Source organism: Sphingorhabdus arenilitoris, assembly GCF_042651485.1.
Taxonomy (GTDB): Bacteria; Pseudomonadota; Alphaproteobacteria; order Sphingomonadales; family Sphingomonadaceae; genus Sphingorhabdus_B; species Sphingorhabdus_B arenilitoris.
Genome location: NZ_JBHSDH010000013.1, coordinates 229,543 through 283,873, shown reverse-complemented (window position 1 = coordinate 283,873; position 54,331 = coordinate 229,543). Strand labels below are relative to the sequence as shown.

The window sequence follows — 54,331 nt, the reverse complement described above, 5'->3', positions numbered from 1 at the left end:
GCCGGCGGCATCCGGGTCTGCTTGTGATTTCAGATCGTCATTGGCCGCGGCAATCGCCGCCTTGCTATACGGCACACCAACGCGCGAAAGTGCCGTCAAATGGGCTCGCATATCGCCCGCCTCAAGATCGCGCTCAGCCAAAAAGGCATAAGGCGGCATGATGCTTTCGGGTACGACATCGCGCGGATTGATCAAATGTGCTTTGTGCCATTCATCGGAATAACGGCCACCGACGCGCGCCAAATCCGGCCCAGTCCTTTTGGAACCCCATTGGAATGGATGGTCATACATGCTTTCCGCAGCCAAGCTATAATGGCCATAACGCTCAACCTCGTCGCGAAATGGGCGGATCATCTGGCTATGACAAACGTAGCAGCCTTCGCGCATATAAATATTACGGCCAGCCAGTTCCAGCGGCGTATATGGCCGCATCCCATCAACTTTTTCGACTGTGGATTTGATCCAAAATAGCGGCGCTATTTCGACAATCCCGCCAATCACCACAGCTATCAGAGCAAACAGCCCGAGCAAGGTAACATTGCGTTCCAGTTTTTTGTGGCTGAACCGGCTTTCGCTTTTCTCCATCTTTGCCATTATCAATTCTCCTTATTCGGCAGGGACAGCGACCAGCGGACGGTCAGCCTGAGCGTTATAGGGTGTTTCAGTCATCGACCGCTCAGCACGCAGCGGCCTGCCCGCGATAGTTTTCCAGACGTTGATAACCATGATGACCGCGCCAGCGAGATACAGCCCGCCGCCAATTGCGCGGACCAGATACATGGGGTGCAGTGCAACGACGGTATCGACGAAGCTGTTGACCAAATAGCCATCGGCTCCATATTCGCGCCACATCAGGCCCTGGGTAATACCGGCCACCCACATAGATGCGGCATAAAATACGATGCCAATCGTTGCGCACCAAAAATGCCAGTTGATCATCCGTAGCGAATAGAGGCGCTCCCGGCCCCACAGGCGCGGGACGAGATAATAGATGACGGCGAAGGTAATCATCCCGTTCCAACCCAAAGCACCGGAGTGAACGTGCCCAATGGTCCAGTCGGTATAATGTGACAGGCTATTGACCGCCTTAATCGACATCATCGGCCCTTCAAACGTGCTCATGCCATAGAAAGCGAGCGCCATGACCATCATACGGATAATGGGATCGGTGCGAATTTTGTCCCATGCGCCGTTGAGCGTCATCAATCCGTTGATCATCCCGCCCCAGCTGGGCATCCACAGGATAATGGAGAATACCATGCCAAGAGTCTGGGCCCAATCGGGCAGAGCAGAATAGTGCAGATGGTGCGGCCCTGCCCAGATATAGAGAAAGATCAAGCTCCAGAAATGGATGATCGACAGACGATAGCTATAGACCGGCCGTTCAGCCTGTTTTGGCACAAAATAATACATCATCGCCAAAAAGCCGGCAGTCAGAAAGAAGCCGACCGCATTATGTCCATACCACCACTGTGTCAGCGCATCTTGAACCCCGGCAAAAGCGGCATAGCTTTTGGAGCCCAATAGGCTGGCTGGCATCGACAAATTGTTGACGATATGCAACATCGCAACGGTCAGAATGAATGACAGGTAGAACCAGTTGGCCACGTAAATATGTGGCTCTTTCCGTTTGATAATGGTGCCGACAAACACGATAAGATAGGCGACCCAAACGATGGTAAGCCATAGATCGACATACCATTCGGGCTCGGCATATTCCTTGGCTTCAGTGATACCCATCAGGTAACCGGTCGCCGCCAAAATAATAAACAGCTGATAACCCCAGAAAACAAACCGAGCGAGGCTCGGGAAGGCTAGCCTCGCCCGGCAGGTCCGCTGCACCACATAAAAGCTCGACGCTATTAGTGCATTCCCTCCAAATGCAAAAATAACGGCGGAGGTATGCAGCGGCCTTAATCGGCCAAAAGTGGTATATTCAAGATTGAGGTTTAGAACCGGAAATGCCAGCTGCAACGCTATATACAGGCCAGCCAAAAAACCCGCCATCCCCCAAAAAACGGTGGCGATAACGCCCCAGCGGATCGGATCATCATCATATATCCCCTCATTTCGGGGCATCCTTAATATACCGCGCGATATCGCGGTATAATCTGCCTTACTCAATGTGACCCAAAGCCCAATCAAACAGGCCATGGTGATGATTGCCATATGAACCGCAAATCCCCCATCAACGGCCAATGCACATGCCGCCAGCGCAAATATCGCCAGAACGAGCCATCCGCCTGCCCTTAATACCAATCCATCCATGAAATTACCTTCCTTGGTTCGAAGCAAAAACCTATCGAAACAAGAAGGGCGTAGCGGCTGGCAAACCGCCATACATTGATCTGTGTCAAATTATTGATTTCAGGAGATAGCGGAGTGACGCCTCAACGGACGAAATCACTCGTTCATCGGCGGTCTAAGCTCCGTTTACTGCTAAGCGGCCAAAATCTCTAACGCAGCGCGGTCGCGGATACAGATGTCGCGGCGGTTGGGAAGTTCGATTATGCCCTTGCCCCGCATTTTGGTGAATTGGCGGCTGACAGTCTCAATGGTCAGCCCCAGTAAATCCGCGATCTGCTGACGCCCGAACGGCAAGGTATATCCTTCGGAGGGATCAGCAATAGCGCAGCTTTGACCGGCAAGGCGATTGGACATGACAAGCAAGAAATTGGCCAATTTCTGCTCCGCATTCATCTGCCCCAATAGCTGCATCCACTTGCGCGCATTATCAAGCTCATCCAGCGTTCGGTGAAGCAGCTTATGCTCCAGCTCGGGATGCTGACGGGCGAAATTATCGAATGACTGGCGGGTGAACATACAAACCTCACCCTCGGTCAATGCAGTAACGCTGTAAGGGCTATGCTCTCCAAAAGGACGCCCAATAAAATCAGATGGAAAAACGATACCAACAATCTGCTCTTTACCTTGCACATTGCTAACCGTTAGCTTGAATACACCGTCGATCACATTGGCCACAACCAGAGATTCATCGCCCTCCCAAATTAGAGATTGCCCCGGCGCAACGCGTTGCTTGCGTCCAAGTTGTCCCAGCAGCTGGATTTCATCCGCGGTCAGGCTAGCACAGATGGCCCTGTTTCGGACGACACAGGTGTTACAATCGCTCATAAGACCCCGTTATACTCGGTAAGCTGAGGTTGCAAGGAAGCGTTCTGCGCTGCTGAGCAAAGTGTCACGGTCTTGAACAACTGGTGCACCCAACTGGATTCGAACCAGTGGCCCCCAGATTAGGAATCTGATGCTCTATCCTGCTGAGCTATGGGTGCGTTAGGGTCGCTTTAACGCGCGTGCCCGCCATGGTCAATTTTTGACTTCTGGCGGAATGAACGGAAACAGCAAGGGGGCAACGGCAACGCCTTCCTCGGCCAATGCCTCCGCCTCTTGGGGGCTCGTCTCGCCATGAATCAGGCGCGGGCTCGTTTCGTTATAATGGATTGCGCGAGCCTCTTCGGCGAATTTGCGCCCGACCCATTCCGAATCTTTCAACATCTTTTTTTGTGCATCGGCGATTTTGTCGGCGATTGCAGCCATGACGGGCGGCAAAGTCGCGCCATTGCTAACTATCGCCGTTTCGGCATTTGCTGATTGCTGCAATTGGTCAGCTTCTGCCGTACGCGACGAGCCTTGATTTCCTTTCCGGCCAATATTGGGCGCAGACAGCAGCTTTTGAATATCGGCGTTGCCGCACACCGGGCATATCAGTAAGCCTTCATCAGTCTGCGCACGAAAATCAGCTGAAGAACCGAACCATCCTTCAAAATTATGTCCAGCCGCGCAACATAAATTGAAGCTGATCATGGGGCCCCAATTTCCGCCAGCATCGGATCAAGCTTTCCCGCTCGGTCCAGTGCGTTCATGTCGTCAAAGCCGCCAATTGCTACTCCGCCGATAAAAATCTGCGGCACCGTGCGCGCTCCAGGGGCCCGCTCCACCATCTCTGCACGTTTCGCCTGATCCATGGTCACGTCATATTCGGTATATTGAACGCCTTTGGCCTGAAACAATTGCTTTGCGCGGCTGCAATAAGGGCAAGCGAATTTCGTATAAATTTCGATGGCTTTTGTCATGATTAAGAAATGGGACGCACACCTCCCCTTGTCAAGCGGCCTTGCGTGCCGGATCAATCCTCAACCGCATCAAGCCCCACCACACCGTCCTGATGATCGCGCAGCACGCGGGCCCAGCAAAATAGCTGTACCCAATGCGCTCCTGCCCGCTTCATCGCCTTTATACAGGCATTGCTCGTTGCACCGCTGGTATAGACATCATCGACCAGCAATATTCTGGCCCCTTTTATCAGCTCGGTTTTACGAGGGTTTACGGCAAAGGCGTTGGTCACAATCTTCTTGCGCTGCTTACCCGACATGCCGCGAAGCAACGGTGTCCGTTTTTTGCGGATCATTAAGTCAGGCACGAATGGCAAATTATTTTGCCGTGCCAATGCTTGGCCGATCAAGGCGGATTGATTATAACTGCGTGTCCATAGCCGCGTCCAATGCAGCGGCACCGGAACAATGATCAAATTCTCCCGATCATCCGGTAAATGCCGCCGAAGATATTTGGCGATCATCGGTGCCATACCGATTTTCCCCCCATATTTTAGTTTGAGCGCCACCTGCCGTGAAACATCACCATAGGCCACCGCCGCCTTAATACCATCATGGATTGGCGGACTGGCCAGGCATGGCAGACAAAATTGGCCATCATTCACATCAAACGGCATTGGCGCTGAGCAAGCGGCACAAGACGGGCCGGACAAAAAATACAACTGCTGCCAACAATCGACACAAAAATCGCCTCCCGCCGGTCTGATCCGCCGGCAAGAGGGGCAGCGTTCGGGCAAAACAAAATCCACCGCGGGCCGCAATATTTTTCCCAATATTTCCACGCTATGCTTGTCGAACAGAAAATGCGGAGGCACAAGAGATGAAATGACCAACGACATACCACCCGAAATTTTTGATCGCAGGCGCCGGAGCGCCATTTGGGACCGATCCGCAACGCGCCGATCTGGCGATAATTTCCTATGGCAATATATGGCGGACGAATTGCAGGATCGGCTTGCGATGGTCAGCCGCGATTTCGCGGACATATTATTTATCGGTCCGATAGCTGGTTTCTGCAGGCAAATCCTGTCCGGCAGGCAGGCGTCATCAGTGGTAAAAGCGCATGTAAGCGCCGCCGCCTGTTCAGGCACCGAAACAACCATTGAAGAAGACCGACTGCCCTTTGCACCGGACAGTTTTGATTTGATCATTTCCGCCGGTACGTTGGACAGCGTTAATGACCTGCCGGGCGCTTTGGTCCAACTGCGCCGGACGCTGCGGCCTGATGGTTTGCTGCTTGCAACCCTGTTCGGCGGAGGAAGCTTGCGGGCGTTAAAGGCGTCGATGATGCGCGCCGATGGCGATATGGTCCACGCCCATATCCATCCGCAAATTGATTTGCGCAGCGGTGCAGATTTGATGAGCAGAGCGGGCTTTGCGCTTCCCGTTGCGGATCAAGACCGACTCGACGTGCGCTACCGCGATTGGCGCACGCTTGTCCGCGATCTTAGGGACAGCGGCATAGGAAATGCGTTGGCCGGAGCGCGAAGCTATTTAGGCCGTGAATATCCAGCCCGCCTTGACGTTGCATGGATGCAATTGGCCGAAGCGGACGGCAAGGTAACGGAAAGCTTCAACTTTCTGCAGCTTAGCGGGTGGGCTCCATCCCCCGACCAACCAAAGCCAGCACCCCGGGGCAGCGGCTCGGTGTCTTTATCGGCCGTTTTGAAACCGAGCCGAAAATAAAATCGCACAATTGTAGTATATAGGCGGCATATGGATCAGGCCGCCCCATCATTCAGCATTCTTGCCAAATGCCCGATGAAGGGACCATCTGCGGGCGGCATCGATAGCCCGCGCATCTCTGCAATGGTGACCCACCGCAGGCTGTTGCCCTCCATCGCCTGTGCCTCACCGTCCCATTCGCGACATATATAGAGCAAAAGCAGCAGGTTTTTTTCGCCCAAAGCTTCGCTTGCGAAGGTCAACGGCATCATTTTTTCCGAGTGAATTGTGATTCCCAACTCTTCATGCAGCTCCCTTACCAAAGCTGATTCCGGGTTTTCGTTCTGTTCAACCTTGCCGCCGGGGAACTCCCAGAGGCCTGCCATGGGTTTCCCCTCTGGACGCTTTTGTACCAGTATTTCATTGACTTGATTGACCAATGCAGCAGCGACGACAAATAGCATTGTCGGATTTTTTTCCATTTTCTTTGCCCTTGGTAGGTTTTTGTTAACGCTTGTGTGGAAAAAAGAGGTTGTTCGCAACCAAATGTGAAATGGGGCCAAAAATGTTGGAAACAGTTCGGGGCATATTAAAGTGCCAAGATGGTGCGACAGCAGTGGAATATGGTCTGATTGCAGGATTGATTGTCGTCGTGTTGGTCGCGGCGCTAAGCAATGTTGCTTTTAGTACCTCCGATATGTGGAACGCAGTTTCTAATAAAGTTATTACAGCATCAGAAAATGTTTCTTAACTATTTGGTAGGTATTGTCGGATTATAGTGAAGTGATCGAATATCGTGAACAAATATTCGGTGGGTGTATTGAACGTTGAACAGGAGACTAAAAATGAAATTCTTTTCGAAAATTATGAAAGACGAAGATGGCGCGACTGCAATTGAATACGGCCTGATCGCCGCTTTGATTGCTGTTGCAGCTATCGTTGCAATGACCAGCCTGGGTGAAAACCTCAGCAACACTTTCAACAAAGTGAACAACGAACTCGAAGCCTAATCGGCGTTCGAAGAAACGGGCTAAGGCCCTTTCGCAAAATAGAAAAGGCGGGGACCCCAGGTCTCCGCCTTTTTCTGTGTCTACGCATTAAAGCGGGATCAGCGTTTCTAGGCCCTGATGCTACCCTTTTAATAAGTGACGATTTTCACTTTCGAACCTGCGGTCAACGCCGCATCGCTGCGCATCCCGTTCAGCGCCATGAACCGTTCTTTTTGCAGATTATTATAAGCCATCCGATTCGATAACGACGTGACGGTGTCATTTCTGCCCACCGTAACGATCCGCAGTTTACGGGGTTTAATCTCCCCCGCCTCAGAAGCTGAAAGCCGGCGGACACTTTGATACATGGCGTCAAACGGGCTGCTGCCCGATGGTGCCAAAGTGGCAAAATGAAACGCCTGCGATTTTGAAAATTCATAGGCAAAGATAGTCAGATCATTCGACCCACCCTTTTGCGTAGGAACGGTCGCAGTCGCGTAAAAAACAGGTAGGCCATTGACCGTCGTTTTCCGTATTTCGCTATAGCTAACCTGCTGATCACCTGCAATTTCCTTAAATGCCGATGCGATATAGGCGGATTGATCGCCGGTATAGGCCTGGGCGTTGGTCGTGAACAGCGCCTGCCCGCCATTGCCGCTGATATTGACCGACCGATTGGTATTTTGCATTCCATAACCATTCGGCACTGTAAATTTCAGCCTGAGGTCAGGGTGGAGAAAGTTTTGCCCTTCAATCACGCCTTGCTTGGGATCGTCACCATACAGCATGCCATCAATTGCGGCAAAATGGCTGTCCTGTTTGCGGACAGTATTCGCTGCAAAAGCCTTTGCGTTGTTGGCCGCTCTTACGACTCGTCTCGCGGGATCGGGGTGGGTGCTCGCCCATTCGGGAATTGAACGGGCGTCGCGTCCCGCCGCCTGCGCATCCACCGTCGTTTGCATGGCCAGCGACGATAGCATGTCCGATAAAGCAGTGGGGTCATAACCCGCTTTGCTAAGATACCGGATACCCAAATCATCCGCCTCTTCTTCTTGCTTGCGCGAATAGCGGAGCGTGAAAAGCTGAGCCACTGTGCCCGAATATTGTTTTAATCCCGCGCCCAAAATACCGGCCAAACCGCTATTATCACCTAACAGCGCGCCGCCAATAGTGCCGACAGCGCCTAATATTCCAGCCAAAGTAGAGCTTTTCCGGCGTTTTTCACTATGCCGAGCAGCGACATGTCCAACCTCATGCCCCAAAACTCCGGCCATTTCCGCCTCGCTATTGCACAGGGCGGCCAGTTGGCGCGTAATGTAAATATAGCCGCCGGGTATGGCGAACGCATTGTTCACCGGCGAATTGAGGAAGCTGACGGTAAAGTCGCTTTGCGCATTACCCAGTCCAGATTGAACGGCGATATTTTTCCCGACGCGCACGACATAGGCGGTTTGCGGACTTTCATAAGAACCGCCAAATTCATTCAAAATCTGCGGATGAGCCTCGGCACCCTGCTGCTTTTCTTTCTGGCTGATCGCTTGCGGAGTGGATGCAGATGCCACGCCGCCGCCGCCATCGCTACCTCCACCGGTGCATGATGCGGCCGCAAGCGATGCACCCATGAATAATGCCATTTTGGTATATTTCATCCGACCTCTCCATTTCGAATCTCATTAACCACAGCATAATCAAATATATGGTCGTTAACAGCCCCTATTCCGATGCAGAGAATAAGGCAGGTTGCCGCAAGAAGGCGACAGAATGTAAAATTTAGCTGACTTGAGGAATATCGAGTAAAGCTAAGGAAAGCTTATTGCCGCCGCGCGGAACTTTGCTGCAGCATTGATTTTAATCCGGCAACCTGCGCCTCTACCCGTGGTTTCCACTTGGCTTCTTTGGGCGCGTTGTCGAGCAGAGCCTGCCATAATTGCAGGCATAAATCCGGTCGCCCTTCGAATAACAGAACCAGGCCCTTAAAATAATCTGGCGCTGGTTGGCGCGGATTATATTTCCGAGCTTGATCAAAGGCATATTCCGCGGGCGGTGACATTCGGCCTTCACCGGCCAGCATCAACTGCAACCCTAATCCCGCCCATAAATCGGCCTCGCGCGGATTTTTGCGAATGCCCGACCGGATATAAGCGGCGGCCAGTTTATAATCACCGTCCCTCGCCCATGCGTCTGACGCAATCAAATAGGGTCTTGCGGGGCTGAATGTGCGGTCCATTTCGGATCGCGCCAATATCATCGCTTCTGCAGCCTTACTGTTCGATGCCAGAGAGCGTGCCGGTGCGGCCTCATATCCCGGTGATCCTTGCACCGAATAACCAACCAGCCCCAATACAATCGCTGCTGCAACAGCTTCCCATGTCCGGCGCGGCAAACGGCCAAAGCGGATCAACGCCGCAAGCAGCGCCGCCGATAATATGCCCATTGTTACCCAGCCCATCATGGCTTTTCCTTTCCGAACAGGCCGCGTGCCATGAATAATCCCGCCAACAATAGGAGCAGTGGAAGGAACCATAATATCAACCCTGCCCCGGATGCCGCTGGTTCAAAGCTAACATATTCACCATACCGCCCGATTAACCAGGCGCGCACATCCTCCGGCTTTTGTCCTTCCTTAATCCGTTGCCGCACTTCGCTGCGCATCGCTCCTGCAATGGGGGCGTCGCTGTCGGCGATCGATTGCCCCTGGCATTGAATACAGCGCAGCGTCTCCATCAACTCGGTTGCTTGTGCTTCTAAGGCGGGATCATCCAATTGCTGATGCGAAAAGGGAGGCTCTACGCCGCTGCCCTGCGCCCAAACCGGCGATGCGAATAATAACGCGATGATGACAGCCGCCCGCTTCACCGCGCTTCCTTCAATTTTTCAAGCAATAGCGGAATATGTTCACTGCGAATATCGCCGATATGTTGATAGGTTATCCGCCCGTCGCCCGATATGACGTATGTTTCGGGAACTCCGGATGACCCGAACTGCACTTGCAAACGCATGTCCACATCTGCCCCAATCCGCTGGAAAGGATTGCCATATTGTTTCAAAAATGAAGCCACATCTTCCGGCCGGTCACGCAGCGCAATGCCGTGAATTTCAACGCCAGCTGCGGCTAATGCCTCCAGCTGCGGTGCCTCCATCTTGCACGGCGCACACCAGCTACCGAAAAAATTGAGCAAGCGCGGCTTACCATCGGCAAAATCACGGTTGGACAGACCCTTGATCCCATCCGTCGCAGGCGGCAATTCAAAAGTCGGGAGTTTTTGGCCAATCATTTGCGACCGGACAAATTCATCCTTGGGCGCGGTAAGGCCGTATAATGACAAGCCGCCAATAAATGCCAATATGGCAAGCGGCAGCCATAATTTCCAACGGCTCATCATGCAAAGCGCCCTTCCGCCACAGGTTTGCGGCGAAGCTTAACGCCGCGGAACATCCGTCCGAGAAGCGCAATTATCCCGCCCAGCGAAATCAACATTCCGCCGAGCCAGATCAAGGTCACAAAAGGTTTCCACCATAACCGCACCTGCCACCGCTTGTCCGCGCGACTATCGTCGGCTTCGCTGGCTCCATCCGTTGGCGCAGAGATAACCACATAAAGCTGCCCGTCCCATTTGGTCAGCAACGCCGCCTCTGTCGTTTGTTGTTCGGGGGAAAAGAAATTGCGCGACTGCGGCTTCATTTCATCGCTATTGCCGTTGCGGCTAACTACAAATAGGCCTTCCATCGCGACCCAATTGTCGCCCACAACTGGCCCTATTTCTTCCAGCTTTACGGTCCAGCCAGCGACCTTTTCGCTGTCGCCAACTTTCATCGCGGCCAATCGTTCGGAGGAATAGCCGGACTCGCTCGCCATACCGGCGACCATCACGGCCAGCCCAAAATGTGCGATCATCATACCCCACAAGGTCAGCGGTGTTCGCGACAGTTTGCGTCCCAAAAGCGGCAGGAATGATGCTATCGCCAGCGCGGCGGCAAGGCCCATGGACAGTAAAACAAAGAAACCGGCGGACGGGTTCACGACATAGGCAATCACGGTCGCTGCAACGCCCGCGACAATCGGCGCAACCATATAACGGCTCACCCGGCCAGCTTCATCACGCCGCCAACGCAGCATTGGCCCAAAAATAAGCAGCAGCATCAGCAGGATCGCAATTGGAACGGTTGCTTTGTTGAAATAGGGCGGGCCAACGGAAACCTTATCCCCCATCGCCTCTGCCAATAATGGATATAGCGTCCCGATCAGCACCACGCCCAATATCGTGCTGAGCAAGATGTTATTACCGACAATCGCACCTTCTCGGCTGACTAAGCGGAATGTCTTGCCCTGCGTTACGGTACCGATACGCAGAGCGAATAGCAGAAACGCTCCGCCCACATATAATAACAGCAGCGCAAGGATGAATGCCCCGCGTTCAGGGTCCACGGCAAACGCATGAACGCTGGTCAATATACCAGAACGCACGAGGAAAGTGCCCGCCATCGACATCGCAAAAGCGACCAGAGCCAACATCACCGTCCAAGCGCGCAATGCGTCACGGGTGGCCAAAACGCTAACCGAATGGAGTAAAGCGGTTGCGGCGAGCCATGGCAAAAGCGACGCATTTTCGACGGGGTCCCAAAACCACCAACCGCCCCAGCCCAGCTCATAATATGCCCAATAGCTGCCCGCTGTGATGCCTAATGTCAGGAATATCCAAGCGAGCAGAACCCATGGCCGCATCGCTCGTGCAAAAGCAGGGCCGACTTTACCAGTCAGCAACGCGCCAACCGCAAAGGAAAAGGCGACCGACAAACCGACATACCCAAAATATAGCGTTGGCGGATGAAATGCGAGGCCAATATCCTGCAGCAAAGGATTGAGCCCGGCCCCAGATTGCGGCGCAGGAGCCAACCGCTCAAATGGGTTGGAAGAAAAAAGCAAAAAGGCGAAAAAACCCAGTGCCAGCAGCGCCTGCACCATCAATGTTGCGGATAATGTCCGCGGATCAAGCCGTTTTTCGAGCAACGCAATCGCTGCGCCCGAAAAAGTCAGCACTGTGACCCATAACAGCATCGACCCCTCATGATTGCCCCATGTCCCCGCCAGTTTGAAGATCATCGGTTTATCGACATGGCTGTTATTCGCCACCAAGAGCACCGACAAATCGGTCACCGCAAAAAGATAGATCAGCGCGCCAAAGGAAATGAGGCACAAAACACCCTGCGCAATTGCTGCGGGCGTTACGACCACCGATAGCTCAGATCCCTTGCCCGTCAGAGCGGTCAAGCCGCCGATCAACTGCAGCAAAGCCATGGCAGCGGCCAGCCATAAGGCGGCAAGTCCAAGTTCAGCAATCATTGCACCAAGCTGTCTTGGCTATGCTGCGCTGCGTTCATATCAATATCGGCCAATTCTTTGGGAACGTAATTCTCGTCATGCTTCGCGAGCAAATTATCGGCAACAAACGCCCCATCATCGGCCAACCTGCCGTCCGCAACGACGCCCGACCCCTCAACAAATAAATCAGGCGTGATGCCGGTATAACGGACCGTGAGAGACGCATCCTTATCCTGCACAATGAAGCGCACAGTTATCCCGTCGGCACCGCGCTGTATCGATCCGGGCTTTACCATTCCGCCAATACGTATCGCCCGGCCAATAGCAGGCTTTTCTTTGGCCAGCGTTGTCGGTGTATAGAAAAAGGAGGCTTCCTCGCTGAGCGCCCGCGCGGCGAGCAACCCAGCGCCGATCAATGCCGCCAGGGCCAATACTGCAAGCAGCAGCCGTTGATGTTTTGGTTTCAGACCCGATTTAGCGTTCATTTTTCAAATCATCCGCCAAAGCTTCGGATTTCCGCATCGCGCTATAACTGCTGACCGATAGCCATAACAGACCTGCTACGGTCACGGCAAAGGATGCGATTATGAAAAACTGATGCGTCATATCATCCCTCCGCCAACCGGCGCATCCGCGCCTCTATCTTTAATTCGGCGAGCGCCGCCCGCATCCGCATCAACACCACCGCGCCAAACAATAAGCTAAATCCCACAACAGCGGCAAATAACGGCCATAGATAAGCCGAATCGATGCTCGATCCGCCAAGCGTGATACTCGCCTTTTGATGTTGGCTTTCCCACCAGACTACGGACCGGTTGATGATAGGAATGTTGACCGCGCCAATAATTCCAAACACCGCTGCTACCCGGCTAACATTGCCCTTTTCGCTGCTCGCATTGGCCAGCGCAATATATCCCAGATACAAAAAGAATAAAATGAGCATAGACGTCAAACGCCCATCCCACACCCACCATGTCCCCCAAGTAGGCCGCCCCCAAATGGAGCCAGTCAGTAAGCATATCGCCGCAAAAACCGCACCGGGCATGGCAACGGCGCGCGCCGCAACACCGGCCAAAGGATGCCGCCAAACCAATTGTACGATGCTCGCAATGGCTATACCGGTCCATCCCGCCATACCGAGCCAGGCGGCGGGCACATGAACGAACATGATCTTTACCGTATCGCCCATCAACCTTTCGGTAGGCGTGCCGAATAATCCCCATGCGCAGGCCGCAATCGTCAGCAACAATCCCGGCCAGAAAAGCGCCGGGGTCAACGGCTTTGCGATGCGCAAAAAGCGGGCGGGATTGGCGAAACGATGCATAACGGATTTTGGTTAGGCGTTTGCGGCGCGCGCTTCAATGGCGAAATTGAAAAGCGGCGTTGCACTTTGGATCAAGCCAGCTCAGCCGCGCCCAATCAAACGCTGCGCCATGCGGTCAGCAACAATGGCAGCAGGCAATTTATCAGCCTTGCTTTCATCCCATATCGCGGTCAGCCGCTGCGGTATGATATCGATCCGGTCATGCACATCTTGCGCCGTTGCATTGCCAAGATATTCCAAACCAACATTGATGATACCGCCTGCATTTATCACATAATCAGGCGCATAGATAATGCCTCGGTCAAACAATCGCTGCGCATCACCGGCGGTCGCCATCTGATTATTCGCGCCGCCAGCCACTATGCTGACGTTTAGAGCATCAATGCTATCCCGGTTTAGCACAGCTCCGAGGGCATTGGGGCTGAATATATCCGCTTTCAACGTCATAATGGTATTTAGATCGGCCAGTTGAGCGCCGGTTTCATCGGCCAATGCCTGCGCCTTGGCTGCATCAATATCTGCGATAGTCAGCTTCGCACCATCGGCAGCAAGCAGCCGCGCGACCCCGCCGCCGACGCTACCAATTCCCTGCACTGCGACATGGATGCCCGCCATCGTATTTGCACCCAGCCGGTAGCGTGCAGCCGCCTTTATCCCCAGATAAACGCCGCGCGCAGTAAAGGGTCCGGGGTCCCCGCCGGCGGCCGCGCTATCGGCGACGGGAAGACCCGCGACATGGCGGGTTTCGGCCGATATTTCGACCATGTCGGCATCACTCATCCCCACATCTTCTGCGGTCACATATCGGCCGCCGAGCGATTCAATAGCGCGGCCAAAGGCGTGCAGCATTTCAGGGGTTTTGCGCCGGTGCGCTGGCGCCAGAACAACGCCCTTACCACCGCCAAGCGGCAGGCCCGCCATCGCATTTTTGTAACTCATCCCGCGTGACAGCCGCAGCGCATCGGTGATGGCCGCGCCGCTATCCGCATAATGCCAAAAACGCGTCCCACCCGCCGCTGGCCCCAAATGGGTAGAATGCACCGCAATCACCGCGCGCAGACCGCTATCCGGGTCATCGAACATATGCACCGATTCATGGGCATCAAAATCGGGCAAATCCCAGATAGCAGTCATGTCTTTAGCGGCCTTGTGAGGAGTTGGTGAGAACGGTTGGTGGGCGATGGAACGTAATTACGATGCGCGGTAATAATATTACAACTACGGTTTGTCAAAAGCAGAGGCAAACCGTAAGAATTAGACGAAGTTAACCGCTCGAAAGGCACAAAACTCTGCCATTTCAGTGGCTGTTTGCATTGCTACAAAAAAAGGTCCGTTAGGATAGAAATGTCTGTGGGCGTAAGATTGGAAGATAGTAAATCCAAATGGTAGCAACGTTGGGGGGAGCGGAATGTCTTCAATTGAGCGGGACGAGGAATTTCTAGACGTTAATTCATAGTCAGGCTATTTGTTGGACTATCATGAACATTCGTCACGTTCTTACAATTTTCCTATGGAGCTTCCTGATCGGAGCGCCTGCGCAGCCTGACTATAAAGCAGCGGCACTAGAGCTGGACGCCTCGATCGAACGATCTTACGCCTATCTCGATAAGCTGCCCGGTGGAGTAATACCAAAATCCACTATCCTCGATGCCAAACGCGACGCTGTGATGGATGAAGATACCCTTTTACGATACGCAGAAGATCGGATGGCGTCGCTCGCTGACCATCATGCCATTACGGGCAGCTCGTTTGATAATAGTTGGGCAGTGATTCCTACTTATTCAGATTTATGGGTCGTGGCGCGCGGCAACGATTTTATCGTTGATGCTGTTCGTCAAGGCAGTCCGGCCTCCAAGGCAGGTATCGACGCCGGGGCTATACTGATCGCCGTTAATGGCGAACCCATAGATGCTGCCGTGAGAGGATTTTGGGCCGAGCTTGGCCTTCCCTTGACGGCACAGAGGGCTGCTTATGCGGCACAGGTGCTTGTTGCAGGCCGACGCGACAGGAACCGTATTTTTACCGTGAAGGATCAAGCTGGTGTGACAAAAACATTCAGCCTGCCGTCGCTCTACACCTTGAATGAGGAAAAGGTGCTCGTGTCCGTTGAGACAGCAGAACGACGAACCATAATCAGGATCAACAATAGCCTCGGCGATACGTCTACTATTGCCGCCTTTGACGCGGCGATGGCGCAAGTTCCAGCTGAGAATAAGTTGATTATCGACCTCCGTGACACACCTTCCGGCGGTAACACTACGGTCGCCCGCGCAATTATGGGTTGGTTCGTCGACAAGCCGACGGGTTATCAGGTGCACAGCAGGCCCGAAGAAGAGCGTGAAAGCGGAATAGCTAGGCAATGGATCGAGCAAGTTCTTCCGCGCCAAGGCAAACATCGATCCGCTTCGCCTACCATATTGGTTGGTCGTTGGACAGGCAGCATGGGTGAAGGCTTGGCAATCGGCTTCGCTTCCTTTGGAGCCGATATCCAAGGTACTCGAATGGCTGAACTCAATGGCTCCGTTGAAGACATTCTGCTTGGGAATACCAATTTGTCGATCAAGCTCCCGACCGAGCGGTTGATGACGACGGGTTATCTTCCACGTGAGCAATTTGTGCCAACCACGACGCGTTAATAGCGTCCACTTTTGGAAAATAGAAAGTTGGCTGTGAACGGCCGAAATATTGTCGACCATAGCTACACAATCAGTATGCGACACATCCGCAACGAATTGCACCCATCTCCATCGCCTTGGTCATCCTAAGGCAGCGGCAGGCTGATCTGTGAGTTGGGAAAGTGGGGCGACCGACGGGACTCGAACCCGCAACTTCCGGCATCACAAGCCGGTGCTCTAACCATTGAACTACGATCGCCATAGCGCCATTTGGGCTGGCGCGACCCTTAAGATAATATATCGTCAAAGGTCAAGCGTTATGGCGGCCGCAGATTAATTCTGCAGCTGCCATGCTATAACCCGTGAGCGAGCCGGTTTATTTTTTAAGGCTAAGCCCGCCGAAACGTTTGTTAAACTGAGCGACACGGCCGCCGGCATCCATCAAGCGCTGATTGCCGCCTGTCCATGCGGGGTGCGAAGTAGGGTCGATATCAAGCGTGAGCGTATCGCCTTCTTTGCCCCAGGTTGAGCGGGTTTCATATACGGTGCCATCTGTCATTTGCACCTTGATCATGTGATAATCGGGATGAATATCGGCTTTCATAATATTGCTCCAATGGCGAAACTGGTTTCCGACCAGAATCTATAGGGAATTAAAGAAGCGCCGCCATTAACGGCGGCGCGGTAAAATAGCAAGCCTTGCTTTGACTGCTGCAGTTATGCGGATGGCGGATCGGCGATCATGGCCATAAATTCGGCCTGACAGCTGACAATATCACCCACCATCGCTCGCCCGGAAAACCGGCAAGCGCGGGTACTTTTCTTCGTAAATTCAACATCAAGATGCAGAAGACAGCCAGGTTCCACCGGTGCGCGAAATTTCGCATTATCAATCGACATGAAATAAACCAGCTTGCCTGAACCAGCGAGGCCTAAGCTTTCCATGGCCAAAACCCCCGCCGCCTGCGCCAGCGCCTCGATCTGAAGCACGCCGGGCATAATCGGACGGCCCGGGAAATGACCTTGAAAAAAGCCCTCATTCATCGTGACGGCTTTCACAGCGCGGATGCGTTCATCCAGTATCAATTCTTCAACCCGGTCTACCAGCAACAACGGGTAGCGATGCGGCAGGACCGCCATGACGCGCGTTACGTCATAATTGCTGAAATCGCGCCCTTCGCCGCTGCTGGTATCCCCCGAAACCATTGCGATTAACGGCTTTGCGGTTGAGCGCCAGATTGCTGCGCTTGAGCGGCTTGAATCAAAGCGCGTTGCTGTGCCTGAACCAGCGAACCGGGTTGATAATCAGCTGGCGGAACAATCTGCGCGGATGGCACCGATACATTCAATTCATCCACCACGGCCTGAGTAATATCGGACGTTCCGTTACGGGCGATGATCGAGTCAGGTTTCAACAGCAAATCGACATTCTTCTTTTCCATCGCGGCTTTCACTGCGTCGTCCAGCTTAACGGTAATTTGGTCTTCAACATAAGCGACCGCAAGGTCAATTTGCTGCGACAGCTGGTTAATTTCCTGTTGCGCTGCAGCCTGCTTTTTTTGGAAAGCTTCGGCAGATGGCCGGACAGACGCCTCGGTTGCATTCGGCTTTTTCGCTTCTGCTTCATAGGCGACGGCCAAAGCCTGTAATTCGGCTTGCAACACTTTTTGACGGCTATCGCGCGCGTCGATCTGGGCCTTATAGGTGACCTGTATCTGGCTCAATGCCGTTTTATAAGCATTGGTCAACGCGATCGCACGAGGCAAGCTTGCAACAGCAACGCCCTTTTTTGACTGGGCGGTTGCCGCAGGGACAGTGGCAGTGACAGCAACGGTTGAGATAGCGGCCAACATGGCGGCTTTGATAAGCATTTTCATTAGAATTGAGTTCCTACGTTAAAAGTAATTAATTTGGTATCGTCACCGGGCTCTTTTAGGAGCGCGCGGGCAATATCAATGCGGAATGGGCCGAATGGAGAGCGCCAGTTGACGCCAAAGCCAACTGACAAACGGGGGCTGACACTGTCGCCCAAGAATCGTTCAGTGAAACGAAGCACCGGAGTGCGAGTGCCGTTAAGCGAGTCGGTTGACGTGCCCAAAGTACCGTCTGCGGCCACGGTATAAAAAAGCGGCAAACCGCCGACAATAGCTGGGGTGGTGTCAGTTGCAGGCGTCTCGACGCTAAGCTGCGGCACATTGATGTTCAGCCGCGGGGCCGCAACATTGAATACGGCGCCTGCGTCAACGAAAATAGAAGGACGAAGACCAAGCTCTTTCGCGCCGCTGCCCAGCGGGATTTCAAGCTCCGCTCGGGTGAGGTAATAGGCCCGGCCGCCAATGGCATCGTCCTGAATTCGATCCCGGTTTTCATTCAGTTGATTGGTCACAACTGTGCCATCGACTGTCGGCGTGCGAAAAGTTAAACGCTGCACGCGCGGTCCAACGCCCCGGATGTCAAAGCCGCGAATTTGCGGTTCACCGAGGAAAAACCGGTCAGTCAACCGCACATCGTCAATGCCGTCCGCCTCTGATCCCCGATTTTGCAGCGGGTGGATATAACCGCCCTCTGCCGACAGCGAGAAGATAAAACCACTGTCGGTTAGGCGCCAATATTTATCGGCATTGAGGACGCTTCGGATATAGCGCACGTTGCCGCCTAAGCCGGCAAAATCTTGCGTGATACTGACGCTATGCCCTCTGGTAGGGCGGATACGGCTGTCACGGGTATCATAAAGCAATGTGTAACCCAGTGACGAGGTCGTCCGCTTCCCAATAGCATCGCACAAAAATAACGAATTGCATTCAGGCCCATTGCCTTGGTCGGAGAAAAACAGGCTTTCATCCAAAGTGACATCTTCAAAATTCAGACCATAACGCGCCTGAAAATATAGAAATTCATTCACGGGAACGCCCGTGCGCAATTGGAAACCCGTACTGGTTTGCTTATAAGTTGTGTTTCGTTGGTTATTCACAAAGTTAAAGCTGTTAACATCGCGGCGGAAAATATCGCCGGACAATGCGATTGAGCGGTCGAACAAATAGGGTTCGGTAAATCCAATTTCCGCAGATTTGGAGAAACGAGAGTAAGAAACACTGGCACGAACCTGCTGCCCCTTACCGCGAAAGTTATTTTGCCGGATCGAACCTTGGAAGATGAAATTTTCGAGACTGGAAAAACCAGCCGACAGCGATAGCTCGCCATTGGGACGTTCTTCGACATTGGTGGTCAGGATAATACGGTCTGGGCCACTACCCTGCGATTGTTCGACCTCCAAATCTTCCTGAAAATAACCAAGAGATTTAATCCGGTCCGACGAACGACGCACTTGGAAACTGTTAAAAGCATCGCCTTCGTTCAATCGAAATTCGCGTCGGATCACCTTATCTTGCGTCAGCGTGTTTCCATTAATATCGACCCGCTCCACAAATACCCGCGGCGTTTCCGCCACTTCAAAAGTGATGTTCATTGTCAGCGAATCGCGGTCGGGAACGAAGCGTGGATTTACATCCGCAAAAGCATATCCAAACAGGCCAGCGGTTTCGGACAGGCTTTCGACAGTATCTTCGACTTGTTTGGCATCATACCAATCACCCTTTTTCATTCTCAACCGAGATTGAAGGGCCTCCGACTTAAAATCGCGTATCTGGCTATCGACTGTCACGTCGCCAAATTTATATCTTTTGCCTTCCTCCACCACATAAGTGATGATGAAATCTTCCTTGTTAGGCGTGAGTTCAGCGACCGCCGAAACTACGCGGAAATCAGCATAGCCTTGGGTAAGATAAAATTGACGTAATTTTTGCTGGTCGAAAGCGAGCCGGTCCGGGTCATAGCTTGTGCCGGAGCTGAAAAACCGGAAAAACCGCGATTGCTTTGTCAGCATCTCACTGCGCAACTGACTATCGGAAAATTCGGTGTTTCCAATGATGTTAATCTGCCGAACTTTTGATTTTTGGCCTTCGGTAATTTCAAAAACAACATCAACGCGGTTCTGATCCAATTGCACCAATTTCGGTTCTACCGACGCCGCAAACCGGCCCTGCCGTTTATACAGCTCGACGATACGAGCTACATCGGCGCGGACCTTTGCGCGCGAAAATATCTGGCGCGGGGCAAGCTTGATTTCAGGACCGATCTTATCGTCCTTGATCCGCTTATTACCCTCCAAAACGATCCGGTTGACCACCGGATTTTCTCTCACTTGGATCGTGACCGCACCATTGTCATTTCGGATACTGACATCCGCGAACAAATCGGTTTCATACAAATCTTTCAAGGCTTGGTCTGCGCTTGCCTGAGACCAAGCTTGTCCTGGGCGTAACCGGACATAAGAGCGAACCGTATCCCCCTCCAAACGCTGTGTCCCGACAACCGATATCGATTGAATCGTGTCGCCCTGCGGCGCGGATGCGCGAGGAGATGCCGCTTCTTGTGCCGACGCGGGAGAAGCGGAGACACCGATTAAAGCGGTTGATGCCAATAAGGATAGCGTTAGCGAATTTCGTTTCATTTTTATCCTATCTTCTTATCCGGCCCCCACCGGTTGGTGCGAATTGGCATTTTTGCCATTTTCGCCCGAATATATTTCGCAACCCCCTGCCCGATCAGGCCGCCGCAATCAAGCAATCAATGTCCCATCAGCCAGCAAACAGACCGAAAGATACCAAGTCGTTGAAGGTAACCACCAACATAAATCCTACCAGCATTACAAAGCCTGCCCGAAACGCCCATTCCTGCACCATCGGAGTTGCGGGCTTTCTGCGCACCGCCTCAACCGCATAGAGCAACAAATGCCCGCCATCGAGCATGGGAATTGGCAGGAGGTTCATGAACCCCAAGTTAATCGAGATCATTGCCGCCAGCCAAATAAAGGCGGCAACCCCCAGAACAAAATGCTCGCCTGCAACTTTTGCGATTTTTGCTGGCCCGCCCAATTCTTTGACGGAACGCTTTCCGGTAATGATTTGACCTAATGTAGTGAGCGTCAAGCGCACGATATTGGCGGTTTCCTTGGTCGCGATCCATGGAGCAGCAAGGAAGCTGACGCTGCGAATTTCGGTCTCAGTTGATTGCAACCCTAACAGACCGCGGCGATACTCATTTCCGAACCGGTCTTTTTCCACCAGCTCGTCCAAAACCACTTGTTTTTCGCTAACCGTGCTGCCGCGTTTGATTCGCAATGTAACAGGCTCATTGGCGAAGATCGAAAGCTCGGTTGCCAAATCTTGAAAACTTTCCACGTCTCGGCCGTTTATGCTCAATATCCGGTCACCGACCTGAATTCCTGCTCGCTCAGCTGCGCTGCCTTCTTGAACGATGGAGGCTACTGGCGGGCTTACAACCTGACCATAGGCAATGAGGAATCCTGTCAGGAGCAGGATGGCAAAAAGGAAGTTGATCGCGGGACCGGCAAAAACGATCAGCGCCCGTTTCCACAATGCTTTCGATTGAAATGTCTGATTGCGTTCCACCTCCGACAGCTTCAACCACTCCTCGCCCGGCTGGCTCGCTGGATTCATATCGCCGGCAAATTGCACATATCCACCCAACGGCAAGGCACCAATGCGCCATAATGTGCCGCGTTTGTCGGTGCGGCCCCAAAGCTGCGGCCCAAAACCGATGGAAAATTTCTCAGCTTTAACCCCAAACCAACGGCCGACCCAATAATGGCCCAATTCATGGATGACCACCAATGTGCCGATCAGGATGATAAATGCAAACAGGGTTACAGCAATATTCGGACTTTCAAGCACCATTCACCATTTCCTCAATCATCCGCGCGGTATAGCGCCGTGCTTCTGCATCGATACTGAACAGATCGTCCAGCGTCGATGGTATTGGCGGGCAATAGCCGGTCAGCGCCGCTTCGCCAAGCTGCGCTATTTGTAAAAAACCGATCCGCCCCGATAGAAAAGCGGCGACCGCGACCTCATTGGCCGCATTCAATATCGCAGGCTGCGCGCCGCCCGCGCTGATCGCACCGCGCGCGAGTGCAAGTGCAGGAAAGCGCTCAATATCAGGTGCTTCAAAGCTTAAATTGCCAATTGATGCCAAATCCAACGGTTGGCAATTGGTCGCCAATCGCCCGGGCCATGCCAGCGCGCTGGCGATGGGGATGCGCATATCGGGCGATCCCAACTGCGCCAATGTGGAACAATCATTATATTCGACCATCGAATGGATCACCGATTGCGGATGGACCAATATGTCAATCTTATCGAGGCCAATGGGAAATAAATGATGTGCCTCAATCAGTTCGAGCCCTTTATTCATCATCGTTGCGCTGTCGACGCTGATCTTTGCCCCCATGTCCCAATTGGGGTGCGCGACCGCCTGTGCAGGCGTTACGCCGCGCATTTGTTCCCATGTAAAACTGCGGAATGGGCCTCCACTGGCTGTGAGTGTAATTTTACGGACTTGATCTAAGCTAGCACCTCCAAGGCATTGAAAGATAGCATTATGCTCGCTATCAACCGGCAATAATGTCGCGCCGCTTCGCGCTACGGCGGCCATCATCATGGCGCCCGCCGACACCAATGATTCCTTATTGGCCAGCGCAACCGTCTTTCCGCCTTCAATTGCTGCCAATGTAGGTTTTAATCCTGCCGTCCCTACAATCGCGGCCATTGTCCAATCGGCACCGCGCCGGGCGGCATCGTCTAACGCGTCGGCCCCCGCCGCCGCCTCTATCCCGGTTCCGGCCAAAGCTGCCTTTAATTGCGGATAAACAATTTCGTCCGCCACCACGGCGATTTCGGCTTCAAATTCGATAGCCAGCCGTGCAAGGTCGGCCGCATTGCCATTGGCGGTCAAGGCCACAACCTTATAGGCTTGCCGGTTGAGGCGGATCAGGTCCAATGTCGACAGGCCGACTGAACCAGTCGCGCCAAAAACCGAAACAGTGCGCATAGGGGACATATCAGGACAGCCAATTGATGACGGATAATCCGAATAATATCGCCAATAGCCCGTCGACCCTGTCAAATAATCCGCCATGCCCAGGGATTAGATTGCCGGAATCTTTTACTCCGGCCCGCCTTTTCATCCAGCTTTCAAAAAAATCACCTGCTTGAGCGGTTACAGCAATGGCCAGTCCGGTTAACGGTACAAATGTCCAAAAAGTCGACGCCATGGGATTACCAACAAAACCTTCGAATAATCCAAAGGCATAGAGCATATAAATCGCAGTGACCACGGATGCGCCGATAAAACCGCCAAACAAGCCAGCCCATGTTTTGCTGGGGCTAATTTTTGGCGCAATTTTAGGGCCGCCAATCGCCCGGCCAGCAAAATAGGCTCCCACATCCACGGCGATAACAGCACCCAAAACGGCGAAGATAAAATAAGGGTCGCCGTCCGCAGATGTCCGGATCGAAATAAGCTGCCATATCGCGGTCCCGATATATATCAAGCCGCCCAGCATCCAAGCCGCCCTGCCCAGCAAATTGTTGCTGATCTTGCGCACGAGGCCCCAGAATTCATAAATCAAACCGGCGCCGATAATGGTGACGAAGACAGTGAATAAAACTCCGCCAGTGACGATCACGGTCCCTGCGACAATCAGCATCGTAATAGCCGATAGAGTTCTTACTTTCAGGTCCGACTTCGGCTTAACAATGTTGCTCATCGGCCACCATAGCGCCGTTCGCGGCCCGCAAATTCATTCAGCGCTCGTGTAAATTCCTGAACGTCAAAATCCGGCCAAAGCGTGTCAGTGAACCAGAATTCAGCATAAGCCGCTTGCCACAACATGAAATTTGAAAGTCGCTGTTCACCCGATGTCCGGATTACTAGGTCGAGCGGCGGCAAGCCTGCTGTATATAATTCCGCTTCGATGGTTTGAGTGTTGATCTCACCCTTGGCAGCTGCTGCCCGGGCCGCCTGCACCAATTCCGCCTGACCGCCATAATTCAGCGCCACCGCCAAAGTGGGGCCATTACCGCCCGCTGTTTTCGCCAAAGCGGATTCGAGTAGATCAACGATATCCGGGGAAAAGGCCTTATAATCGCCCAATATTTTTAACTTTACACCGTTGGCGACAAATTCGTCCAAATCGCTTCGGATATAATTGCGGAGCAAGCCCATCAGGTCGCTCACTTCTTCTTCGGGCCGTTTCCAATTTTCCGACGAAAAAGCATATAGCGATAACGCCTCAAGCCCTAGGTCGCCCGCAGCCCGGACGATTTTGCGCACCGCTTCTACCCCGCGTTTATGTCCCATTGCACGCGGCAGCATCCGTTTCTTCGCCCAGCGGCCATTGCCGTCCATGATGATGGCAACATGACGCGGTCGGTTACCCTGCCCCGGTTCGACCGGTATATTGGTGTTAAGGGCCGGGGCCGTGGTCACTGGGTTAAAATTTCTTTCTCTTTGGCTTCGGCGGCATCGTCAATCGTCTTTACCGTCTCATCAGTCAGCTTCTGAACTTCGGTTTCGAGCCGTTTGCGGTCATCTTCACCAATTTCTTTTTTATTCTCATCTGCCTTTATCATGTCCATTCCATCGCGGCGAACATTGCGCACGGCCACACGCGCTTTTTCTGCATATTGACTGACCAATTTCGCCAGATCCTTGCGCCGTTCCTCGGTCAAATCGGGGATGGGCAGGCGCAACATCTGTCCATCGGAAATGGGGTTCAGACCGAGGCCAGCGTTGCGGATCGCTTTTTCCACTGGCGTCACGTTGGATTTATCCCATACCTGAACCGACAACATCCGCGGTTCTGGTGCGCTGACCGTGGCTACTTGGTTCAAAGGCATATTGGAGCCATAGACCTCAACGACGACAGGATCGAGCAGCGTCACATTGGCCCGCCCTGTGCGCAGGCTGCTCAAATCGCCCTTAAAGGCTTCTATCGCGCCATTCATCCGGCGTTCCAGATCGGCCTTGTCATATTGTGCCATGTTTAACTCTCCCTGTAATCTTCAAGATCGCGGCATATGCAGCGATCAACCTTGATTGGAAACCGTTGTCGAAATCCCGCCGCCGCTCAATATTTGGGCCAAATTACCCTGCTCGCGGATACTGAATACGACGATGGGTATATCATTGTCACGGCATAGCGCCACCGCGCTTGCATCCATGACCTTCAAATTATCCTGCAGCACCTTGTCAAAGGACAGCGTGTCATACCGAATAGCGCCCACATCCTGTTTGGGATCAGCATTATAGACGCCATCGACACTGGTGCCTTTCAACAATGCATCGCAGTTCATTTCGGCCGCACGCAACGCTGCGCCGCTATCGGTCGTGAAATACGGAGCGCCAACACCAGCCGCAAAAATCACGATACGGCCTTTTTCCAAATGACGCGCTGCGCGGCGGCGGATGACGGGTTCGCACACCTTGTCCATCTCTATCGCCGATTGCACTCGTGTCGGCACGCCCAGCTGCTCAAGCGCATTTTGCATGGCCAGCGCGTTCATAATCGTCGCCAGCATTCCCATATAGTCGGCCTGCGCGCGGTCCATGCCCTTGGCCGCGCCCGCCATTCCGCGAAATATATTGCCGCCGCCAATCACCAAACAGATTTCCAGGCCGGTATCCTTCGCCGCCTTCACCTCTTCGGCCATACGGGCGACGGTATCAGGGTCGATGCCAAAGGCTTGATCGCCCATCAACGCTTCACCGGATAGCTTCAAGAGAATGCGTTTATAGTCCGGCTTGCTCATAGAGAGGATGATCCTTGTGTGTCAGATATGATAATGGCGCACAGCTATAGGAGCCATGCGCCATATCGCCAAGAGGGTAGCGGCAAATTTTATGCCGCCATCCCGTATTGATTAACCGCCGACCGCCGCAGCAACTTCAGCAGCAAAATCGCCAACTTCTTTTTCAATGCCTTCGCCCAATTGAAAACGGACATAATCCTTCAGGACGATTGGCTTTCCGGCTTCTTTCCCGGCATTGGCAACGACTTGTTCGATGGTCAGTTTATTGTCCATCACGAACATTTGCGACAACAGAGCATTTTCTTTGGCAAATTTCTTCATCGCGCCTTCAACCATTTTTTCAACGATATCAGCAGGCTTACCAGATTCGGCCGCTTTTTCGCGGGCAATGCCAGCTTCGCGTTCCATTGTTTCTGGATCAAGGCCAGACGCATCCAACGCCAAGGGGAATGCGGCGGCAATATGCATTGCCAATTGTTTGCCCAACGCATCGAGGACGTCTTCGCCAGCTTCGCTTTCCAATGCCACAAGAACGCCGATACCGCCCATGTTAGGAGCAGCAACGTTATGGACATAAGATACAACACGGCCCGCATCGACCGACAAGGATTTCGCGCGGCGGATAACCTGATTTTCGCCGATAGTTGCAATGTTGCTGGTCAGCTTTTCCTGAACGGTGCCGCCGTCGGGATATGCGGCAGCCAAAATTGGCTCAACCTCATCACCACCAAGCCCAAGCGCAATTTCAGTCACATTCTTAACAAAGCTTTGGAACTGTTCGTTCTTGGCTACGAAATCTGTTTGGCTGTTGACTTCAACGGCGGTTCCTTTGGTACCTGCAACAACGACGCCAACCAAACCTTCTGCAGCGGTGCGGCTTGATTTTTTGGCGGCAGTGGCGAGGCCTTTGGAACGCAGCAAATCGACAGCCGCTTCAATATCACCATTGGTTTCGGTCAACGCTTTTTTGGCGTCCATCATACCTGCGCCTGAACGGTCACGCAGTTCTTTTACAGCAGCAGCAGTAATTGCCATAACTTATATCCTTTTGTGCTTATGCGGCCTGGGCGCTTTTTACAGCTACGGGGCCGGGTTTCCCCTGCCCCGCGCCCTAACCGCCAAAAATTTCAATTATGCGTCAGGTTAAGACGCAAACAGCTTAGGCAGCTTCGCCTTCACCAGCCGCCGCTTCGGTTAGCACCGCCTCGGCTTCGGGTTCAACTTCTGCGCCGAGGTCAACACCGGCATCGACTTTCGCCTTTACATTGCCCTTTGACGCCGCTTCGGCAATCGCTTCGCAATAAAGACGAATGGCGCGGGCCGCGTCATCATTTGCTGGCACAGGGAAAGCGATACCGCTTGGATCAACGTTCGAATCGAGAATCGCGATGACAGGGATGCCCAATACATTGGCTTCCTTGATAGCGAGCTCTTCTTTATTCGCATCGATTACGAACATAACGTCAGGAATGCCGCCCATATCGCGGATACCGCCCAGCGACAATTCCAGCTTGTCGCGTTCGCGGGTCATCTGCAAAAGCTCTTTCTTGGTAAAACCAGTGGCGTCCCCGCTCAGCTGCTCTTCCAATGTTTTCAGCTTTTTGATCGAATTGGAAATGGTTTGCCAGTTTGTCAGCATCCCGCCCAGCCAGCGGTGATTCACAAAATGCTGTCCTGACGCGCGGGCGGCATCAGCAATCGGGCCTTGCGCCTGACGCTTTGTGCCAACGAACAATACTTTTCCACCCGAAGCCGCAACTTGCGACACAAAGTCGAGTGCCCGTGCAAAGAGAGGAACGGTCTGCGACAGGTCGAGAATGTGGATACCGTTGCGTGCGCCAAAAATATATGGCTTCATACGTGGGTTCCAACGGTGAGTTTGGTGGCCGAAATGCGATCCGGCTTCGAGCAATTGCTGCATGGTAACGACAGGTGCCGCCATGGTATTTTATCCTTTCCGGTTTATCCTCTGGGAAGCGTGAACGTCGCCCCGGCCGTAAGGCCAGGTTTCAGCACCGGTATATGTGCTTCCCATGTGGTTTGGAGCGGGCCGCTTAGCGGGAACAAATTCTAAGGTCAACCATTATCCTGCTGTGCCTGTGGACAAACAAGTGGATAAATTTGTGCATATTCCGCTTGACTATATGGAACAAATAGTGAACATCAGGTTATCAGTTGTTCAGCAAATAGAAAGCTACCCCCTCATAAACGGCTGTTATGGGGGAATTCGTAAGGATTATTTCGATGACCATAATTGCCTCCGCTCTATTTTTCTTAGCTTTGGCCGCTTCGATTTTTGTCATAGTCGGCAGCGCGACCGCAAATATGCCGCGCATTTTAGAAATTATTGAAAATCGCGGTGCAAACGAATTGCCGGAGCGTTCTATAACTATAGGACAATTGCGCACTAGCGCGAAAACGGTTGCTGGTGGAATACAGCGTGCACGCCCTGCCTCTATTCCGACATCGCGCTGGTTGCCAGCGACACCTACGGCGCAATCGAGAACCGCTTTTGGCGCACAATCTAACCGGATTGCAGCTTGATATCGTTGGGGCACCACCCGGGCTTTATAAGAGCGGATATTTAGGGCGACCGGACAGCTGGTTACTCATCCACTGTAATCATAAAAAAGCCGCCCCGAATATCGAGGCGGCTTTTGATTTGTTTTATCAGTAAAGAAGCGGAGATTATGCTCCGCTAGCTATTAGTTCACAGCATCTTTCAAAGCTTTACCCGCTTTAAACTTAGGCTGCTTCGAAGCTTTAATCGTCATCGGCTCGCCAGTGCGTGGGTTGCGGCCAGTCGACGCTTTACGGTGAGCAACGGAAAATGTGCCAAAACCAACAAGACGAACATCGCCACCTTTTTTCAACGCACCGGTTACTGCGTCAAATGTTGCTTCAACAGCCTTGGCTGCATCCGCTTTGGTCAGGCCGCTTGCATCAGCGACGGCGTTTACGAGATCTTGCTTGTTCATGTTGGGAACCCCCTCAAAAAATTGTTATCTATAATGAATCGCGGCTAGGCCGTGCCGAGATAATGGCCAGAAATCAGCCGCTGTCAAAGGAAAATCCGCAAAAAACCGCCTATTTCTGGGGAAAAACAAGAATTTCGTCCCATTTCAGCGCCGACTCACGGATATTTGCTCCTTTAATGAGTAACAGCGCCGCCTGTTTCGCTCTTGTGCCCCGGTGGCAATAACGCCGCAAGCTCATCGGCTTCGGTCCATTCCACCGGACTTAATGGCTCCGTCAGCGCGCGGTTTAGCACCTGATCAACATGGCTTACGGGAATGATTTCCAATCCCTGCTTCACATTTTCAGGAATTTCGATCAAATCCTTTTCATTTTCTTGCGGGATCAAAACCGTCTTGATACCGCCGCGAAGCGCCGCAAGGAGCTTTTCCTTGAGCCCGCCAATAGGCAGCACCCGTCCCCGTAACGTCACTTCTCCGGTCATCGCGACCTCTCGGTTCACCGCTATTCCGGTCAGCGTCGATACGATCGCCGTCACCATACCAATACCAGCGGATGGACCATCCTTTGGAACGGCGCCTTCGGGCAAGTGAATATGCACATCCTTGCGCGCAAACAGGCTAGGCTTAATGCCATAGCTTGGCGCGCGGGCTTTTACATAGGATAAAGCGGCCTGAATGGACTCGCTCATCACTTCGCCCAATTTACCTGTCGTTTTAATCTGTCCCTTGCCAGGAACCGTGACGGCCTCAATCGTCAGCAATTCACCGCCGACTTCCGTCCACGCAAGTCCAGTCACCGCGCCAATTTGATGTTCTTCTTCGCCGATACCATGACGAAATTTACGGACGCCTGAAAAATCCGCCAAATTATCGGGGGTGATCGCAATCGAATCTGCCTTACCTTCCAATATTTTGCGAAGCGATTTGCGCGCAATTTTCGCGATTTCTCGCTCCAATGTGCGCACGCCCGCCTCGCGTGTGTAATAGCGGATCAAATCGCGCAAGGCGTCGTCGCTAAACGAAAATTCTTCTGGTTTCAGGCCGTGGGCCTCAATCTGCTTTTGTAGCAAATGGCGCTTGGCAATTTGCAGCTTTTCATCCTCTGTATATCCTTCCAGGCGGATAATCTCCATCCGGTCGAGCAGAGCCTGCGGCAAATTCATGCTATTTGCCGTGGTGACGAACATAATGTCCGACAAGTCCAAATCGATTTCCAGATAATGGTCGTTAAATTTGTTATTCTGTTCCGGATCAAGCACTTCGAGCAGCGCCGACGCCGGGTCACCGCGAAAATCCTGACCAATTTTGTCAATTTCATCCAGTAGGATCAGCGGGTTCATGGTCCCGGCTTTTTTCAAATTGGTCGCAATCTTGCCTGGCATAGACCCAATGTAGGTCCGGCGATGACCGCGAATTTCCGCTTCATCCCGCATACCGCCAAGCGATTGACGGATAAATTCGCGGCCGCAAGCCTTCGCGATTGACCGGCCCAAAGAGGTTTTGCCGACGCCGGGCGGGCCGACGAGGCACAATATCGGTCCTTTCAGCTTATTGGTACGTGCCTGCACTCCCAGATATTCGACGATCCGGTCCTTCACCTTTTCCAAGGCAAAGTGATCGGCATCCAATACCTCTTGGGCTTTTGCAATATCGCGTTTCAGCTTAGATTTTTTGCCCCATGGAATGCCAAGCAGCGCGTCCAGATAATTGCGCACTACCGTTGCCTCTGCCGACATAGGCGCCATGGAACGTAGCTTTTTGAGCTCTGCCTGAGCCTTGCTTTTTGCCTCTTTGCTTAGCTTTGCCGTGTCAATCTTGGTTTGTAATTCGGCGAGTTCATCGCCGCCTTCGCCGTCATCATTGCCGAGCTCGCGCTGAATGGCTTTCATCTGTTCATTCAGATAATATTCGCGCTGGGTTTTTTCCATTTGCCGCTTCACTCGGCCGCGAATTTTTTTCTCCACCTGCAATACGCCCAACTCGCCTTCCATGAAGGCAAAGGCCATTTCCAACCGGCGCAGCGGATTATGTTCGGTGAGCAGCGACTGCTTATCAGAGACTTTCAAATTGATATTGCCCGCAACAGCGTCCGCCAGCGCGGAGGCATCATCAATTTCTGCCAATTGGACCGAAGTTTCGGCCGGCATTTTCTTGTTCAGTTTGGAATAATTCTCAAACTGTTCAACCACCGACCGCATCAGGGCGGTGGCCTCTGCACCTTCGGCTTTTTCTTCGGCGATAATCGCAACCGTCGCTTCGACATAATCATCTGCAAGCTCGGTCAGCTGTTTAAGTGCCGCGCGCTGCTTTCCCTCGACCAACACACGAACGGTGCCGTCGGGCAGCTTGAGCATCTGCATGATCGTCGCGGTGACGCCTATATCGTATAGGTCATTTTGTCCCGGATCATCCTCCGCAGGGTCCAATTGCGCGGCCAGAAAAATCTCTTTGTCGGCTGCCATAGCCTTTTCCAAAGCAACAACCGATTTATCTCGCCCAACAAACAACGGCACGATCATGCCGGGGAAAACCACGATATCGCGTAATGGCAATAAAGGAAAAGTCTGATCCATAAAAACTCCAATCGCCGCGCGGAACCAAAATCCGCCAGCATCTATTCCCCATCAATATGTGGCGATTGTCTCAGCTTTCAATGATAAAGCGGCCAAATGCCGAATTATCTTGGGGATAGGCGGTTCAAAACGGCATTTTAAAGCCAGCGGGCAATGGCAGGCCGCTGGTCATCTTGCCCATTTCTTCATTGCTGGCCAAATCAGCTTTCTCGCGCGCATCATTAAAGGCGGCAATGACAAGGTCTTCCAGCATTTGTTTATCCTGGGGTACGATCAGGCTGTCGTCGATGGACAGGCCGATAATCCGGCCCTTGGCCGATGCGCGCACTTTCACCAGCCCGCCGCCCGATTGCCCTTCCACTTCAATCTGGTCTAGCTTGTCCTGCGCTTCTTCCATCTGCTTTTGAATGCTTTGCGCTGCATCCTGTGCAGCTTTGATCATTTCTTCCATGCTTTTCATGCGGTGGCACTCCGTTTATCTTCAATTTCATTGCTATCAAGCAGCTCGGCGTCTGGGAAAGCAGCAAAGGCCGCTTTCACCAGTGGCGATTCCATGATCGCCTTTTTATTGGCATCCGCCTCCGCCTGTTCAACCTCCAATAGCGAAGGCGCAGCATCGGCGTCGGTTTTTTCCTCTAAATCCCATTTTACACCGCTCATTTTGAACAATGCCTCGCGCAGATCATTTAAGAAGTGCGGCGAAACCGGACCCGACAATTGATATACCAGCCGCGGCGGCGCATATTCCACCAAACGCATGACATCGCGCAGGGTGGATTCAAGGCTGACATAATTTTGTTGCCCCAATGCTTCGATAAGCGACGGGAAATCTGCCGGAAATTGCGGGCTTTGAGAAGATGGTGGAGCGGGCGTTTCCGCCAAAGCCTGCTCACTATTTCCTGCCGCCGTTGCGGGGCCCGAGGGGGGCTGCGACAGCGCGCCGCCTGAATTTTGTAATAATTTGGCGAGCTCACCCGGGTCGGGCATACTCGCACCATGGACAACGCGCAGCAACGCCATATCGCTTGCCGCGAGCGGGATCGCTGCTCGCGCTACCTCTTCATGTCCTTTCAGCAGCAATTGCCACAAACGGTGCAACGCTGGAAAAGAAAGTTTGTCGGCATATTCATCAATCTGCTGCCGCGTTGCTTCATCCAATGCCGCATCGGAAGGTGAGCCAATTTTAGACAGGGTCAAATGATGCACCTCGGACAATAATCCGCCAATCATCGCCAAAGGTTCAACCCCCAAACGATATTGCGCACGCGCCTCCGCAATGACCGCCTGCGCATCTCCTGCGAGCAGTAACCCAAATAACCGGCGCACCGCCCCGCGATCGGCAAGGCCCAGCATATCGCGCACTTGCTGTGCCGTGACGGTTCCATCGCCGTCCAAATCGGCATGAGCAATGGCTTGATCCAGGATCGACAGGCCATCACGGACCGAACCCTCCGCCGCTTGCGCCACAAGCGTCAACGCTTCTGTCTCCGCCTTGATACCTTCTTTATCTGCGATCTGGGCAAAATGCTCGGTCAGCAATTCGACCGTGATCCTTTTCAAATCAAACCGCTGGCAACGCGACAGCACGGTGATGGGGACTTTATTCACTTCGGTGGTTGCGAACAAAAATTTCACATGTGCGGGCGGCTCTTCCAATGTTTTCAAAAGCGCGTTGAAAGCGTTTTTGGTAAGCATATGGACTTCGTCGATAATGTAGATTTTGTAGCGAGCCGAAACAGCGGCATAGCGCACCGCTTCAATAATCTCGCGAACATCATCAACACCCGTATTGCTCGCCGCGTCCATTTCGATCACGTCGATGTGACGTCCCTCGGCAATGGCCTCGCAAGGTTCGCATTTGCCGCATGGCGATATGGTCGGCCCTCCCTGCCCATCTTCCCCAATGCAATTGAGCGCCTTGGCAATCAAACGCGCGGTTGATGTCTTACCCACACCGCGCACGCCCGTCATCAAAAACGCATGTGCCAGCCGGTCGCGCTTTATCGCATTGCCAAGCGTCTGAACCATCGCGTCCTGACCAATGAGTTCGGAAAAAGTCTGCGGCCGGTATTTGCGGGCAAGAACACGGTAAGCGCCGTCACTGGCAAGCGCAGATTTTGGTTCTGCCGCAGTCTCCGGTATCTCGCTCAGCCCCAGCCCGAGCGCATCCTCCGGCATATCGGGGTCACGCGGTGCAGCCGTAGCACCATCGGCAAGGTCATGAGAATCGGTCATAAGCGTAGGCATGATAGAAGGGTCAGGCGCTCTTGTCGAAGGGGAGCAGCCAAACTGGGGCAGATTATTAGATTTTGATCCAATATTATCGCACGCACGCCCTGCCATCCTGCTGATGATTAACGGTTTCTAAGCCTATCATTGCTATGCTCCGCCGACCATCACGGAAAAGACACAGCCATGCTGCGCAGCACATTATGTTATCGGATATCCAAATCCTTAATCAAACCGCCCACGGAAATAACCGGCGACATTGATGGCTATGCCGTATGGCGCGAAGAGGCCATGCAGGCGAGCTGGCGGAATTTTTCAAATAATGACATTGATAATAAGGACTTATTAGACTTCGGGTGCGGCGAAGGTCCGTTATCGCTGTATCTGGCGGACAAATACGCGCCAAAATCCATATTGGGTATCGATATAGATGCCTTCGCCATCGAAAGAGCCAATCAGGCGCTGAGCCAAATTGTGCACATAAAGGCCATGCCGCCGATTAAATTCGTCTTAGGCGAAACTTCTGGCCTGCCAGCCGCCGATGAAAGCGTCGACACCATATTGGCCTTTGACTGTATGGAACATATCATGACGCCGTTGGAGATCATGGCCGAATGGCACCGCGTGCTTCGTCCGGGCGGAAAGGTCCTGATCGAATGGTTTCCTTTCAAAGGCCCCTATGGCCCGCATATGAACAGCCTCATTCCGATCCCTTGGGCCCATGTCCTTTTCGGCGAAAAGGCATTGTTTCAAACTGCTGCGCGAATTTATGACGATCCAGACTTTGCCCCGCATCATTGGGATTTGGACGAGCACGGGCAAAAGCGTCCGAATAAATGGGCGCAATTTGATAATTTTAAGGATCATGGCTATTTAAATCAGCTTGACCTTGCCGGTTTCAAAAATCTGGCCGAAAAGACAAGGTTCGAAATTATCCGGCAGGATAATCGAGGCTTTGGTCATAAGGGCGTTAAAAAAGCGGTCGGATCGCTGCTGATGAAAATGCCGTTTTTTTTCGAATATTTCGTCAACTACACGCTGATCGAACTCAAAAAAATATAGCGTCGATTGGAAAAAGTAGGAGCCGGACGACCCGCAGCGAATTCGTTGTGGCTGCTTCCGTCAGGATCTGACCAGATTGGCGAGTGCCACGTCCATCCGACTCCCGACCGGGCATATGGCGATGCTCCGCCGAAAAAGCAAGTGTGGTTGCAAAAGCTTCTCCAATAGCGGGGCTTATTCCTCGATAAGGTTTAAAAAAGATGGTTAAATTTCCCTTGAGCAAAGGTTGGAACCTCAGATTTACCTTGCTTGGATAGACAGGGTTTTCCAATAATGGAGATAGTTTAATGACCCTAACTTACTTGACCACAATGCCGGACGTTCAACCGGCGCCCCACACTGCCTCTCACATTGACTATGCCGAAGCCGCATTGGAGGATCGCTGCGCACCTCGCACAAAGCTTCGCATTCCGGCATCCTTGCGCCCCTCCGGCTTCAAAGGATTCAGCATCATCGTGAAGGATCTATCCATTTCTGGCTTTTCCGCAGAGGCATTGACCGGCATGAAAGCCGGCACGCGGGTATTCATCACCATGCCCGGCCTTGCCGCGCTGGAAGCAGAAATAGCCTGGAATGACGGCACGATGATCGGCTGCGCATTTCAAAATCTACTCAACGAAGCCGTATTGGATTCGATCCTGAATCGTTTTTCGGTGGTCGAAGAGGGTTAAATCCCCCGGCCATTTTGCCAGCTGGCATTAAGGCCTTAACCCTCCGCATCCACAGCAGCTTGGACCATGCGGTAAAAGTCCTCACGCTGTTGCCCCACAGTGTCCGGGTCAGTTGCCTTGGGCCAGTTGCTGTTGGATGCGATCACCAATCTTCGCTTGGGATCGATGAATATTCCTTGGCCGAAAATACCCTGCGCCGCAAAGGTGCCATCGCTATTGGTCCACCATTGATAGCCATAGCCTTTACCCACGCCGCTGCCAATTTGGTCTGTTCCGGCTTTTGCAAGCCATCCGTCAGGCAGGATAGATGTCCCGTTAATTGTCGCGCCATCCAGAATAAACTGCCCAAAACGCGCAAAATCGCGGGTAGATGCCTGGATGCAACAACCGCTAATTTCATGGCCGGTTGAGCCCAATAGCCAGCTTGCGTCTTGCTCCATGCCATAGGGTGCCCATATTTTTTCGGACAAATAATCTGACAGTTTTTTGCCCGTCGCGCTCGATACCAACACGCCAATCAAATTGGTTTCGCCGGTTTTATATACCCACTTCGTGCCGGCAGGCGCCTCGCGCGGTAACTTGCGCATATAGCTTACCGTTACGTCCATCCCCTTTTCAGCCTTATGCTCGTTAAAGCGAGCAACATCGCTTTTGGGATCTTCATAATCTTCGTTCCACCGCACACCAGACGTCATGGTCAGCAATTGTTCGATGGTCACATCGTCATAAGCCGACCCTTTCAAATCCGGGATATAGGCCGATACTTTGTCATCGATGCTTTTGATCTTGCCATCTTTTATCGCCGCGCCAACCAAAGTCGAGGTGAAGGATTTTGCCACCGAAAAGCTCGTCCATTTACCTTGCGCCGAAAATCCTAGACCGTATTTTTCCAATCTGATCTTACCATCCTGTAAGATCACCAAGCCCGACGTGCGTTGATCCGCCATATATTTGGCAACGTCGATATTCAGCGGCTGACCCTCTGGCAACGGGTGAACTTTATCTCCGGCCTCTATGATATTTACTTTTGCCAGGATCGGTAGCGCGTCCATCGCGCGAAATGCGGCATCGCGCTGCGCCACTGTCCAGAATAGGACATTGCGGTCGGTTGGCATATTGGCCAGCAATTGCCGCGTATCTTTGTCTGCGCTGAACCAAAAAACGCCCGTGGCTGCCGCAATTACAGCAATTAGCCCAATTATCCATTTCCACATTGTCTCTCTCCTCCTGCTCTCTCTCCAACGCAGTGTGGTAATTGGCAAGCCTATTGTTTAACCAAAGTCACTTGCGCCACGTTAATGCCGCCACCACGAAAACCGCCTTCGCAATATATCAGGTAAAATCGCCACAGCTTGACGAATTGCGCATCAAAACCAGCGGGCAAACGCCCGTCTGCCGCCGCAGCTTCAAATGCCAAACGCCAACGGCGCAGCGTTTCTGCATAATCGAGGCCAAAATCACACTGATCTTGCCAATCCAGACCTCGCTGCTGAGCCAGAGCGCGAAACCGGCTTTCGGAAAGTAGCATCCCGCCCGGAAATATGTACCGTTGGATGAAATCCATATTTTTGGCGTAACTTTCAAAAATATCGTCTTCAATCCGGATATATTGAATTGCCGCTCGCCCGCCTTGTTTTAACCGATTGGCGATACAATCCAAATAGGACGGCCAATATTGCTGCCCCACCGCCTCTACCATTTCCACGCTAGCTATAGCGTCAAAAGTGCCGGTCACGTCGCGGTAATCGGTGATTGAAACCTGCGCCGCGTCACCAAAGCGCGACAATCTGTGATCAGCATAGGCTTTTTGCTCATGCGAAAGGGTGATGCCTTGGTAATTTAGCTTATTCTGCAGCAGCGCTTGTTCGGCCAATCCGCCCCAGCCGCATCCAATTTCCAATAGACGGTCACCATCGGACAGCTGCAACCTGCGGAGCATGGCGTCATTTTTTGCCCGCTGCGCATCGGCAAGCGACTGGCTTTCTGTTTCTGCGCCGCCGAACAGCGCGCTTGAATAGGTCATCGTTTCGTCGAGCCAGGTCGCATAAAATGCATTGCCCAGATCATAGTGAAATTCGATATTGCGCCGCGAACCTGCTTTAGTGTTGCGCCGCAGCCAATGCCATAACCGGCCCGCTGCCCCAACGATGGGTGAAGGCCGCACCGCATCGCCCAAGGTGACCCGGTTTTGCACGAATAACGCGAATATCTGCACGGGATCAGGGCTGTCCCATTCCCCCTTTTGCCAGCCCTCGTAAAGGCCGATCGAACCGTTGGCGGCAATGCGAGACAATGCGCGCCAGCTATTGATATTCATATGGGCCCGCGGACCCGGTGAACGACCGCCAAGGACGCGGTAGCTTCCATCGGGCAATTCACCTTCAACGCTACCAGAATCGAGCCCAGAATCGATCAAATCCAATAGTTTATGCAACCGCCCGGCTAGAAGCCGCGTTAAAAGACCGCCCCCTTTGCCTGACGGATCGGCCATGGCATTTTGGGGGCGGCTTTGTATTTGGTCGGGCGCATTCATATTTTGGCCCTATGCTACACGGCTCAAATCTTTGCAATCACCGCCAAGGCGGCAGTTGCAAAATTTTAATTCATTTATTTTTACGCAGCTCGTCACGAATTTCGATCAACAGATCGATCTCCGAAGGCCCAGCGGCTTCCTCCGGCGCTTTCGGCATCAATTTATTTGCCTGACGGACCAGCAAAAATATAACAAAAGCCAGAATGAGGAAATTGATCAGCACCGTAATAAACTGACCCAACCCAATCATCGGAACGCCGGCAGCCTTTAGCTCGGCATAGCTGGTCAATGACCCTTTATAAGTCGCAGGAACTTCGCCCAAAATATAGAAAATGCTGGAGAAATCCACTCCGCCGAATAACCAGCCAACGACAGGCATAATCAGATCTTCGGTCAGCGATGTTGTAATGGTTGCAAATGCGCCGCCGATAATGACAGCTACGGCAAGATCGAGGACGTTGCCCCGCATGATAAACTCTTTGAATTCGCTAAACATAACGCTCCTACCCGATTGGTTACTAGAGCGTTAATTATGTTACAAAAGATGACACATGTCGATAGTCATTGCGTTTACCCTCATTGAAACGGTGGATAAACTGATCTATATCCGCAATACACACCCTTATTTTGTGCGAGGAGTTCCAAATGCGACCCAATTTTGCCACTTGCTTATTCGTTCCGATTGCCGCTGTTTCATTGGCCGGATGCGGCATAAATAGCGTCCCTACTGCAGAGGAAAATGCAAAGGCAAAATGGGCTGATGTCGAAAGCGCCTATCAACGGCGCGCTGATTTGATCCCCAATTTGGTTAAGGTTGCGGAACGGTTTGTAAAGCAGGAGCAAGACGTACTGATCGGCGTTACCGAAGCGCGTGCCAAGGCGTCGTCGATACAGGTGAGCGCCAATGATTTGACCGATGCCGCCAAGCTGGATCAATTTGCCGGTGCGCAGCAAAATCTTGGCACATCGCTGGGACGGCTTTTGGTGACGGTTGAAAAATATCCAGAGTTGAAATCGGACAAGATTTTCGCCGACCTGAATGTACAATTGGAGGGAACCGAAAACCGGATTAACACCGCGCGGGTCAAATATAATGAAGCGGTGCAGCAATATAACACCACAATCCGCACTTTCCCCGACATTATCGGAGCAAAAGTCATTCATGGCGCAAAACCGATGGTTCCATTTAAGTCTCAGGCTGGATCGGACAAGGCACCCGAAGTTAATTTTGGGAGCTGATCCGATATGATCGGCGCGCCTGCGCTTCGCCTATTCCTGCCGATTTTGCTATTTTTCGGAGCAATTCCTGCGGTATATTCGCAGGATTTTCCAGCGCTGACCGACCGTGTCGTTGATCAAGCGGATTTATTGTCTCCCGACGAAGAAGCGGCACTGATATCCAAGCTGAAAAAGCTGGAGGATGAAACGCAGCGGCAATTGGTCGTCGCCACGATCAGCGATCTTCAGGATTATGATATAGCCGACTATGGTTGGCGACTGGGCGAGCATTGGGGCATTGGGGATAAGAAGCGCGATGATGGCATGATCCTGATTATCGCGCCGAACGAACGGCGGATGCGGATCGAAGTGGGTCAAGAATTGGAGGCGGTTTTGCCCGATGTCCTTGCCGGACGCATCATCCGGGATGATATTACCCCCTATTTTAAGCGCGGCGATTATGCGGCCGGGATCAATGCAGGAACCGACAAAATAATTACGCAGCTCCAACTGCCGCCGGAACAGGCCGCCCAAATTGTCAGGGAGGCGAAGGAAAGCCGGTCAGGAAATGATGGCGAAAATATCGGATTGATACTTTTTTGGTTGTTTGTCCTGCTGTTCGTCATCCTACCTATATTGGGAAGTTTTCGCGGGGGCAAAAAACATCGCCGCAAGGGATCGTCTGGTCCCGTCATCATTTGGGGCGGCGGTGATTGGGGCGGAGGTTCCGGCGGCTCGTCCTGGGGCGGCGGCGGCGGTGGCAGTTGGGGCGGTGGCGGATTTTCAGGCGGCGGCGGCGGCTTTGGCGGCGGCGGCGCGTCGGGTGGCTGGTAATTGGGGATGATGATATGAAATTCCGTAAAACCAACCATATGAGCGAGGCTGATCACGAATTGGTGACGCAGGCCGTGCATCAGGCAGAGCAATTAACCGATGGCGAGATTGTAACCATCGTGGCCGCTACATCCGATGATTACCGCGAAACGGCCTATATTTGGGCAAGCATATCGGCTTTGATCACGCTAACATTCTTTGCGCTTTTTTCGGATTTTTTTGCAGCGTTGATTGCGCGTTTCTATGGCGAGTGGAATCATCAGCTTAGCAATGCGGAATATCTTGTGATCGCCGGAACTGCCGCGCTGATCAAATGGGTTGCGGTGTGGCTCATTCTTCATTGGCAACCCTTGCGCCTACTGCTCACCCTTCCCCATGCGAAGAAAAATGCTGTGCGCGCGCGAGCCATAGACCTGTTTCGGGTTGGCACTGAAAGCCGCACAATTGGCCGAACGGGAGTGCTGATTTACTTGTCCATGAAGGAGCATCGTGCCGAAATAGTCGCGGATAAAGCGATTGCGGATCAGGTTGCTCCGGAAATTTGGGGCGACGCGATGCTGGCGCTGATTGAGCAGACCAAAAACGGCCAACCGGGCGCCGGCATGGCCGGTGCGGTGTTTCAAGTTGGACAAGTGCTGAACGAATATTTCCCCAAAAGCGATGGTAATCCAAATGAACTACCCGATAGGCTGATCGAGTTATGACGAGCGCATCGCCAAGTGAACATCACGACCAGAACGAACCCGTTGAAACCATGTGGGAGGGCAAATTTATCGCCGCAAAACGGCGCGGCAAATGGGAATATGTATCACGCACCAGAGGCATTAAGGCTGCGGTTATCCTGGCGGTGCATGATGGTCACGCGCTGCTGGTCGAACAATTTCGGGTGCCATTGGGTAAGCCCGCAATTGAATTACCCGCCGGCCTGATCGGCGATAATGGCGAAGAAGAAGATCCCCTTGCTGCCGCTGGCCGCGAGTTGGAGGAAGAAACCGGATACCGCGCGGGCCGTCTAGAAAACTTAGGCGAATTTTACTCCTCACCCGGTATGGTAAGCGAGAGCTTTACCCTCGTTCAAGCGCATGATCTGGAAAAAGTCGGCGACGGCGGAGGGGTCGAAGGGGAGAATATCACCGTCCACCGTGTTGCTCTGGATAATTTGAAAGAATTTCTGCAGCAAAAAAGGCGCAGCGGCTGCGCGATTGATGTGCGCCTATTGATGCTGCCGACTATGGTTTCTTTTTCCGATTAACGGAAGTTGTCGGCATAAGCCTGAATTTTTAGTGTCTTGGGCGGAGTATTGAACACTGTGCATTCAATACCGTTTTTATCGGCATAAGCCTTTGCGGCATCCAATGTCGGAAAGCTGAGCTTCACCTGCGTTTGCGTGTCCCCAGAACCCGCCCAGCCCATAAGCGGATCGGCCTTACGTGCTTCGGAAGGCGCAAATTCCAGCATCCATGTATCGGTCCCTGCCTTGCCCGATTGCATGGCATTTTTGGAGCGTTGGTAGATACGTGCTGGCATGGTGTCGGTCCCTTAAACTGATCCCGGTCCAATGCCGGTTACGCCGAGATTCGTCAAGCGCATGGTGCGCCCCATTAAAGTGAGATCGAGCGCAATAAAGCGTCTCATGGTCTGTTAAGCCAAATGCCAGCTATATCCGCGCATCGGCCAATCACGCCCCGCGCCCCTGTGCCTTTTTCGTCTTCAGGCTGGCATTGGCTTCCCAAGGCTTTTCGGGCCAATTATGTTTGGGATAGCGCCCGCGCATTTCTTTTGCGACATCATGCCAGCTGCCTCGCCAGAAAGCGGGTAAATCCTGTGTCGTTTGTATCGGCCGCCCTGCAGGTGACGTCAGGCTGAATATCAGCGGAATATCCGCACGACCAATTTTCGGGTGAATGTCTAGACCAAACAGCGCCTGCACGCGCAATTCGGCCGTCGGCCCTGCCTCCGCATCATAGTCAATGTCATGCGCTGTACCGGCTGGGCTATGAAATTTTGCAGGAGCAGCAGCGTCAATCTGCTGCTTCCCATCCCAACCCAGCAATGCGTCCATCGCCGCTCGAAGCGCAACCGGATTTATATCGCGCAGCCGCCGGACACCGTTCACAATCGGGCGCAGCCAATCGTCGATACGGGCCAGCAATGCCGCGTCGCCAATTATGTCGACGCCCGCATATGCCGCCCTTCTGCGTAATTTGATGATATCCGCTGGCCAAGGCAACAGGGCGAGCCCGTGCTCACGAACCGCATCGCATAATAATCCTGCCGCTTCTTCATCATCCATGCTGTTCAGCGGCCCCTGCGCCAATATGACCGCACCGAGCCTGCGTATCGATTTTCCCTCAATCCGGTCTGTATCCCGAATATAGCGCAGCGAATTTTGCCGCTGTATCTGCGCCGCGAACAGCATCTCCACCTCATCCTGACTAATCGCGGTGGCCGATAGGATACGAGCGCCCGATGCCGCGCCCTGCAAATCAGCAACGGCCAGCCAGTCTGAGGTAGCCAGTGGAGAGTTTCTATCCAGACGCAAACCACGCCCCATAACGCTAATCCAATTTTCGCCATTGGCATCGCGCCGTTTTGACAGCCGCGCCGGAAAAGCGAGCGCGATCAAGGCGCCAAGCGATAGAGGCTCCTTATCCCCTCCCCCTGCTGCTTCGACGGTGCCGCTGGTCAGCGCCCTATCTGCCAACGCCGCCAGCCGCGCCGCCAATTTATGCGCTGCACCGGCGCGCCCGCCCCGACCGCTGACGAAGCGCGCATAGCGTTGGTCCAAATCATCACTCGCACCGCCCAGAGCGCGTTCCTGAATCAAAAGCGCCATTGCGGCTGCCTGTTCCGCCTGCCCTGAGTGAGCCGCTATCAGCATCATATGCGCCAAATGAGGCGGCAGAGGTAGCAGTGACAGGGCCCGGCCATGTTCGGTAATCCGGCCGGCATCATCAATCGCTTTTATCGCGGCCAAAGCCTTTTTCGCCTCTGCAACCGACGCAGCAGGCGGCGGGTCGAGCCAGCGCAAATTGGCGGGCTCAGACTCCCCCCATGATGCGCAGTCGAGCAAGAGCGCGGTCAAATCGCTTTCAAATATTTCGGGCGGGTCAAATGGCGGGAGGCCGCCATTGCCCGCTTCCTCCCATAAACGATAGCATATGCCCGGCCCCTGCCGCGCCGCGCGGCCCGCCCGCTGCGTCGCCGCCGATAAGCTGGCTTTTTCGGTAACCAAGCGGCTAATGCCAGCGGCTTTGTCAAAGCGCGACCGCCGCGAAAGGCCGCTGTCGATAACGATCCGCACGCCGTCGATGGTCAAGCTGGTTTCGGCGATATTGGTCGCCAATATCACCTTGCGCCTATTTCGCTCATCAGGAACAAGCGCGGCGCGTTGCCGCACTGGATCGAGATTGCCATAAAGTGGCAAAATAGCTGCAGTTTCGTCCAAGCCCGATAATCGCTCTGCCGTTCTTTCAATCTCTCTCATACCGGGCAAAAACACCAATATGTCGCCTTGCTCCTCGGCCATCGCAGTCCGGATTGCCGCAGCAACATCCTGTTCAATCGGCATCTCGGCGCGGCGGCCCAAATAGCGGTGCTGCAATGGCCAGCTTTTTCCCTCGCTCCTGATTAGCGGTGCGCCGCCCATCAAAGCCGAAAATCGATCCCCATCCAACGTCGCCGACATTGCAACAATGCGCAGATCGGGGCGGAATACCGACTGCGCCTCCAACGCGAGGGCTAGGCCGAAGTCGCTATCGATACTGCGTTCGTGGACCTCATCAAACAACACTGCGGATACGCCATTCAATTCCGGGTCAGCGATGATCCGGTTGCGGAATATGCCTTCGGTCAAGACCAGCAGCCGAGTGGCCGCCGATTGTTTGCTATCCATTCGCGTGGCATAGCCAACCGTATCGCCAATTTTTTGCCCCATCATTTCGGCGATACGTTCCGCCGCCATGCGGGCGGCAATACGGCGCGGGCTGAGCAATAGGATTTGCCCCTTGCACCAAGGCTGTTGCAGCATTGCAGGGGCAACCAATGTCGTTTTGCCCGCACCGGGCGGCGCGATCAGCACCGCATTTGGCCCTGCCGACAGCACCGAAAGCAGCTCATCCAGAACCGCTTCGACGGGATAGCTCATCGCGCTGCGCTCGGCCTAATAGGCCCGGGAAATGGCAAACTCGACCGCTTCCGTAAGCGCAGACTTTGCGTCACTGGACGGAAAATGAGCGATTGAATCAATGGCGCGCTGCCCATAATGGCGGGCGCGGTCGATCGTATCATCGATACAATTATATTTAGCGAGCAAGGATTTCGCATGAGCCAGATCATCATCGCTGATCCGATTGCCAAGCATCGCCTGACGCCAAAATTGTTTTTCGTCTGCATCACCCCGGCTATGCGCAAGGATGACGGGTAAGGTCATTTTACCATCGCGGAAATCATCACCCATATCTTTGCCCATGGTTGCGCCGTCCGACACATAGTCAATCGCATCGTCCACCAATTGGAACGCGATTCCCAAATTTCGGCCATAGCTGTCGAGCGGCATTTCATCTGCTTCCCGCTCCGCCACGACTGCCGCGATTTTGCAGGCCGCCGCGAATAAAGCCGCCGTTTTCGCGCCGATAATTTCCAAATAGCGTGCTTCGCTGGTTTCGATCCGGCGCTGTGCGGTTAATTGGTTAACCTCCCCTTCCGCTATCACCGCCGATGCTCCCGATAGGATTTTAAGCACTTTGAGCGATCCGTCCTCGACCATCAATTCGAAGGACCGGCTGAACAGAAAATCCCCAACCAGCACCGCAGCCGGGTTGCCAAATATCAAATTCGCGGCTGTTTTCCCCCGGCGCATGTCGCTGCCATCCACAACGTCATCATGCAGCAGCGTCGCAGTATGAATAAACTCCACCGCAGCGGCAAGTTTATGGTGCCTGTCGCCGGGGTAATCGAGCATGCGGGCACAGGCCAATGTGAGCATCGGCCGCATCCGTTTCCCGCCGCCCGCGATCAAATGACCAGCCAATTCAGGGATGAGCGGGATTTCCGACTGCATCCGGTCCAATATCACGGCATTGACCCGGTTCATGTCACTCGCCACCAATGCGAGCATGGGATCAAGCGAAGGAGCGGGGCGGCCTGATATCGAATGGATAGTAGCGGTCATATAAGCTGCTAGTGGCAAGGCACGGAGCCAAGCGCAAGTGCAAAAGCTGCAAATTTGCTTGTTTGGCGCAGCGGTTCGCGGCAAAGGGAGTGGATGGCACAAGATGATTTATTGACCCGCTACCGCGACAGTATCGACAATATCGACGCTGCGCTCGTTTTCATGCTCGCGGAACGATTCAAAATCACGCAAGCTGTGGGCGAATATAAGGCGAGCAGCAAGCTACCCCCAGCCGATCCATCGAGGGAGGAAAAGCAAATTGCTCGCCTGCGCCAATTGGCAAAAGATGCCAAACTGGACCCTGATTTTACTGAAAAATTCCTGCGCTTTGTGATTGATGAGGTAATCCGCCATCACCAGCAAATTCGCGGAGGATAAGCCCTATTTTGGTCAATGGCTGAAACAAGCGCCTATCGGCACGCGTTGCATAAATTGGGTTGCGGCCTAGACCGCTTTGGGTAGCGACAAACGGACCATAAGGCCGCCCAAATCCTCGCTTTCCTCAAGCGCGACCTGTCCATCATAAATTTCGGCGACATCACGAACAATCGCAAGGCCAAGGCCAGTTCCCGGTTTTCCGGTATCGAGGCGAGCGCCGCGATCAAAAATCCGCTCGCGTTCTTTCTCGGGGATGCCCATACCGTCGTCCTCGACTAGAATTTCAGCGAAATTGCCAGCCTCCTGAACGGTGACAAATACACTGCCGCCGCCATATTTAGCGGCATTTTCGATCAGGTTACCCAGCATCTCGTCCAGATCCTGCCGCTCCACCCGGACGGCCAATTGCTTGTCCCCGTCCATGTCGAGCCGGATATGAGAGTATAAACGGCTCACCGCGCGTTCAACCGATTCCAAACTGTCCCAGACATTGGCACGGCTATGCGCATGACCGCGGCGGCCCACCGCCCGGGCCCGGGCAAGATGGTGGTCGACTTGCCGCCGCATCGTCGTCGCCTCACGGATTACCGTTTCCGCAAGATCATCGGCTTGCGCCGTGGCGCTATTCATGATGACGGTCAAAGGTGTTTTCAGCGCATGGGCCAGATTGCCGGCATGACGGCGCGCTTCTTCGGCCTGTTTTTCATTATGGTCGAGCAGGTCATTTAATTCATGCACCATCGGCATAACTTCATCGGGCAACGGCCGTGTCACCCGCGTTTTTTGTCCGCTGCGCATTTCACCGATGGATTCGCGCACCGCCCGCAATGGCCAAAGCCCATAAAAAGTTTGCAACGCGGCCAAGATAATCAGACCAAGCGCGAGCAATAAAAAGCTGGTGATCAAAACGCTGCGCAATTCGCGTATTTGCGAGTCCAAACTTTCCCTGTCCTGCGCCACCATGAATGTCCAACGCGTATCAGAGTCGGGCAAAATGATCGTGCGTTCCGCGATGCGTAATATTTCGCCTTCAAATTCCTTGCTATCACGAAAATGGACCTTGATGTCTCGGTGCTCATCGCTCACTTTCAATTCGCGGTCCCACAGGGAATAGGACGGGAATGTCGGTTTGCCTTTGCCGGAAATCTGCCAATATAGACCGCTATTGGGCTCCAAAAATTTCTGATCGCCCAAGGGGCGGTTCATCCGCACCTCTCCATCAGGTCCAATTTCCGCAGATGCCACCATCGCGGTCAGGATATATTCCAGCTGATTTTCGAAGTTTTTTGTGACCGAACTGGTCAACACCCGGTCCAGCCCGATGCCGCCGCCAATCAGCAAGATCAAGATCCAAGTAGCGGCGATGACGATCATCCGGCGGCTCAATGAACCTGTGCCACTTGATCGCATAGATTTTAATGACCGATTGCCATCCGCCGCATCAGCCCCGATTTCCGCAGAGTCAATGGCAGCAGCCTGGTTCAGTTTGCAGGTTCCTCAAGACTATAACCAAGACCGCGGATAGTCGAAATCACGTCTTGGCCCAATTTTTTGCGGATGCGCGTTACGAACACTTCGATGGTGTTGGAATCACGGTCAAAATCCTGATCATAAATATGCTCAATCAATTCCGTCCGCGACACGACTTTGCCCTTGTGATGCATTAAATAGGATAGCAGCTTATATTCCTGCGCAGTCAGTTTCACCGGATCGCCGTTCAACGTAACGCGGCCCGATCGCGTATCCAGCCGGACATCGCCTGCGGTCAATTCCGAACTGGCGTTGCCCGAAGCGCGGCGGATCAGCGCCCGCAGGCGCGCAATCAACTCTTCGGTTTGAAACGGTTTTGCCAAATAATCATCGGCGCCAGCGTCCAGACCCGCCACTTTGTCCGACCAGCTATCGCGCGCGGTCAGCACCAGCACCGGGAATTTACGTTTGCTCTTGCGCCATTTGTCGAGAACAGTCAGGCCGTCCATTTCCGGTAAGCCGAGGTCAAGGATTACTGCGTCATAATCCTCATTCATCCCCATGAAATGACCGTCTTCGCCATCGGTTGACAAATCAATGGCATAGCCCGCACCTTCCAATGTCGCTTTTAATTGCTGGCCCAAGGTTGGTTCGTCTTCAACGATCAATACACGCATATTTTTCCCTCTTGCGATGTGTAATTCTGGCTGTTTTTTTGGGGATAGCAGATAAGGGCATTTAGGGAAAACAGGAAATTAGCGCGTTTTATTTTGCCGATAACCAGCTTCACTTCACTTCAATAATCCGGCCTGTACGCGCGTCCACATCGACAAAACGGACCCGTTCGCCATCAAGAAACTTCAAACGATAAACCAACGTCGATGGGAAATATTCAAAGGTCAGATATTGCATACCGCGCATTTTCGGTTTGATCATGTCAACGATCTCTCGCGGGGTTTTCACCTTACCCTGTTGAACATCCTCACGCCCTGCGCCCTGATCGTTGCGCCGAGCGTCCGCCGAAATCGGCATCGCAGTCATAAAGCCTGCGGCTAGAATTAGAATAAGCTTTCTGGTCATCATGGATTGCGTTTAGCCCCTATCCATTGAACATAGAGTGAATGGCGCGGTCAGCAAATAGATATATTGGAACGCATTTTCAGGCAGCATCGCGCTGTGGCTAGCGCACCCCTAAACCGCATTGTCCATCGCCCAATCAATATAGGCGCGGCGCAATTCACCGGCAACCGGTCCCGGTTTCCCGCCGCCTATCGCCTTCCCGTTAATCGACGTAACCGGCATGACAAAGGTTGAGGCCGATGTCACAAATGCCTCACGCGCCGTTTCGGCCTCTGCCACCGTAAATGCGCGCTGCTCATATCGAATGTTCATACCGCCCGCGAGCGACAGCATTGCGGCGCGTGTTATGCCGTGCAGAATGTTCCGGTCGAGCTGATGCGACAGCAGCACGCCTTCGCTATTCACAATATGCGCATTTTGCGATGTCCCTTCGGTGATTAAACCGTCACGCTCCAGCCATGCATCATCCGCACCCGCTGCCTTTGCCTCCATTTTCATCATCGAGGCATAGAGCAGCTGCGTTGTTTTTATATCTGCCCTGCCCCATCGCAAATCAGGCAGGGTTACGACCGATAGTCCCGCAGATGCGGCTGGGTTATCGAGCAACGCCATGTTTTGGGTGAATGCCAATATCGTGGGGGCCGTTTCTGCGCTCGGCCAATAAAAGCTGCGATCGCCGGGATTACCCCGCGATATTTGAAGGTAAATCAGACCTTCGTTCAAATTATTTCGGTCGATCAAGGCGCGCAATAACTCCAGCCATTGTTCGTCATGATATGTGGGGGGCATCGACATTTCGGCCAAAGACCGAGCCAGCCGTCCCATATGCCCCGCAAAATCTATAAGCTTTCTGTCCAGCACCGATACCACTTCATAAACGGCATCAGCGAACAGATAGCCGCGATCAAATATCGAAACTTTGGCTTCACCCTCGGGAATGAATTGGCCGTTGAAAAATACCGTGCGCATGGCGGTGTCCATAATCCGAAAATTGCAGGCGGGAAAGCAAAACAAACGCGCAACCACACGGACCAATCGACCATTGCGCTTGCCCTTGGGCGGCGGAGCGCTTATCCGGCGCGGACATGTCTCAACCTCCTATCTTATCCTATGAAAATCTCGGCCTGCAGCAAGGCAGTGGCTGGCTGTTTGAAAATCTTGACCTGCATATCGGGCCGCAGGACCGGCTTGCCCTGATTGGACGCAACGGCGCAGGCAAAACGACACTGATGAAGCTGATCGCGGGTCAGATAGAGGCCGACAAGGGCAAGCGCACGGTGCAGCCCGGGATTAATGTCGTCATGCTGGATCAAGACCCCGATGTGGCAGCGTTTGATACGCTGCTGGACTTCACCCTGCATGGCGAAAACCCGCCGCCACAATATGAGATTGAGGCAATTGCCGATCAACTGGGCATTGATTTGTCGCGTGAGGCCAAAACGGCCAGCGGGGGAGAGCGGCGCAGAGCGGCCATTTGCCGTGCCTTGGCAAGCGAGCCCGACCTTCTATTGCTGGACGAGCCAACCAACCATTTGGACCTGCACGCGATTGAATGGCTGGAAAAATGGCTTGATCGCTATCGTGGTGCGTTCATGGTGATCAGCCATGACCGGACATTTTTGACCCGGCTTACGCGGCAGACTTATTGGATGGACCGCGGCCTGTTGCGGCGAAATGAGATTGGTTTTGGCGGTTATGATGCGTGGACCGAACAGGTCTATGCCGAAGATGCCCGCAATGCCGCGCGGCTTGATGCGAAGCTGAAAATCGAGGAGCATTGGAAAGAACGCGGCGTTACCGCCCGGCGCAAACGCAATCAAGGCCGGCTGGCCAAGCTATATGAGATGCGCGCCGCCCGCGCCGCGATGGAGGGGGCGCAGGGTATCGCAAAGCTGTCTGCGGCCAACGATGGTTCGAAAACGAAAACTGTTATCCACGCCAACGAGGTCAGCAAATCATTCGGCGACCGAAAGATTATTGACGGATTTACCCTGCGCATCCAACGCGGCGACCGGATTGGAATTGTCGGCGCCAATGGCACCGGCAAAACGACGCTGGTTCGCATGCTGACCGGGGAGGCGCAGCCCGATAGCGGCACGGTTACCCTGTCACCCACGTTATCCGGCATATTTATCGATCAGCAACGCAAATTGCTGAGTCCCGAAAAAAGAGTGCGTGATGTTCTTGCCGAAGGAAGCGACTGGATCGATGTGCGCGGCGTGCGCAAACATATTCAGGGATATTTGAAAGAGTTTTTGTTTGACCCATCTTTGGTGGAAGCGCGGATCGGAACATTATCGGGCGGGGAGCAATCCCGTATCTTGCTCGCCCGCGAATTTGCCAGAGAGGCTAATTTGCTGGTATTGGACGAACCAACCAACGATCTGGACCTCGAAACGCTCGATCTGTTGCAGGAAGTGGTTGCCGATTATGACGGTACCGTCTTGATCGTTAGCCATGACCGCGATTTTCTCGACCGCACCGTCAACTTAACCCTTGGACTCAGCGGCTCAGGCAAGGTTGACATTGTGGTGGGCGGCTATGCCGATTGGGAAGCCAAGCGCGACCGGCGCGAAACCGCTCCTGCCAGTAAAGCGGCCAAGCCCAAGGCCGAAGCCGCAGCCCCCAAAGCGGCTAAAGCGGCAAAATTGTCCTATAAGGACCAACGTGATTATGATCTGCTGCCCGGGCGTATCGCGCAATTGGAAACCGAAATTGCGGATGCGGAAACGCAATTGTCCGATCCTGCGCTTTACACTGCCAACCCCGACCGCTTTGCCAAACTGACACGCTTTATTGAAACCGCGGGTAAGGAAAAAGATGCCGCCGAAGAACGCTGGCTGGAGCTTGCGATTATGGCGGAGCAGCTGGCAGGTTAACGCCCCGCCATAACCGGCCCTTACCATCGCTATCCCGCAATCCGGTAATAATCCGCCAACCGGTTCAGCGCGATACGCAGCACCAATTTGCCCGATCGGGTTGGCCAGCCCAAATTGCGTTCCGCCGATGACACCCCTTCACCTGCGCAAATCACGCGCCAAGCTATATCGGAAAGATCACTGCCCAGCGCTTCAATGGCGGCATCAAAGCGGTCTTTGGCGAATAATATTTTCTCGCTTTCGGGTGTTGGCGCGGCAACTCGGCTTTTCGAACGACCAGCCCCTAGGCCGTCCCATCGCATGGTGACGCGCGGGCCCAAGCAGGCCGATTCATAGGATTGGCGTAGATTTTCACCTGCAAGAAATTGCCGGTCGGTCAAATGGCCGCGCGCATGAAGCCAGGACAAGGGCGACTCCGCCTGATTGACCGTAACGCTTTTTGCGGCTTTCCCGCTCTTACTATCCCGCAGCAAATTGCGTTCGATCAACGGGCGGGGGTCGCGGTGATGTGCCCTACTCCCGCTGAGGCTCTGTTTATCATCAGCGTTCATTCGTTCCTTAATTCGCGGCATTTTTTGGCTCCATCTTATTCTATGCGAATCAACACTTGCCATTTTCGATATATTGTAGGAAAGAAGAAACCTATTTGGTTTTAAGGGGATTGACCATGTTAAGCCGTATCCGTGACGTTCGCCGGGCAAAGGGCCTGACATTGGCGGATGTTGCCGCTCGCTGTAACCCGCCAACTACCGCGCAAACGGTGGGCCGCCTGGAAACCGGCATCCGCACCTTGTCACTCGACTGGCTCAACCGTATCGCAGGCGCACTCGATGTCGACAGCAGCGAGCTGGTGCAATTGCCCGATCAGGCCGCCCTGCCCGTCGCGGCTATTTTGGGGGCAGAGGGCGCATATGCGCCAACGAAGGAAGAAAAGCTGCTCGTCCCCAATATCGGCGGCGAGATGGTGGGTATGCGGGTTGCAAGCAGCTTGGGCGAGTATCGGCCCGGCGATGAGCTGTGGCTGGAGAAAATCTTGCCGGAAAATTTTGGCGATGCGCTGAATCTCGATATTCTGGTTCCCCGGCCCGCCGGCCGTTTTCTGTTCGCGCGGCTATTGGGGCGCGAAGATGGCAAATTGCATCTATTGCCATTGCAGGCCGGGTCACGGCAACAGGTTGTCAATGACCCCGTCTGGATCGCCAAAGCTGTCCGGTTGATGCGCAAGCTATGACGGAACGGCCATTGCGCATATTGACGCTGGCGACGCTATTCCCCAATGCAGTTCAGCCCAATTTTGGTATATTTGTCGAACGGCAAACCGCTGGGTTGGCCGCGATAGAAGGGATGGACGTTACCGTCATTAATCCCATTGCCATTCCGCCATGGCCGCTTCGTTTGGCGTCTCGATACCGGCCGTTATCTGTTGTTCCTGATCAGGAGCATTGGCGGGGTCTTCACGTATATCGGCCGCGCTTTCAGGTCATTCCCAAATTTGGCGGCCCGTATAATCCCGCCATGATTGCAAGGGCGATATTGCCGCTTGTCCGGCGTCTGCACACAGAAAAGCCATTTGACCTGATCGATGCCGAATTTTTCTACCCCGATGGCCCTGCGGCGATGCGTTTGTCGGACGCGTTGGGTATCCCCTTTACGATCAAGGCGAGAGGAGCCGACATCCACCATTGGGGAAGCGCCAAAGGCTGTGCATCGCAAATATTGGCTGCTGCGGATAAAGCCGCTGGGCTGCTCGCAGTGTCCGCCGCATTGAAGCAGGATATGGCCGTGCTCGGCATGGATGCAGGCAAGATCATGGTCCATTATACTGGCCTTGATCAAAGCCGTTTCACGCCGCAGAACCGCGGCGCGGCAAAGCAAAAGCTGGGCATAAACGCGCCGCTGATCCTTTCGGTAGGCGCGCTGATCCCGCGCAAAAATCAGGCGCTATTGATCCAAGCCCTGCCCGCGCTACCGGACGTGCATTTGATGCTCGCGGGGCAAGGGGATAGTGAGACCGATTACCGCAGGCTGGCCGAAAAGCTGCAGGTTGCATCGCGCCTCCATTTCGCGGGCAGCGTGGCACATGATGACTTGCCCGGGCTTTACGCCGCCGCCGACATAATGGCGCTGGTTTCAAAAAGCGAGGGGCTGGCCAATGCGTGGGTCGAGGCGCTCGCCTGCGGAACGCGGATAATCGCCACGAATGTCGGCGGCGCGCCGGAGCTGATCAGGTCGCCTGATGCCGGGCGGATTGTCGACGGCGATCCCACAGCCATCGTGGCAGCCGCGAAGGAGCTGCTCACCAACCCGATTCCGCAGAATCAAGTCGCTGCGCAAGTCGCCCATTTTTCATGGGACAATAATGCGCGTGCCCTTGCCGCTTTTTTTCGGCGCTTGATTAAGCGCTAACCGGAGTTAAGCGCTGCACGATAGCGGGTTAGACCTTCGCGCCATAGCCTTCGTTCAGCCGGTTCACCTTTTCCTCTACTCCCTCCTCTGGAATGAAGCTATCGGGGCCAACCTTTAACCAGATCAATATCGGCGCCGCCATATAGATTGACGAATAAGTGCCCACGAAAATGCCGAATGTCATCGCCAATGCAAAACCAAAGATCACTCCCGGTCCGATAAAGACGAGGCACAAGAGTGGCAGCAAAATTGTCAAGCTGGTCATGATGGTCCGGGCCAAAGTCTCATTCACCGAAAGATCGAGCAAGGACGACATATCCATTTTACGATATTTTTTTAGATTCTCTCTGATCCGGTCATAAACGACAATCGTATCATTGAGCGAATAGCCAATGATGGTCAGAAGCGCCGCGATGGTATTGAGATCAAATTCCAATCCCGTCAGCGAAAATAGCCCCAGCGTCAGCGTAATGTCATGCACCAACGCCCAAATGGCGCCGACCCCAAACTGCCATTCAAACCGTAGCCAGATATAAGCCGAAACGCCTAAAACCGCCGCGACAAGCGCCCAAATCCCTTTGGAAAACAGCTCGCTTGAGACCTTCCCCGAAACGGAATCCACGCCGTCAATCACGACGCCTTTATAATCCGCTTTCAGCTTTGACGTAATTTTAGTCGCCATTTGATCGGCGAGTTCCGGCTTCTCATCTGCGCCTGCGGGAAGTTTCATTCGGATCGAAACCTGATTGGCCTCACCGAAACGCTGTATCGTGGGATCGCCATAGCCGAGGCCAGCAACTTTCTGGCGCAGCTCGGCCACCGGTGCCTGTGTGCTTTCGGTGAATGTCGCGCGGATCATTTGGCCGCCGACAAAATCGACGCCGAAATTCAATCCTTTTGATACGAGCATGAAGATCGAAGCGACCATCAACAATGTGCTCAGGATAAAGGCAACATTCCGCCATTTGAGGAAGCCGATGTTGGTATCGTCGGGAACAAGTTTGAGCAATTTCATCTGTCCATACTCCTCAAATTACCAACTCTTGCGGACGTTTCCGCTTGAGCCAGCCGGACACCCACATGCGGGTAATAACAACGGCGGTAAATACGCTGGTGACGATACCGATCATCAA

Annotated in this window: 59 protein-coding genes, 2 tRNA genes, 1 other RNA gene and 1 pseudogene (2 of these 63 running past the window's edge); 14 read left to right on the top strand and 49 right to left on the bottom strand. The window is 53.5% G+C overall.

The genetic code is table 11. From position 1 onward, the window contains the following. The 8 genes and pseudogenes from ccoO to ACFOWX_RS05445 form a co-directional block, all read right to left on the bottom strand. On the bottom strand, window positions 1–585 hold the 5' portion of the coding sequence (gene ccoO / locus ACFOWX_RS05480) for a cytochrome-c oxidase, cbb3-type subunit II (protein WP_381424926.1). It extends 180 nt beyond the left edge of the window; only the first 585 of its 765 coding nucleotides appear in the window; the start codon lies at window positions 583–585; the stop codon falls past the left edge of the window. Window positions 586–606: 21 nt separating this feature from the next. Then, on the bottom strand, window positions 607–2,268 hold the full coding sequence (gene ccoN / locus ACFOWX_RS05475; protein ID WP_381422085.1) for a cytochrome-c oxidase, cbb3-type subunit I: 1,662 nt from the start codon (window positions 2,266–2,268) through the stop codon (window positions 607–609). A 171-nt stretch (window positions 2,269–2,439) separates the two neighbouring features. Continuing rightward, on the bottom strand, window positions 2,440–3,132 hold the full coding sequence (locus ACFOWX_RS05470; RefSeq protein WP_381422083.1) for a Crp/Fnr family transcriptional regulator: 693 nt from the start codon (window positions 3,130–3,132) through the stop codon (window positions 2,440–2,442). 81 nt (window positions 3,133–3,213) lie between these two features. Then, window positions 3,214–3,290: transfer RNA gene (locus ACFOWX_RS05465), tRNA-Arg, on the bottom strand. Between the two features lie 34 nt (window positions 3,291–3,324). Beyond that, entirely contained in the window at window positions 3,325–3,822 is a 498-nt protein-coding gene (locus ACFOWX_RS05460) for a DUF1178 family protein (protein ID WP_381422081.1), read from the bottom strand. After that, window positions 3,819–4,091, bottom strand: coding sequence for a glutaredoxin 3 (gene grxC, locus ACFOWX_RS05455; RefSeq protein WP_381422079.1), 273 nt, complete (start codon window positions 4,089–4,091; stop codon window positions 3,819–3,821). The genes ACFOWX_RS05460 and grxC overlap by 4 nt, the downstream gene beginning before the upstream one ends. Window positions 4,092–4,144: 53 nt before the next feature. Then, the gene (locus ACFOWX_RS05450) at window positions 4,145–4,603 is read right to left on the bottom strand and encodes a ComF family protein (protein WP_381424924.1); all 459 of its coding nucleotides are present in this window, start codon (window positions 4,601–4,603) and stop codon (window positions 4,145–4,147) included. A gap of 111 nt (window positions 4,604–4,714) precedes the next feature. Then, a pseudogene (locus ACFOWX_RS05445) lies at window positions 4,715–4,969 on the bottom strand (double zinc ribbon domain-containing protein); the annotation flags it as partial. On the opposite strand from ACFOWX_RS05445, the gene ACFOWX_RS05440 reads away from it, so the two are divergent. Beyond that, window positions 4,956–5,816 carry a class I SAM-dependent methyltransferase gene (locus ACFOWX_RS05440; protein WP_381422077.1) on the top strand — a complete coding sequence of 287 codons (861 nt, stop codon included), beginning with the start codon at window positions 4,956–4,958 and terminating at the stop codon, window positions 5,814–5,816. The pseudogene ACFOWX_RS05445 and the gene ACFOWX_RS05440 sit on opposite strands and share 14 nt — an antisense overlap. 35 nt (window positions 5,817–5,851) lie before the next feature. Here ACFOWX_RS05440 and mutT read toward each other — a convergent pair whose 3' ends face one another. Further along, on the bottom strand, window positions 5,852–6,277 hold the full coding sequence (gene mutT / locus ACFOWX_RS05435) for an 8-oxo-dGTP diphosphatase MutT (RefSeq protein ID WP_381422075.1): 426 nt from the start codon (window positions 6,275–6,277) through the stop codon (window positions 5,852–5,854). An 83-nt stretch (window positions 6,278–6,360) separates the two neighbouring features. Between mutT and ACFOWX_RS05430 the strand changes: the two genes are divergently transcribed. Continuing rightward, window positions 6,361–6,546, top strand: coding sequence for a Flp family type IVb pilin (locus ACFOWX_RS05430; protein WP_381422073.1), 186 nt, complete (start codon window positions 6,361–6,363; stop codon window positions 6,544–6,546). A gap of 94 nt (window positions 6,547–6,640) precedes the next feature. Beyond that, window positions 6,641–6,805 carry a Flp family type IVb pilin gene (locus tag ACFOWX_RS05425; RefSeq protein ID WP_381422071.1) on the top strand — a complete coding sequence of 55 codons (165 nt, stop codon included), beginning with the start codon at window positions 6,641–6,643 and terminating at the stop codon, window positions 6,803–6,805. A gap of 128 nt (window positions 6,806–6,933) precedes the next feature. Here the strand turns inward: ACFOWX_RS05425 and ACFOWX_RS05420 are convergent, their stop codons facing one another. The 9 genes from ACFOWX_RS05420 to ACFOWX_RS05380 form a co-directional block, all read right to left on the bottom strand. After that, the gene (locus ACFOWX_RS05420) at window positions 6,934–8,433 is read right to left on the bottom strand and encodes a M48 family metalloprotease (RefSeq protein WP_381422069.1); all 1,500 of its coding nucleotides are present in this window, start codon (window positions 8,431–8,433) and stop codon (window positions 6,934–6,936) included. A gap of 161 nt (window positions 8,434–8,594) precedes the next feature. Then, window positions 8,595–9,236, bottom strand: a complete 642-nt coding sequence (locus tag ACFOWX_RS05415; protein ID WP_381422067.1) for a tetratricopeptide repeat protein — start codon at window positions 9,234–9,236, stop codon at window positions 8,595–8,597. Then, window positions 9,233–9,640 carry a cytochrome c-type biogenesis protein gene (locus ACFOWX_RS05410; RefSeq protein WP_381422065.1) on the bottom strand — a complete coding sequence of 136 codons (408 nt, stop codon included), beginning with the start codon at window positions 9,638–9,640 and terminating at the stop codon, window positions 9,233–9,235. The genes ACFOWX_RS05415 and ACFOWX_RS05410 overlap by 4 nt, the downstream gene beginning before the upstream one ends. Continuing rightward, on the bottom strand, window positions 9,637–10,167 hold the full coding sequence (locus ACFOWX_RS05405) for a redoxin domain-containing protein (protein ID WP_381422063.1): 531 nt from the start codon (window positions 10,165–10,167) through the stop codon (window positions 9,637–9,639). Before ACFOWX_RS05405 ends, ACFOWX_RS05410 begins: the two co-directional genes overlap by 4 nt. Next, window positions 10,164–12,125: a heme lyase CcmF/NrfE family subunit gene (locus tag ACFOWX_RS05400; protein ID WP_381422061.1), complete on the bottom strand. Its 1,962-nt coding sequence runs from the start codon at window positions 12,123–12,125 to the stop codon at window positions 10,164–10,166. The genes ACFOWX_RS05405 and ACFOWX_RS05400 overlap by 4 nt, the downstream gene beginning before the upstream one ends. Further along, window positions 12,122–12,589, bottom strand: coding sequence for a cytochrome c maturation protein CcmE (gene ccmE, locus ACFOWX_RS05395; RefSeq protein WP_381422059.1), 468 nt, complete (start codon window positions 12,587–12,589; stop codon window positions 12,122–12,124). Before ccmE ends, ACFOWX_RS05400 begins: the two co-directional genes overlap by 4 nt. After that, window positions 12,579–12,710 (bottom strand): hypothetical protein, encoded by a 132-nt coding sequence (locus ACFOWX_RS05390; protein ID WP_381422057.1) that lies wholly within the window; start codon window positions 12,708–12,710, stop codon window positions 12,579–12,581. The genes ccmE and ACFOWX_RS05390 overlap by 11 nt, the downstream gene beginning before the upstream one ends. 1 nt (window position 12,711) lies before the next feature. Next, window positions 12,712–13,428: a heme ABC transporter permease CcmC gene (gene ccmC, locus ACFOWX_RS05385; protein ID WP_381422055.1), complete on the bottom strand. Its 717-nt coding sequence runs from the start codon at window positions 13,426–13,428 to the stop codon at window positions 12,712–12,714. An 81-nt stretch (window positions 13,429–13,509) separates the two neighbouring features. Continuing rightward, the gene (locus tag ACFOWX_RS05380; RefSeq protein ID WP_381422053.1) at window positions 13,510–14,562 is read right to left on the bottom strand and encodes a Glu/Leu/Phe/Val family dehydrogenase; all 1,053 of its coding nucleotides are present in this window, start codon (window positions 14,560–14,562) and stop codon (window positions 13,510–13,512) included. Window positions 14,563–14,906: 344 nt separating this feature from the next. Between ACFOWX_RS05380 and ACFOWX_RS05375 the strand changes: the two genes are divergently transcribed. Then, window positions 14,907–16,064 (top strand): S41 family peptidase, encoded by a 1,158-nt coding sequence (locus tag ACFOWX_RS05375; protein ID WP_381422051.1) that lies wholly within the window; start codon window positions 14,907–14,909, stop codon window positions 16,062–16,064. A gap of 162 nt (window positions 16,065–16,226) precedes the next feature. Here ACFOWX_RS05375 and ACFOWX_RS05370 read toward each other — a convergent pair. The 17 genes from ACFOWX_RS05370 to ACFOWX_RS05290 form a co-directional block, all read right to left on the bottom strand. Then, window positions 16,227–16,302: transfer RNA gene (locus ACFOWX_RS05370), tRNA-His, on the bottom strand. A gap of 117 nt (window positions 16,303–16,419) precedes the next feature. Further along, complete coding sequence (gene rpmE, locus ACFOWX_RS05365; RefSeq protein ID WP_381422049.1) at window positions 16,420–16,647, bottom strand: 50S ribosomal protein L31; 228 nt, start codon at window positions 16,645–16,647, stop codon at window positions 16,420–16,422. 113 nt (window positions 16,648–16,760) lie between these two features. After that, window positions 16,761–17,249: a 3-hydroxyacyl-ACP dehydratase FabZ gene (gene fabZ / locus ACFOWX_RS05360; protein ID WP_381422047.1), complete on the bottom strand. Its 489-nt coding sequence runs from the start codon at window positions 17,247–17,249 to the stop codon at window positions 16,761–16,763. A gap of 5 nt (window positions 17,250–17,254) precedes the next feature. Further along, the gene (locus ACFOWX_RS05355; protein WP_381422045.1) at window positions 17,255–17,920 is read right to left on the bottom strand and encodes an OmpH family outer membrane protein; all 666 of its coding nucleotides are present in this window, start codon (window positions 17,918–17,920) and stop codon (window positions 17,255–17,257) included. Then, a complete protein-coding gene (gene bamA / locus ACFOWX_RS05350; RefSeq protein WP_381422043.1) occupies window positions 17,920–20,553 on the bottom strand; it encodes an outer membrane protein assembly factor BamA in 2,634 nt (877 codons plus the stop codon). The genes ACFOWX_RS05355 and bamA overlap by 1 nt, the downstream gene beginning before the upstream one ends. A gap of 127 nt (window positions 20,554–20,680) precedes the next feature. Further along, the gene (rseP, locus tag ACFOWX_RS05345) at window positions 20,681–21,796 is read right to left on the bottom strand and encodes an RIP metalloprotease RseP (RefSeq protein ID WP_381424922.1); all 1,116 of its coding nucleotides are present in this window, start codon (window positions 21,794–21,796) and stop codon (window positions 20,681–20,683) included. Continuing rightward, a complete protein-coding gene (locus ACFOWX_RS05340) occupies window positions 21,789–22,952 on the bottom strand; it encodes a 1-deoxy-D-xylulose-5-phosphate reductoisomerase (RefSeq protein WP_381424920.1) in 1,164 nt (387 codons plus the stop codon). The genes rseP and ACFOWX_RS05340 overlap by 8 nt, the downstream gene beginning before the upstream one ends. A 10-nt stretch (window positions 22,953–22,962) precedes the next feature. Further along, complete coding sequence (locus ACFOWX_RS05335; RefSeq protein WP_381422041.1) at window positions 22,963–23,670, bottom strand: phosphatidate cytidylyltransferase; 708 nt, start codon at window positions 23,668–23,670, stop codon at window positions 22,963–22,965. Next, window positions 23,667–24,362, bottom strand: a complete 696-nt coding sequence (gene uppS / locus ACFOWX_RS05330; protein ID WP_381424918.1) for a polyprenyl diphosphate synthase — start codon at window positions 24,360–24,362, stop codon at window positions 23,667–23,669. Before uppS ends, ACFOWX_RS05335 begins: the two co-directional genes overlap by 4 nt. A gap of 26 nt (window positions 24,363–24,388) precedes the next feature. After that, entirely contained in the window at window positions 24,389–24,946 is a 558-nt protein-coding gene (gene frr / locus ACFOWX_RS05325; RefSeq protein WP_381422039.1) for a ribosome recycling factor, read from the bottom strand. Between the two features lie 45 nt (window positions 24,947–24,991). Beyond that, complete coding sequence (gene pyrH / locus ACFOWX_RS05320; protein ID WP_381422037.1) at window positions 24,992–25,714, bottom strand: UMP kinase; 723 nt, start codon at window positions 25,712–25,714, stop codon at window positions 24,992–24,994. A gap of 111 nt (window positions 25,715–25,825) precedes the next feature. Continuing rightward, complete coding sequence (gene tsf / locus ACFOWX_RS05315) at window positions 25,826–26,749, bottom strand: translation elongation factor Ts (protein ID WP_381422035.1); 924 nt, start codon at window positions 26,747–26,749, stop codon at window positions 25,826–25,828. Between the two features lie 124 nt (window positions 26,750–26,873). After that, window positions 26,874–27,656, bottom strand: a complete 783-nt coding sequence (rpsB, locus tag ACFOWX_RS05310; RefSeq protein ID WP_381422033.1) for a 30S ribosomal protein S2 — start codon at window positions 27,654–27,656, stop codon at window positions 26,874–26,876. Between the two features lie 763 nt (window positions 27,657–28,419). Further along, window positions 28,420–28,692, bottom strand: a complete 273-nt coding sequence (locus ACFOWX_RS05305) for an HU family DNA-binding protein (protein WP_381422031.1) — start codon at window positions 28,690–28,692, stop codon at window positions 28,420–28,422. Window positions 28,693–28,865: 173 nt separating this feature from the next. Next, window positions 28,866–31,265: an endopeptidase La gene (gene lon / locus ACFOWX_RS05300; protein WP_381422029.1), complete on the bottom strand. Its 2,400-nt coding sequence runs from the start codon at window positions 31,263–31,265 to the stop codon at window positions 28,866–28,868. Window positions 31,266–31,389: 124 nt separating this feature from the next. After that, complete coding sequence (locus tag ACFOWX_RS05295; RefSeq protein ID WP_381422027.1) at window positions 31,390–31,725, bottom strand: YbaB/EbfC family nucleoid-associated protein; 336 nt, start codon at window positions 31,723–31,725, stop codon at window positions 31,390–31,392. Next, window positions 31,722–33,500, bottom strand: coding sequence for a DNA polymerase III subunit gamma/tau (locus ACFOWX_RS05290; RefSeq protein WP_381422025.1), 1,779 nt, complete (start codon window positions 33,498–33,500; stop codon window positions 31,722–31,724). The genes ACFOWX_RS05295 and ACFOWX_RS05290 overlap by 4 nt, the downstream gene beginning before the upstream one ends. Window positions 33,501–33,680: 180 nt before the next feature. On the opposite strand from ACFOWX_RS05290, the gene ACFOWX_RS05285 reads away from it, so the two are divergent. Further along, a complete protein-coding gene (locus ACFOWX_RS05285) occupies window positions 33,681–34,556 on the top strand; it encodes a class I SAM-dependent methyltransferase (RefSeq protein ID WP_381422023.1) in 876 nt (291 codons plus the stop codon). Window positions 34,557–34,568: 12 nt separating this feature from the next. Here ACFOWX_RS05285 and ffs read toward each other — a convergent pair. After that, window positions 34,569–34,663: signal recognition particle sRNA small type (gene ffs, locus ACFOWX_RS05280), an RNA gene on the bottom strand. 180 nt (window positions 34,664–34,843) lie between these two features. On the opposite strand from ffs, the gene ACFOWX_RS05275 reads away from it, so the two are divergent. Further along, entirely contained in the window at window positions 34,844–35,227 is a 384-nt protein-coding gene (locus ACFOWX_RS05275) for a PilZ domain-containing protein (protein ID WP_381422021.1), read from the top strand. A gap of 35 nt (window positions 35,228–35,262) precedes the next feature. Here ACFOWX_RS05275 and ACFOWX_RS05270 read toward each other — a convergent pair whose 3' ends face one another. From ACFOWX_RS05270 to mscL, 3 genes are all read right to left on the bottom strand, one after another. Then, complete coding sequence (locus ACFOWX_RS05270; RefSeq protein ID WP_381422019.1) at window positions 35,263–36,441, bottom strand: serine hydrolase domain-containing protein; 1,179 nt, start codon at window positions 36,439–36,441, stop codon at window positions 35,263–35,265. 50 nt (window positions 36,442–36,491) lie between these two features. After that, window positions 36,492–37,760, bottom strand: a complete 1,269-nt coding sequence (locus tag ACFOWX_RS05265) for a class I SAM-dependent methyltransferase (RefSeq protein ID WP_381422017.1) — start codon at window positions 37,758–37,760, stop codon at window positions 36,492–36,494. Window positions 37,761–37,830: 70 nt separating this feature from the next. After that, a complete protein-coding gene (gene mscL, locus ACFOWX_RS05260) occupies window positions 37,831–38,256 on the bottom strand; it encodes a large conductance mechanosensitive channel protein MscL (RefSeq protein WP_381422015.1) in 426 nt (141 codons plus the stop codon). A 149-nt stretch (window positions 38,257–38,405) separates the two neighbouring features. On the opposite strand from mscL, the gene ACFOWX_RS05255 reads away from it, so the two are divergent. From ACFOWX_RS05255 to ACFOWX_RS05240, 4 genes are read left to right on the top strand one after another with little or no spacing between them, the layout of a single operon-like run. After that, window positions 38,406–38,999, top strand: coding sequence for a LemA family protein (locus ACFOWX_RS05255; RefSeq protein ID WP_381422014.1), 594 nt, complete (start codon window positions 38,406–38,408; stop codon window positions 38,997–38,999). Between the two features lie 6 nt (window positions 39,000–39,005). Next, on the top strand, window positions 39,006–39,812 hold the full coding sequence (locus ACFOWX_RS05250) for a TPM domain-containing protein (protein WP_381422012.1): 807 nt from the start codon (window positions 39,006–39,008) through the stop codon (window positions 39,810–39,812). A 14-nt stretch (window positions 39,813–39,826) separates the two neighbouring features. Further along, on the top strand, window positions 39,827–40,516 hold the full coding sequence (locus ACFOWX_RS05245; RefSeq protein ID WP_381422010.1) for a TPM domain-containing protein: 690 nt from the start codon (window positions 39,827–39,829) through the stop codon (window positions 40,514–40,516). Further along, entirely contained in the window at window positions 40,513–41,064 is a 552-nt protein-coding gene (locus ACFOWX_RS05240; protein WP_381422008.1) for an NUDIX hydrolase, read from the top strand. The genes ACFOWX_RS05245 and ACFOWX_RS05240 overlap by 4 nt, the downstream gene beginning before the upstream one ends. On the opposite strand, the gene ACFOWX_RS05235 is transcribed toward ACFOWX_RS05240, so the two are convergent. The 3 genes from ACFOWX_RS05235 to ACFOWX_RS05225 form a co-directional block, all read right to left on the bottom strand. Then, a complete protein-coding gene (locus ACFOWX_RS05235) occupies window positions 41,061–41,339 on the bottom strand; it encodes an ETC complex I subunit (protein ID WP_381422005.1) in 279 nt (92 codons plus the stop codon). The two genes, ACFOWX_RS05240 and ACFOWX_RS05235, sit on opposite strands and share 4 nt — an antisense overlap. 151 nt (window positions 41,340–41,490) lie before the next feature. Next, on the bottom strand, window positions 41,491–43,959 hold the full coding sequence (gene hrpB / locus ACFOWX_RS05230; protein ID WP_381422003.1) for an ATP-dependent helicase HrpB: 2,469 nt from the start codon (window positions 43,957–43,959) through the stop codon (window positions 41,491–41,493). A gap of 15 nt (window positions 43,960–43,974) precedes the next feature. Next, complete coding sequence (locus tag ACFOWX_RS05225; protein ID WP_381422001.1) at window positions 43,975–44,985, bottom strand: polyprenyl synthetase family protein; 1,011 nt, start codon at window positions 44,983–44,985, stop codon at window positions 43,975–43,977. A 93-nt stretch (window positions 44,986–45,078) separates the two neighbouring features. Here ACFOWX_RS05225 and ACFOWX_RS05220 point away from each other — a divergent pair, with 93 nt between their 5' ends. Further along, window positions 45,079–45,363 (top strand): chorismate mutase, encoded by a 285-nt coding sequence (locus tag ACFOWX_RS05220; protein WP_381421999.1) that lies wholly within the window; start codon window positions 45,079–45,081, stop codon window positions 45,361–45,363. Between the two features lie 66 nt (window positions 45,364–45,429). Here the strand turns inward: ACFOWX_RS05220 and ACFOWX_RS05215 are convergent, their stop codons facing one another. From ACFOWX_RS05215 to ACFOWX_RS05200, 4 genes are all read right to left on the bottom strand, one after another. Further along, on the bottom strand, window positions 45,430–46,737 hold the full coding sequence (locus ACFOWX_RS05215; protein WP_381421998.1) for a sensor histidine kinase: 1,308 nt from the start codon (window positions 46,735–46,737) through the stop codon (window positions 45,430–45,432). A 107-nt stretch (window positions 46,738–46,844) separates the two neighbouring features. After that, window positions 46,845–47,510, bottom strand: coding sequence for a response regulator transcription factor (locus ACFOWX_RS05210; protein WP_381421997.1), 666 nt, complete (start codon window positions 47,508–47,510; stop codon window positions 46,845–46,847). 109 nt (window positions 47,511–47,619) lie between these two features. Beyond that, a complete protein-coding gene (locus tag ACFOWX_RS05205; protein ID WP_381421995.1) occupies window positions 47,620–47,874 on the bottom strand; it encodes a hypothetical protein in 255 nt (84 codons plus the stop codon). A gap of 150 nt (window positions 47,875–48,024) precedes the next feature. Next, window positions 48,025–48,882, bottom strand: a complete 858-nt coding sequence (locus tag ACFOWX_RS05200; RefSeq protein ID WP_381421993.1) for an aminotransferase class IV — start codon at window positions 48,880–48,882, stop codon at window positions 48,025–48,027. Between the two features lie 116 nt (window positions 48,883–48,998). Between ACFOWX_RS05200 and ACFOWX_RS05195 the strand changes: the two genes are divergently transcribed. Beyond that, window positions 48,999–50,792 carry an ABC-F family ATP-binding cassette domain-containing protein gene (locus ACFOWX_RS05195; RefSeq protein WP_381421991.1) on the top strand — a complete coding sequence of 598 codons (1,794 nt, stop codon included), beginning with the start codon at window positions 48,999–49,001 and terminating at the stop codon, window positions 50,790–50,792. A 29-nt stretch (window positions 50,793–50,821) separates the two neighbouring features. On the opposite strand, the gene ACFOWX_RS05190 is transcribed toward ACFOWX_RS05195, so the two are convergent. After that, a complete protein-coding gene (locus ACFOWX_RS05190; protein WP_381421989.1) occupies window positions 50,822–51,343 on the bottom strand; it encodes a DUF6456 domain-containing protein in 522 nt (173 codons plus the stop codon). A gap of 116 nt (window positions 51,344–51,459) precedes the next feature. On the opposite strand from ACFOWX_RS05190, the gene ACFOWX_RS05185 reads away from it, so the two are divergent. Together ACFOWX_RS05185 and ACFOWX_RS05180 are read left to right on the top strand one after the other, a co-directional pair. Beyond that, window positions 51,460–52,023, top strand: coding sequence for a helix-turn-helix domain-containing protein (locus tag ACFOWX_RS05185; RefSeq protein WP_381421987.1), 564 nt, complete (start codon window positions 51,460–51,462; stop codon window positions 52,021–52,023). Then, the gene (locus tag ACFOWX_RS05180) at window positions 52,020–53,198 is read left to right on the top strand and encodes a glycosyltransferase (protein ID WP_381421985.1); all 1,179 of its coding nucleotides are present in this window, start codon (window positions 52,020–52,022) and stop codon (window positions 53,196–53,198) included. The genes ACFOWX_RS05185 and ACFOWX_RS05180 overlap by 4 nt, the downstream gene beginning before the upstream one ends. Before the next feature lie 28 nt (window positions 53,199–53,226). Here ACFOWX_RS05180 and secF read toward each other — a convergent pair whose 3' ends face one another. After that, window positions 53,227–54,213, bottom strand: a complete 987-nt coding sequence (secF, locus tag ACFOWX_RS05175) for a protein translocase subunit SecF (protein ID WP_381421983.1) — start codon at window positions 54,211–54,213, stop codon at window positions 53,227–53,229. 13 nt (window positions 54,214–54,226) lie between these two features. Next, window positions 54,227–54,331 carry the 3' end of a protein translocase subunit SecD gene (gene secD, locus ACFOWX_RS05170; protein WP_381421981.1) on the bottom strand. The gene runs 1,485 nt beyond the window's last position, so only the last 105 of its 1,590 coding nucleotides appear in the window; the start codon falls outside the window, past its right edge — the gene reads right to left on this strand; its stop codon occupies window positions 54,227–54,229.

What these genes read in the sequence shown, in the direction of transcription:
- ACFOWX_RS05460 (WP_381422081.1), bottom strand. Translation starts at nt 3,822, where the DNA reads ATGATCAGCTTCAATTTATGTTGCGCGGCTGGACATAATTTTGAAGGA.
- ACFOWX_RS05390 (WP_381422057.1), bottom strand. Translation starts at nt 12,710, where the DNA reads ATGACGCATCAGTTTTTCATAATCGCATCCTTTGCCGTGACCGTAGCA.
- ACFOWX_RS05405 (WP_381422063.1), bottom strand. Translation starts at nt 10,167, where the DNA reads ATGATGAGCCGTTGGAAATTATGGCTGCCGCTTGCCATATTGGCATTT.
- ACFOWX_RS05270 (WP_381422019.1), bottom strand. Translation starts at nt 36,441, where the DNA reads ATGTGGAAATGGATAATTGGGCTAATTGCTGTAATTGCGGCAGCCACG.
- mutT (WP_381422075.1), bottom strand. Translation starts at nt 6,277, where the DNA reads ATGGAAAAAAATCCGACAATGCTATTTGTCGTCGCTGCTGCATTGGTC.
- ACFOWX_RS05255 (WP_381422014.1), top strand. Translation starts at nt 38,406, where the DNA reads ATGCGACCCAATTTTGCCACTTGCTTATTCGTTCCGATTGCCGCTGTT.
- ACFOWX_RS05295 (WP_381422027.1), bottom strand. Translation starts at nt 31,725, where the DNA reads ATGAAAAGCATGGAAGAAATGATCAAAGCTGCACAGGATGCAGCGCAA.
- rpsB (WP_381422033.1), bottom strand. Translation starts at nt 27,656, where the DNA reads ATGGCGGCACCTGTCGTTACCATGCAGCAATTGCTCGAAGCCGGATCG.
- ACFOWX_RS05425 (WP_381422071.1), top strand. Translation starts at nt 6,641, where the DNA reads ATGAAATTCTTTTCGAAAATTATGAAAGACGAAGATGGCGCGACTGCA.
- ACFOWX_RS05180 (WP_381421985.1), top strand. Translation starts at nt 52,020, where the DNA reads ATGACGGAACGGCCATTGCGCATATTGACGCTGGCGACGCTATTCCCC.
- ACFOWX_RS05375 (WP_381422051.1), top strand. Translation starts at nt 14,907, where the DNA reads ATGAACATTCGTCACGTTCTTACAATTTTCCTATGGAGCTTCCTGATC.
- ACFOWX_RS05225 (WP_381422001.1), bottom strand. Translation starts at nt 44,985, where the DNA reads ATGACCGCTACTATCCATTCGATATCAGGCCGCCCCGCTCCTTCGCTT.
- secF (WP_381421983.1), bottom strand. Translation starts at nt 54,213, where the DNA reads ATGAAATTGCTCAAACTTGTTCCCGACGATACCAACATCGGCTTCCTC.
- tsf (WP_381422035.1), bottom strand. Translation starts at nt 26,749, where the DNA reads ATGGCAATTACTGCTGCTGCTGTAAAAGAACTGCGTGACCGTTCAGGC.
- ACFOWX_RS05400 (WP_381422061.1), bottom strand. Translation starts at nt 12,125, where the DNA reads ATGATTGCTGAACTTGGACTTGCCGCCTTATGGCTGGCCGCTGCCATG.
- ACFOWX_RS05450 (WP_381424924.1), bottom strand. Translation starts at nt 4,603, where the DNA reads ATGGCACCGATGATCGCCAAATATCTTCGGCGGCATTTACCGGATGAT.
- ACFOWX_RS05235 (WP_381422005.1), bottom strand. Translation starts at nt 41,339, where the DNA reads ATGCCAGCACGTATCTACCAACGCTCCAAAAATGCCATGCAATCGGGC.
- ACFOWX_RS05305 (WP_381422031.1), bottom strand. Translation starts at nt 28,692, where the DNA reads ATGAACAAGCAAGATCTCGTAAACGCCGTCGCTGATGCAAGCGGCCTG.
- pyrH (WP_381422037.1), bottom strand. Translation starts at nt 25,714, where the DNA reads ATGAGCAAGCCGGACTATAAACGCATTCTCTTGAAGCTATCCGGTGAA.
- ACFOWX_RS05185 (WP_381421987.1), top strand. Translation starts at nt 51,460, where the DNA reads ATGTTAAGCCGTATCCGTGACGTTCGCCGGGCAAAGGGCCTGACATTG.
- ACFOWX_RS05355 (WP_381422045.1), bottom strand. Translation starts at nt 17,920, where the DNA reads ATGAAAATGCTTATCAAAGCCGCCATGTTGGCCGCTATCTCAACCGTT.
- ACFOWX_RS05380 (WP_381422053.1), bottom strand. Translation starts at nt 14,562, where the DNA reads ATGACTGCTATCTGGGATTTGCCCGATTTTGATGCCCATGAATCGGTG.
- lon (WP_381422029.1), bottom strand. Translation starts at nt 31,265, where the DNA reads ATGGATCAGACTTTTCCTTTATTGCCATTACGCGATATCGTGGTTTTC.
- grxC (WP_381422079.1), bottom strand. Translation starts at nt 4,091, where the DNA reads ATGACAAAAGCCATCGAAATTTATACGAAATTCGCTTGCCCTTATTGC.
- ccmE (WP_381422059.1), bottom strand. Translation starts at nt 12,589, where the DNA reads ATGAACGCTAAATCGGGTCTGAAACCAAAACATCAACGGCTGCTGCTT.
- ACFOWX_RS05215 (WP_381421998.1), bottom strand. Translation starts at nt 46,737, where the DNA reads ATGATCGTCATCGCCGCTACTTGGATCTTGATCTTGCTGATTGGCGGC.
- bamA (WP_381422043.1), bottom strand. Translation starts at nt 20,553, where the DNA reads ATGAAACGAAATTCGCTAACGCTATCCTTATTGGCATCAACCGCTTTA.
- ACFOWX_RS05275 (WP_381422021.1), top strand. Translation starts at nt 34,844, where the DNA reads ATGACCCTAACTTACTTGACCACAATGCCGGACGTTCAACCGGCGCCC.
- frr (WP_381422039.1), bottom strand. Translation starts at nt 24,946, where the DNA reads ATGGCACAATATGACAAGGCCGATCTGGAACGCCGGATGAATGGCGCG.
- ACFOWX_RS05190 (WP_381421989.1), bottom strand. Translation starts at nt 51,343, where the DNA reads ATGAACGCTGATGATAAACAGAGCCTCAGCGGGAGTAGGGCACATCAC.
- ACFOWX_RS05210 (WP_381421997.1), bottom strand. Translation starts at nt 47,510, where the DNA reads ATGCGTGTATTGATCGTTGAAGACGAACCAACCTTGGGCCAGCAATTA.
- ccoN (WP_381422085.1), bottom strand. Translation starts at nt 2,268, where the DNA reads ATGGATGGATTGGTATTAAGGGCAGGCGGATGGCTCGTTCTGGCGATA.
- ACFOWX_RS05335 (WP_381422041.1), bottom strand. Translation starts at nt 23,670, where the DNA reads ATGAGCAACATTGTTAAGCCGAAGTCGGACCTGAAAGTAAGAACTCTA.
- rpmE (WP_381422049.1), bottom strand. Translation starts at nt 16,647, where the DNA reads ATGAAAGCCGATATTCATCCCGATTATCACATGATCAAGGTGCAAATG.
- ACFOWX_RS05415 (WP_381422067.1), bottom strand. Translation starts at nt 9,236, where the DNA reads ATGATGGGCTGGGTAACAATGGGCATATTATCGGCGGCGCTGCTTGCG.
- ACFOWX_RS05340 (WP_381424920.1), bottom strand. Translation starts at nt 22,952, where the DNA reads ATGCGCACTGTTTCGGTTTTTGGCGCGACTGGTTCAGTCGGCCTGTCG.
- ACFOWX_RS05430 (WP_381422073.1), top strand. Translation starts at nt 6,361, where the DNA reads ATGTTGGAAACAGTTCGGGGCATATTAAAGTGCCAAGATGGTGCGACA.
- fabZ (WP_381422047.1), bottom strand. Translation starts at nt 17,249, where the DNA reads ATGGTTTCGGGGGATACCAGCAGCGGCGAAGGGCGCGATTTCAGCAAT.
- ACFOWX_RS05195 (WP_381421991.1), top strand. Translation starts at nt 48,999, where the DNA reads ATGTCTCAACCTCCTATCTTATCCTATGAAAATCTCGGCCTGCAGCAA.
- ACFOWX_RS05440 (WP_381422077.1), top strand. Translation starts at nt 4,956, where the DNA reads ATGACCAACGACATACCACCCGAAATTTTTGATCGCAGGCGCCGGAGC.
- ACFOWX_RS05245 (WP_381422010.1), top strand. Translation starts at nt 39,827, where the DNA reads ATGAAATTCCGTAAAACCAACCATATGAGCGAGGCTGATCACGAATTG.
- ACFOWX_RS05200 (WP_381421993.1), bottom strand. Translation starts at nt 48,882, where the DNA reads ATGCGCACGGTATTTTTCAACGGCCAATTCATTCCCGAGGGTGAAGCC.
- hrpB (WP_381422003.1), bottom strand. Translation starts at nt 43,959, where the DNA reads ATGAGCTATCCCGTCGAAGCGGTTCTGGATGAGCTGCTTTCGGTGCTG.
- ACFOWX_RS05420 (WP_381422069.1), bottom strand. Translation starts at nt 8,433, where the DNA reads ATGAAATATACCAAAATGGCATTATTCATGGGTGCATCGCTTGCGGCC.
- ACFOWX_RS05265 (WP_381422017.1), bottom strand. Translation starts at nt 37,760, where the DNA reads ATGAATGCGCCCGACCAAATACAAAGCCGCCCCCAAAATGCCATGGCC.
- ccmC (WP_381422055.1), bottom strand. Translation starts at nt 13,428, where the DNA reads ATGCATCGTTTCGCCAATCCCGCCCGCTTTTTGCGCATCGCAAAGCCG.
- ACFOWX_RS05285 (WP_381422023.1), top strand. Translation starts at nt 33,681, where the DNA reads ATGCTGCGCAGCACATTATGTTATCGGATATCCAAATCCTTAATCAAA.
- mscL (WP_381422015.1), bottom strand. Translation starts at nt 38,256, where the DNA reads ATGTTTAGCGAATTCAAAGAGTTTATCATGCGGGGCAACGTCCTCGAT.
- ACFOWX_RS05470 (WP_381422083.1), bottom strand. Translation starts at nt 3,132, where the DNA reads ATGAGCGATTGTAACACCTGTGTCGTCCGAAACAGGGCCATCTGTGCT.
- ACFOWX_RS05240 (WP_381422008.1), top strand. Translation starts at nt 40,513, where the DNA reads ATGACGAGCGCATCGCCAAGTGAACATCACGACCAGAACGAACCCGTT.
- ACFOWX_RS05250 (WP_381422012.1), top strand. Translation starts at nt 39,006, where the DNA reads ATGATCGGCGCGCCTGCGCTTCGCCTATTCCTGCCGATTTTGCTATTT.
- ACFOWX_RS05220 (WP_381421999.1), top strand. Translation starts at nt 45,079, where the DNA reads ATGGCACAAGATGATTTATTGACCCGCTACCGCGACAGTATCGACAAT.
- ACFOWX_RS05205 (WP_381421995.1), bottom strand. Translation starts at nt 47,874, where the DNA reads ATGACTGCGATGCCGATTTCGGCGGACGCTCGGCGCAACGATCAGGGC.
- ACFOWX_RS05290 (WP_381422025.1), bottom strand. Translation starts at nt 33,500, where the DNA reads ATGACCGATTCTCATGACCTTGCCGATGGTGCTACGGCTGCACCGCGT.